The sequence below is a fragment of the Cryobacterium sp. TMB3-10 genome (assembly GCF_004402305.1).
Taxonomy (GTDB): domain Bacteria; phylum Actinomycetota; class Actinomycetes; order Actinomycetales; family Microbacteriaceae; genus Cryobacterium; species Cryobacterium zongtaii.
The window spans coordinates 1-55,455 of record NZ_SOGH01000032.1 but is presented as its reverse complement, the minus strand read 5'-3'; the positions used below and the strand labels follow the sequence as shown (position 1 = coordinate 55,455).

At 68.8% G+C, this 55,455-nt stretch carries 55 protein-coding genes, 3 tRNA genes and 1 rRNA gene (1 of these 59 only partly in view); 25 read left to right on the top strand and 34 right to left on the bottom strand.

The window, feature by feature from the left end; all coding sequences use genetic code 11:
• The 3 genes in view from E3T22_RS18125 to E3T22_RS18115 are tightly spaced (at most 16 nt apart) and all read left to right on the top strand, a layout consistent with a single transcriptional unit that may run on beyond the window.
• Window positions 1–318: the final stretch of an ABC transporter ATP-binding protein gene (locus E3T22_RS18125; protein WP_134481277.1), read on the top strand. 390 nt of this gene lie to the left of the window's left edge; 318 of the gene's 708 nt are visible here — the last part of the coding sequence; its start codon lies off the left edge, out of view; its stop codon occupies window positions 316–318.
• Window positions 315–1,118, top strand: coding sequence for a hypothetical protein (locus E3T22_RS18120; RefSeq protein ID WP_134481276.1), 804 nt, complete (start codon window positions 315–317; stop codon window positions 1,116–1,118). The genes E3T22_RS18125 and E3T22_RS18120 overlap by 4 nt, the downstream gene beginning before the upstream one ends.
• 16 nt (window positions 1,119–1,134) lie before the next feature.
• The gene (locus tag E3T22_RS18115) at window positions 1,135–1,869 is read left to right on the top strand and encodes an ABC transporter permease (RefSeq protein WP_166789330.1); all 735 of its coding nucleotides are present in this window, start codon (window positions 1,135–1,137) and stop codon (window positions 1,867–1,869) included.
• Between the two features lie 11 nt (window positions 1,870–1,880).
• On the opposite strand, the gene E3T22_RS18110 is transcribed toward E3T22_RS18115, so the two are convergent.
• Window positions 1,881–2,822: a diacylglycerol kinase family protein gene (locus E3T22_RS18110; protein ID WP_134481274.1), complete on the bottom strand. Its 942-nt coding sequence runs from the start codon at window positions 2,820–2,822 to the stop codon at window positions 1,881–1,883.
• 129 nt (window positions 2,823–2,951) lie between these two features.
• Here E3T22_RS18110 and E3T22_RS18105 point away from each other — a divergent pair, with 129 nt between their 5' ends.
• From E3T22_RS18105 to E3T22_RS18095, 3 genes are all read left to right on the top strand, one after another.
• Window positions 2,952–3,398, top strand: coding sequence for a MarR family winged helix-turn-helix transcriptional regulator (locus E3T22_RS18105; RefSeq protein ID WP_134481273.1), 447 nt, complete (start codon window positions 2,952–2,954; stop codon window positions 3,396–3,398).
• Between the two features lie 245 nt (window positions 3,399–3,643).
• A complete protein-coding gene (locus tag E3T22_RS18100; protein ID WP_088454930.1) occupies window positions 3,644–3,829 on the top strand; it encodes a DUF1918 domain-containing protein in 186 nt (61 codons plus the stop codon).
• Between the two features lie 93 nt (window positions 3,830–3,922).
• The gene (locus E3T22_RS18095) at window positions 3,923–4,543 is read left to right on the top strand and encodes an NUDIX hydrolase (RefSeq protein WP_241983730.1); all 621 of its coding nucleotides are present in this window, start codon (window positions 3,923–3,925) and stop codon (window positions 4,541–4,543) included.
• A gap of 17 nt (window positions 4,544–4,560) precedes the next feature.
• Here E3T22_RS18095 and glsA read toward each other — a convergent pair whose 3' ends face one another.
• From glsA to E3T22_RS18070, 5 genes are all read right to left on the bottom strand, one after another.
• Entirely contained in the window at window positions 4,561–5,487 is a 927-nt protein-coding gene (gene glsA / locus E3T22_RS18090) for a glutaminase A (protein ID WP_088454929.1), read from the bottom strand.
• A 65-nt stretch (window positions 5,488–5,552) separates the two neighbouring features.
• Window positions 5,553–5,625: transfer RNA gene (locus E3T22_RS18085), tRNA-Arg, on the bottom strand.
• 52 nt (window positions 5,626–5,677) lie between these two features.
• Window positions 5,678–6,085: an MmcQ/YjbR family DNA-binding protein gene (locus E3T22_RS18080; RefSeq protein WP_134481272.1), complete on the bottom strand. Its 408-nt coding sequence runs from the start codon at window positions 6,083–6,085 to the stop codon at window positions 5,678–5,680.
• A 2-nt stretch (window positions 6,086–6,087) separates the two neighbouring features.
• The gene (locus E3T22_RS18075; RefSeq protein WP_240632332.1) at window positions 6,088–7,473 is read right to left on the bottom strand and encodes an MFS transporter; all 1,386 of its coding nucleotides are present in this window, start codon (window positions 7,471–7,473) and stop codon (window positions 6,088–6,090) included.
• Between the two features lie 4 nt (window positions 7,474–7,477).
• Window positions 7,478–8,065: a nucleoside deaminase gene (locus E3T22_RS18070; RefSeq protein WP_088454926.1), complete on the bottom strand. Its 588-nt coding sequence runs from the start codon at window positions 8,063–8,065 to the stop codon at window positions 7,478–7,480.
• 234 nt (window positions 8,066–8,299) lie between these two features.
• Between E3T22_RS18070 and E3T22_RS18065 the strand changes: the two genes are divergently transcribed.
• Genes E3T22_RS18065 through E3T22_RS18055 form a run of 3 tightly spaced genes read left to right on the top strand, consistent with a single transcriptional unit; the run spans window position 8,300 to window position 11,907 of the window.
• Window positions 8,300–9,499: an MFS transporter gene (locus tag E3T22_RS18065; RefSeq protein WP_134481271.1), complete on the top strand. Its 1,200-nt coding sequence runs from the start codon at window positions 8,300–8,302 to the stop codon at window positions 9,497–9,499.
• A gap of 32 nt (window positions 9,500–9,531) precedes the next feature.
• Complete coding sequence (locus tag E3T22_RS18060) at window positions 9,532–10,260, top strand: flavodoxin family protein (RefSeq protein ID WP_088454924.1); 729 nt, start codon at window positions 9,532–9,534, stop codon at window positions 10,258–10,260.
• 57 nt (window positions 10,261–10,317) lie between these two features.
• Window positions 10,318–11,907: a carboxylesterase/lipase family protein gene (locus E3T22_RS18055; RefSeq protein ID WP_134481270.1), complete on the top strand. Its 1,590-nt coding sequence runs from the start codon at window positions 10,318–10,320 to the stop codon at window positions 11,905–11,907.
• 20 nt (window positions 11,908–11,927) lie between these two features.
• On the opposite strand, the gene E3T22_RS18050 is transcribed toward E3T22_RS18055, so the two are convergent.
• Entirely contained in the window at window positions 11,928–12,266 is a 339-nt protein-coding gene (locus E3T22_RS18050; RefSeq protein WP_241983731.1) for a helix-turn-helix domain-containing protein, read from the bottom strand.
• Window positions 12,267–12,482: 216 nt separating this feature from the next.
• On the opposite strand from E3T22_RS18050, the gene E3T22_RS18045 reads away from it, so the two are divergent.
• The 3 genes from E3T22_RS18045 (at window position 12,483) to E3T22_RS18035 (ending at window position 15,811) form a co-directional block, all read left to right on the top strand.
• Window positions 12,483–13,337 carry an SDR family oxidoreductase gene (locus tag E3T22_RS18045; RefSeq protein WP_103478751.1) on the top strand — a complete coding sequence of 285 codons (855 nt, stop codon included), beginning with the start codon at window positions 12,483–12,485 and terminating at the stop codon, window positions 13,335–13,337.
• A gap of 122 nt (window positions 13,338–13,459) precedes the next feature.
• Complete coding sequence (locus E3T22_RS18040) at window positions 13,460–13,957, top strand: FBP domain-containing protein (RefSeq protein ID WP_088454920.1); 498 nt, start codon at window positions 13,460–13,462, stop codon at window positions 13,955–13,957.
• 87 nt (window positions 13,958–14,044) lie between these two features.
• The gene (locus E3T22_RS18035) at window positions 14,045–15,811 is read left to right on the top strand and encodes a bifunctional diguanylate cyclase/phosphodiesterase (RefSeq protein WP_088454919.1); all 1,767 of its coding nucleotides are present in this window, start codon (window positions 14,045–14,047) and stop codon (window positions 15,809–15,811) included.
• On the opposite strand, the gene E3T22_RS18030 is transcribed toward E3T22_RS18035, so the two are convergent.
• On the bottom strand, window positions 15,798–16,319 hold the full coding sequence (locus E3T22_RS18030) for a metallophosphoesterase family protein (RefSeq protein ID WP_088454918.1): 522 nt from the start codon (window positions 16,317–16,319) through the stop codon (window positions 15,798–15,800). The genes E3T22_RS18035 and E3T22_RS18030 overlap by 14 nt on opposite strands.
• Window positions 16,320–16,372: 53 nt before the next feature.
• On the opposite strand from E3T22_RS18030, the gene E3T22_RS18025 reads away from it, so the two are divergent.
• Window positions 16,373–17,362 (top strand): DUF389 domain-containing protein, encoded by a 990-nt coding sequence (locus E3T22_RS18025; protein WP_134481268.1) that lies wholly within the window; start codon window positions 16,373–16,375, stop codon window positions 17,360–17,362.
• A 53-nt stretch (window positions 17,363–17,415) separates the two neighbouring features.
• Here E3T22_RS18025 and E3T22_RS18020 read toward each other — a convergent pair.
• From E3T22_RS18020 to serS, 5 genes are all read right to left on the bottom strand, one after another.
• Window positions 17,416–17,506 (bottom strand) — tRNA-Ser (locus E3T22_RS18020).
• 92 nt (window positions 17,507–17,598) lie between these two features.
• The gene (locus E3T22_RS18015; RefSeq protein ID WP_241980016.1) at window positions 17,599–18,876 is read right to left on the bottom strand and encodes an LCP family protein; all 1,278 of its coding nucleotides are present in this window, start codon (window positions 18,874–18,876) and stop codon (window positions 17,599–17,601) included.
• A gap of 42 nt (window positions 18,877–18,918) precedes the next feature.
• Window positions 18,919–19,003 (bottom strand) — tRNA-Ser (locus E3T22_RS18010).
• A 152-nt stretch (window positions 19,004–19,155) separates the two neighbouring features.
• Window positions 19,156–19,968, bottom strand: coding sequence for an HAD family hydrolase (locus E3T22_RS18005; RefSeq protein ID WP_134408220.1), 813 nt, complete (start codon window positions 19,966–19,968; stop codon window positions 19,156–19,158).
• Window positions 19,965–21,230, bottom strand: a complete 1,266-nt coding sequence (gene serS / locus E3T22_RS18000) for a serine--tRNA ligase (RefSeq protein ID WP_088454914.1) — start codon at window positions 21,228–21,230, stop codon at window positions 19,965–19,967. The genes E3T22_RS18005 and serS overlap by 4 nt, the downstream gene beginning before the upstream one ends.
• A 49-nt stretch (window positions 21,231–21,279) precedes the next feature.
• On the opposite strand from serS, the gene E3T22_RS17995 reads away from it, so the two are divergent.
• Window positions 21,280–22,323, top strand: a complete 1,044-nt coding sequence (locus E3T22_RS17995) for a diacylglycerol kinase family protein (protein ID WP_174776284.1) — start codon at window positions 21,280–21,282, stop codon at window positions 22,321–22,323.
• A 4-nt stretch (window positions 22,324–22,327) separates the two neighbouring features.
• Here E3T22_RS17995 and E3T22_RS17990 read toward each other — a convergent pair whose 3' ends face one another.
• The gene (locus E3T22_RS17990; protein ID WP_134481267.1) at window positions 22,328–22,864 is read right to left on the bottom strand and encodes a hypothetical protein; all 537 of its coding nucleotides are present in this window, start codon (window positions 22,862–22,864) and stop codon (window positions 22,328–22,330) included.
• Complete coding sequence (pheA, locus tag E3T22_RS17985; RefSeq protein ID WP_088454912.1) at window positions 22,861–23,805, bottom strand: prephenate dehydratase; 945 nt, start codon at window positions 23,803–23,805, stop codon at window positions 22,861–22,863. Before pheA ends, E3T22_RS17990 begins: the two co-directional genes overlap by 4 nt.
• A 36-nt stretch (window positions 23,806–23,841) precedes the next feature.
• Here pheA and pgm point away from each other — a divergent pair, with 36 nt between their 5' ends.
• A complete protein-coding gene (pgm, locus tag E3T22_RS17980) occupies window positions 23,842–25,458 on the top strand; it encodes a phosphoglucomutase (alpha-D-glucose-1,6-bisphosphate-dependent) (protein WP_088454911.1) in 1,617 nt (538 codons plus the stop codon).
• A gap of 15 nt (window positions 25,459–25,473) precedes the next feature.
• Here the strand turns inward: pgm and E3T22_RS19175 are convergent, their stop codons facing one another.
• Both E3T22_RS19175 and E3T22_RS17970 read right to left on the bottom strand, forming a co-directional pair.
• Entirely contained in the window at window positions 25,474–25,944 is a 471-nt protein-coding gene (locus E3T22_RS19175) for an amidase domain-containing protein (protein WP_166789329.1), read from the bottom strand.
• A 435-nt stretch (window positions 25,945–26,379) separates the two neighbouring features.
• Complete coding sequence (locus tag E3T22_RS17970; RefSeq protein WP_241983729.1) at window positions 26,380–27,237, bottom strand: D-alanyl-D-alanine carboxypeptidase family protein; 858 nt, start codon at window positions 27,235–27,237, stop codon at window positions 26,380–26,382.
• A 93-nt stretch (window positions 27,238–27,330) separates the two neighbouring features.
• Between E3T22_RS17970 and E3T22_RS17965 the strand changes: the two genes are divergently transcribed.
• Window positions 27,331–28,026, top strand: a complete 696-nt coding sequence (locus E3T22_RS17965) for an NAD(P)H-binding protein (protein ID WP_088454908.1) — start codon at window positions 27,331–27,333, stop codon at window positions 28,024–28,026.
• A gap of 57 nt (window positions 28,027–28,083) precedes the next feature.
• On the opposite strand, the gene E3T22_RS17960 is transcribed toward E3T22_RS17965, so the two are convergent.
• From E3T22_RS17960 to E3T22_RS17950, 3 genes are all read right to left on the bottom strand, one after another.
• On the bottom strand, window positions 28,084–28,995 hold the full coding sequence (locus tag E3T22_RS17960; RefSeq protein WP_088454907.1) for a carbohydrate ABC transporter permease: 912 nt from the start codon (window positions 28,993–28,995) through the stop codon (window positions 28,084–28,086).
• Window positions 28,992–30,044 carry a carbohydrate ABC transporter permease gene (locus tag E3T22_RS17955; RefSeq protein ID WP_103430255.1) on the bottom strand — a complete coding sequence of 351 codons (1,053 nt, stop codon included), beginning with the start codon at window positions 30,042–30,044 and terminating at the stop codon, window positions 28,992–28,994. The genes E3T22_RS17960 and E3T22_RS17955 overlap by 4 nt, the downstream gene beginning before the upstream one ends.
• Window positions 30,045–30,125: 81 nt before the next feature.
• Window positions 30,126–31,454 (bottom strand): ABC transporter substrate-binding protein, encoded by a 1,329-nt coding sequence (locus E3T22_RS17950; RefSeq protein ID WP_088454906.1) that lies wholly within the window; start codon window positions 31,452–31,454, stop codon window positions 30,126–30,128.
• Window positions 31,455–31,715: 261 nt separating this feature from the next.
• Between E3T22_RS17950 and E3T22_RS17945 the strand changes: the two genes are divergently transcribed.
• Window positions 31,716–32,744, top strand: coding sequence for a LacI family DNA-binding transcriptional regulator (locus E3T22_RS17945; protein ID WP_134481264.1), 1,029 nt, complete (start codon window positions 31,716–31,718; stop codon window positions 32,742–32,744).
• A gap of 18 nt (window positions 32,745–32,762) precedes the next feature.
• Here the strand turns inward: E3T22_RS17945 and E3T22_RS17940 are convergent, their stop codons facing one another.
• A complete protein-coding gene (locus tag E3T22_RS17940; protein WP_088454904.1) occupies window positions 32,763–33,689 on the bottom strand; it encodes an LLM class F420-dependent oxidoreductase in 927 nt (308 codons plus the stop codon).
• Window positions 33,686–34,591 (bottom strand): site-specific DNA-methyltransferase, encoded by a 906-nt coding sequence (locus tag E3T22_RS17935; RefSeq protein WP_103478745.1) that lies wholly within the window; start codon window positions 34,589–34,591, stop codon window positions 33,686–33,688. Before E3T22_RS17935 ends, E3T22_RS17940 begins: the two co-directional genes overlap by 4 nt.
• A gap of 34 nt (window positions 34,592–34,625) precedes the next feature.
• On the opposite strand from E3T22_RS17935, the gene E3T22_RS17930 reads away from it, so the two are divergent.
• On the top strand, window positions 34,626–34,946 hold the full coding sequence (locus E3T22_RS17930) for a GNAT family N-acetyltransferase (RefSeq protein ID WP_241983728.1): 321 nt from the start codon (window positions 34,626–34,628) through the stop codon (window positions 34,944–34,946).
• Window positions 34,947–34,988: 42 nt separating this feature from the next.
• On the opposite strand, the gene E3T22_RS17925 is transcribed toward E3T22_RS17930, so the two are convergent.
• Window positions 34,989–36,038: a biotin/lipoate A/B protein ligase family protein gene (locus tag E3T22_RS17925; RefSeq protein ID WP_088454901.1), complete on the bottom strand. Its 1,050-nt coding sequence runs from the start codon at window positions 36,036–36,038 to the stop codon at window positions 34,989–34,991.
• Window positions 36,039–36,047: 9 nt separating this feature from the next.
• Window positions 36,048–36,977, bottom strand: a complete 930-nt coding sequence (locus E3T22_RS17920; RefSeq protein WP_134481263.1) for an alpha/beta fold hydrolase — start codon at window positions 36,975–36,977, stop codon at window positions 36,048–36,050.
• A gap of 173 nt (window positions 36,978–37,150) precedes the next feature.
• Between E3T22_RS17920 and E3T22_RS17915 the strand changes: the two genes are divergently transcribed.
• The 4 genes from E3T22_RS17915 (at window position 37,151) to E3T22_RS17900 (ending at window position 39,970) form a co-directional block, all read left to right on the top strand.
• Entirely contained in the window at window positions 37,151–37,678 is a 528-nt protein-coding gene (locus tag E3T22_RS17915) for a MarR family winged helix-turn-helix transcriptional regulator (RefSeq protein WP_134481262.1), read from the top strand.
• Window positions 37,675–39,066, top strand: coding sequence for an MFS transporter (locus tag E3T22_RS17910; protein WP_165787867.1), 1,392 nt, complete (start codon window positions 37,675–37,677; stop codon window positions 39,064–39,066). Before E3T22_RS17915 ends, E3T22_RS17910 begins: the two co-directional genes overlap by 4 nt.
• Before the next feature lie 64 nt (window positions 39,067–39,130).
• Entirely contained in the window at window positions 39,131–39,526 is a 396-nt protein-coding gene (locus E3T22_RS17905; RefSeq protein WP_241983727.1) for a DUF3592 domain-containing protein, read from the top strand.
• Window positions 39,527–39,604: 78 nt separating this feature from the next.
• Complete coding sequence (locus E3T22_RS17900) at window positions 39,605–39,970, top strand: LysR family transcriptional regulator (protein WP_088454897.1); 366 nt, start codon at window positions 39,605–39,607, stop codon at window positions 39,968–39,970.
• 50 nt (window positions 39,971–40,020) lie between these two features.
• Here E3T22_RS17900 and rocD read toward each other — a convergent pair whose 3' ends face one another.
• A complete protein-coding gene (rocD, locus tag E3T22_RS17895; RefSeq protein WP_165787866.1) occupies window positions 40,021–41,286 on the bottom strand; it encodes an ornithine--oxo-acid transaminase in 1,266 nt (421 codons plus the stop codon).
• Window positions 41,283–42,074 carry a dimethylargininase gene (ddaH, locus tag E3T22_RS17890; protein ID WP_088457798.1) on the bottom strand — a complete coding sequence of 264 codons (792 nt, stop codon included), beginning with the start codon at window positions 42,072–42,074 and terminating at the stop codon, window positions 41,283–41,285. The genes rocD and ddaH overlap by 4 nt, the downstream gene beginning before the upstream one ends.
• Before the next feature lie 307 nt (window positions 42,075–42,381).
• Here ddaH and E3T22_RS17885 point away from each other — a divergent pair, with 307 nt between their 5' ends.
• The 3 genes from E3T22_RS17885 to E3T22_RS17875 all read left to right on the top strand — a co-directional run bounded on the left by E3T22_RS17885 (window position 42,382) and on the right by E3T22_RS17875 (window position 44,217).
• On the top strand, window positions 42,382–42,819 hold the full coding sequence (locus E3T22_RS17885) for an Lrp/AsnC family transcriptional regulator (RefSeq protein ID WP_088454895.1): 438 nt from the start codon (window positions 42,382–42,384) through the stop codon (window positions 42,817–42,819).
• A gap of 70 nt (window positions 42,820–42,889) precedes the next feature.
• Window positions 42,890–43,858, top strand: a complete 969-nt coding sequence (locus tag E3T22_RS17880) for a hypothetical protein (RefSeq protein ID WP_134481261.1) — start codon at window positions 42,890–42,892, stop codon at window positions 43,856–43,858.
• A complete protein-coding gene (locus tag E3T22_RS17875) occupies window positions 43,855–44,217 on the top strand; it encodes a GntR family transcriptional regulator (RefSeq protein ID WP_088454893.1) in 363 nt (120 codons plus the stop codon). The genes E3T22_RS17880 and E3T22_RS17875 overlap by 4 nt, the downstream gene beginning before the upstream one ends.
• Before the next feature lie 40 nt (window positions 44,218–44,257).
• Here E3T22_RS17875 and E3T22_RS17870 read toward each other — a convergent pair whose 3' ends face one another.
• The 8 genes from E3T22_RS17870 to rrf all read right to left on the bottom strand — a co-directional run.
• Window positions 44,258–44,698 (bottom strand): YdeI/OmpD-associated family protein, encoded by a 441-nt coding sequence (locus tag E3T22_RS17870; protein ID WP_088454892.1) that lies wholly within the window; start codon window positions 44,696–44,698, stop codon window positions 44,258–44,260.
• Between the two features lie 336 nt (window positions 44,699–45,034).
• On the bottom strand, window positions 45,035–46,006 hold the full coding sequence (locus E3T22_RS17865; RefSeq protein WP_134481260.1) for an NAD(P)-dependent oxidoreductase: 972 nt from the start codon (window positions 46,004–46,006) through the stop codon (window positions 45,035–45,037).
• A complete protein-coding gene (locus E3T22_RS17860; protein WP_134481283.1) occupies window positions 46,003–48,708 on the bottom strand; it encodes an alpha/beta fold hydrolase in 2,706 nt (901 codons plus the stop codon). The genes E3T22_RS17865 and E3T22_RS17860 overlap by 4 nt, the downstream gene beginning before the upstream one ends.
• Complete coding sequence (locus E3T22_RS17855; RefSeq protein ID WP_088454890.1) at window positions 48,705–49,706, bottom strand: 3-oxoacyl-ACP synthase III; 1,002 nt, start codon at window positions 49,704–49,706, stop codon at window positions 48,705–48,707. The genes E3T22_RS17860 and E3T22_RS17855 overlap by 4 nt, the downstream gene beginning before the upstream one ends.
• A gap of 219 nt (window positions 49,707–49,925) precedes the next feature.
• Window positions 49,926–50,552, bottom strand: a complete 627-nt coding sequence (locus E3T22_RS17850) for a hypothetical protein (protein WP_134481259.1) — start codon at window positions 50,550–50,552, stop codon at window positions 49,926–49,928.
• Window positions 50,553–50,588: 36 nt separating this feature from the next.
• On the bottom strand, window positions 50,589–54,215 hold the full coding sequence (locus tag E3T22_RS17845) for a bifunctional proline dehydrogenase/L-glutamate gamma-semialdehyde dehydrogenase (RefSeq protein ID WP_088454888.1): 3,627 nt from the start codon (window positions 54,213–54,215) through the stop codon (window positions 50,589–50,591).
• Window positions 54,212–55,231 carry an adenosine deaminase gene (locus tag E3T22_RS17840; protein WP_134481258.1) on the bottom strand — a complete coding sequence of 340 codons (1,020 nt, stop codon included), beginning with the start codon at window positions 55,229–55,231 and terminating at the stop codon, window positions 54,212–54,214. Before E3T22_RS17840 ends, E3T22_RS17845 begins: the two co-directional genes overlap by 4 nt.
• A 149-nt stretch (window positions 55,232–55,380) precedes the next feature.
• Window positions 55,381–55,455: ribosomal RNA gene (gene rrf, locus E3T22_RS17835) — 5S ribosomal RNA — on the bottom strand; the annotation flags it as partial.

Below are 55,455 nucleotides of genomic sequence, written 5' to 3'. Positions count from 1 at the left end.
GGAATGGGGCAGCGGCTGGGGATCGCGTCTGCGCTCCTCGGATCACCGGCGACCCTGGTGCTCGACGAGCCCACGAACGGCCTCGACCCCGACGGGCTGCGTTGGCTGCGGTCATTCCTGAGAGGCCAGGCCAACGCCGGGCACACGGTTCTGGTGTCCAGCCACCTCATCACGGAGATGGCCGATCTCGCGGACGACGTGGTGGTCATCAACGACGGGAGCATCGTTGCAACCGGGAGTGTCGCCGCCGTGCGCGGTAGCCGGCCCTCTCTGGAACACGCGTTCTTCGCCTTGACCGACCCCGGTCTCCTCCCGTGAACGGCCTTCTCCTGGGGGCGTCCGGGAACCGGGTCGGGGCCGAGGTGGTCAAATTCACCACAACCACGGCACTGTGGATGCTGCCCGTGCTGACCATCGCCCTCACCGGTTCGTTGACCTACCTCGCGGGCCGCTCGGAGGTGGCGGCAACCGGGGGCGACCTGGCCGGGGCAACCTCGGCGACCAACCCGCAGCTGTACTCCGCTCAGCCGCTGCCCGTGGAGTATCAGGGGTTCGACATGATGAACATCGGGCTCATCCTGATGATCGCGCTCGGCGCACTGTATGCCGGCAGCGAGTACCGTACCGGGCTGCTCCGCAGCTCCCTCATCGCTGACCCGCACCGGCTCCGACTCTTCGCCACCCGGACTGCGGTTCTCGCTCTCGTGGTCGCGGTGACCGCCAGCGCGGCGATGGGTGGCGGCACCGTGCTCCGGCACCTCGCGCTCGGCGACCAGGGCCTGGACCCGCTGGCCTTTCCGCCGCTCGTGTGGCGAAACATCGCCGGCGTCGCACTGACCTGGACGGCACTCGCCCTGCTGGCGTTCGCGATCGGCGTGCTGGCCCGCAGCGCGATCCTGCCGCTGGTCGTCATCGTGCCGCTGTCGGTAGGCCTGGGCGACTTTCTCACCACCCTGTGGGCACCCGCACGATTCGTCCCGCCGGCCGCCGGCGCCAGCCTGTACACGCCGGCGGACGGCACCCACCTTGGCGCAGCGGCCGGCGCGATCGTGCTGGTCGGGTGGGTTGTCGCTAGCCTCACACTGGCCGGGATCGTGTTCCGGCGCCGTGATGCGTAGCCGGGGCGGAGCGCTCATGTATCGAGCGATCGCCGCGGAGCTGGCGAAGATCCGCACGCTCCCCGCCGCCCTGGTGACGATCAGCGCCGCCCTCGTGCTGCCGCCGGCGCTGTCTTTCGCGATGGGGCTGAATGTCGCCGCCTCCCGTTCACCGGCCGCGACCGGCGACGACACGGGCGGGTTCGAGGTCGCCGGCTTCGGCCAACCGCTCGTGATCCTGCTCGCTGCACTCATCGTCGGCTGCGAGTACCAGAACGGTCTGCTTCGCAGTTCCCAGCTGGCCGTCCCGAACCGGCTGCGGCTCCTGGGCGCGAAGGCGATCGTCGTCGCCGCCCTCGCCTTCCTGCTGGCGGTCGTCGCCGTCGGGTTGGGCGTCGCCGTGCGTCAGGTATCGACCGGGGGAGCGGGCATCGCCGAGCTGGAGCTCACCCCGGCGATGACGCTGAACCTGCTCATGGTCGGCCTGAACTGGACCTGCATCAGCCTCATCTCGGCCGCGCTTACGGTTCTCGCCAGGTCCATCCTGCTTCCGGTGATCGTCCTAATCCCCCTGGTCCTGGGGCTCGGGGTGGCGCTGGTCGGTCTGCTCCCCTGGCTGAAGTTCGCCCCCGACCTCGCGGGGCTGCAACTCATCTCGCGGTACCCGGGCATGGGGCTGCTTGAGCCACTCCCCGGCGGTGTCGTCATGGTCGCCTGGGTCGTCCTGCTCCTGGCTCCCGCGTTCGTGCTCTTCGGTCGTCGGGATGCCTGATCCGGAGCCGCTCAGCGCCGGCCGAGCCTGGCGGGAACGGGCAGCCGCACGACCAGGGCGCCAGGATCAACACTGAACCGACCGGCACGGGTCTCGCCGACGGGGTCACCGTCGATCTCGGCGAGCACCGGGCGGTCGAGCTGAAACCCGAAGTCGCGACCCGACCATTGGCGCAGCGATGCGGCCCCGTTGCGGATCCGCGCGGCGACCTCGACCGCCACGCCCAGCCAACCGGCAACGACGTTGGGCCGCAGCACCACCAGGTCCAGTCGTTCATCGTCAACCTTCGCGCCGGTGGCGAGTTCGATATTGGCCACCACCGAGCTGCAGTTGCAGGCCAACACCATGAGGCACTCGTGGCTCGTATGCTCCTCACCGTCGACAGACAGGGTCACCCCGAATCCCTCGCGGAACATCGTCGCTCCACCGGCGACGACATAGGCGCCCCAGCCCACCTTCTTCTTGAGGCCATCATCGGTCTGCGCCATAATGTCGGCGTCCAGGCCGACTCCGCCCATGACGACGAACACCCGTTCTTCGCCATCGTCGAAGGTAGCCAGTCCCACGTCGATGGCGTGGTTCTGCCCCAGGAACGCGATCTCCAGGGCGTCGTCGAGAGAATCGACCGGGATGCCCAGGTTGCGGGCGAGCAGGTTTCCCGTGCCGCTGGGGAGCAGACCGCACGGCACCGAGGTGCCGCGCAACACGCCCGCTGCCGCCCGCACCGTGCCGTCGCCGCCCATGACGCAGACGAGGTCCGGGGCAAGCGCCAGTGCCGACCGGGCCGCGGCGACGCCCGAATCATCCCTGTTCGTCTCGAACCACAGGGGGTCATCCCAGCCGAGGCGGCTCGCGGCGGCGCCAACCCGAGCCTTCGTTTCCTCAAGATCCGGGAACTTGCCCGGATTGATGACGACGGCGACGGACGGGGTTCGACTTCGCGAGGCATCCATACGCGCACTATAGAACGGTCCGGCCGCACGGGCGGCAATGCGCGATCGACCGGGCTAGGCTGCCGGGGACGCCGCGCCGATCCCATATTGTTGAACACGGGATGCCCGGGGGCACGGTGAGGAGGCAACATGGTCGATCGTGCAATAGCCGTCGGCGCGTGGGAGTCGCTGTTTCGCGCCCAGGTCGCCATCATGCGCAGCCTGGCCGAGGACTTCCCGTCCCGCGAGATCTCCTTCAACGAGTACGACGTGATGTTCAATCTGTCCCGCCAGCCCGAACGCAGCATCCGGTTGCGGGAGTTGAACAAGCATGTGTTGCTCACCCAGCCCAGCGTGAGCCGGCTGGTGGACCGCCTGGCGTCCAGGGGCTACGTGCTCAAGCACGCCGACCCCGACGACGGTCGCGGCGCCATCGTGCAGCTGACGGATGCCGGCTTCGCGCTCTTTCGGCGGGTGGCGCTGGACCACATGGGCTCGATCAGCAGGCGGGTGGGCGACAGCCTGAGCGACGATGAACTCCTGCAGCTCACCGCCCTGTGCGACCGGCTACGGCTGGGACCGGACCAGCCGGTCTGAGCCGCCGCGGGTGGCGGCGAGGTAAGGGCCCTACCCCTCACCTCGCCGTGGCACTCCCTTGCAGGACTGCCATCTCGGCCAGACGACCCGAACGCTGCCTGACTGAGAATCCGGGTGGCGCGTTGGACAAAACTAAGGTTAGCTCAGTTTTGTGCCCGCTGCGGCGCTGCGGGAATCTCGCCGAGCGCCACCGCCCCTGTGCAGGCGGAGGCCGCGAGCGTAATCTGCCCGACAGGAGGTGCGTTATGCGCGCAGCAGAGAACGACCGGATCATCATCCGCGGCAAAACCGATTCAACGCCTGACCGGCACGGCACCATTCGCGAGGTCCGCGGCCCCGAGGGCGAGCCGCCCTACCTGGTCTCCTTCGACGACGGTCACGAGACCCTGGTCTTCCCCGGCACCGACTTCGTGGTCGAGCACGCCCGCTGACCGGCGTAACCGTTGCCGCAGCGGATAACTGCGCCCGGCGTACCGGGCGCAGTTGTCCGCACGGGCACCAGTTGCCGGCGGCTACCCTCAGGTATGCCCGATCCCGACCTCCGCTCCCCCGCCACCGATCCGGCCGGCGGACCCGTCGCCGCGCGCGCTGACGATCTGATCGACCGGCTCCGGGCCTGGATGCCGCTCGCACCCGGGCAGGCCGTGCTGCGGGACGAGTACCTCGGGTTCGTCCTCGGCTCGCCCAAGGCGGCGCTGGAACGCCACGGCGGCCCCGAACACGTCACCGGGAGCTGCTTCGTCTTCACCCCCGACCTGGCGCAGGTGCTGCTGTGCTTTCACAAGAAGGGCCGGTTCTGGGTGCAATTGGGCGGTCACGTCGAGGCGGCCGACGGCTCCGTTGTCGACACCGCCCTCAGGGAAGCCCGCGAGGAATGCGGAATCGACGACCTCGATCCGGTCGGCGGCGGCATCCTGGATCTGGACCGGCACAACCTGGGTGACGGCTTCAGCTGCCGTACGCACTGGGACGTGGGCTTTGCGGCGATCGCCAGACCGGAGGCCGCCCCGGTGGCGAGCGATGAAAGCGACGATGTCGCGTGGTGGCCGGTGGATGCGCTGCCGCAGAACGTTCCCCCGCAGTTCGCGCTCCGCCTGGCCGGTGTGCTCGCCGAGCTCGGCAACCAGGAGCGGGCGACGCACTAAGCCCCGACCGGGGGCGGTCAGCCGAAGGCGTGGAGGCCGAGGTCGACGCTGAGCCGATCGCTCACGAGACGCCCGCGCACACTGGTGCCCTGCGCGTCCAGCGGCGGGCTGACCACGGCGGCGCCGAGCCGGCCGGGTGCTGCCAGCACGATGGCGCCGGAGACGCTCGACTTCGCCGGAATCCCGACGCTCTGCATCCACCGGCCCGACCCGTCGTAGACCCCGCAGGTGGCCATCACCGACACGACGTCGCGGGCGATCCCGGCCGGCACCACCCGCTCCCCGGTAACGGGGTTCACGCCCCGGCAGGCCAAGGTCGCGCCCATCACCGCGAGGGCCCGGGCGTCGACGAGCACGGCGCAGGCCCTGGCGTACACTTCCACGGCGTCGTCGGCGCTGACCCGCAGGGTGCCCTCCGACCGCATCAGGTGCGCCAGAGCGTGGTTGCGGTCGCCGAGTAGGTGTTCGGTGCGGGCGATGCCCTCGTCCACCTCGAGCGGGCGCCCGGCGAAAGCCGACAGGCCCCGCAGGATGCGGTCGTTCCGGGCGGCGACGTCGTCACCGTCGACGAGGGCGGCGGTGAGCAGTGCTCCGGCGTTGACCATGGGATTCGGTGGGCGGCCGGTGCCGCTTTCGAGCTTGATGGCGTCGAAGGCCTCACCGGTCGGTTCGATGCCGATGCGATCAAACGCTTCGCCGTGGGTGTCCAGCAGGGCCAGGGCGAAGAGGAAGGGCTTCACGGCCGACTGCACACTGAAGAGCACGTCGGCCTGTGCACTGCTCCGCACGGTGCCGTCCGGCAGCACGAGCGCGATTCCGCACAACCCCGGGTCGGCGTCGGCCAACTGAGGGATGCTGTCATCGACCGCTCCCCCGGCTTCGGAGACCACCCGGTCACGGAGCGAATCGAGGTCGTATGTGCGAGGGTCCGAGGAGCGGCTCATCAACCCATCCTGTCACGGCCGGAAACGACGAAAGCGGCCCACCGAAGTGAACCGCTTTCAATCTGTGCGCCCGAAGGGATTCGAACCCCCAACCTTCTGATCCGTAGTCAGATGCTCTATCCGTTGAGCTACGGGCGCAGTGATGAACTCGGGACCGAAACCCTCGAAGACAACTTAGAAACTATAACAGTTATTTTGAGCCCTCTGGTGCGCCTGGGGCCCTCCAGCGGTCCAATTGCGCCAGTTGGCGCTTCAGGGCGACCTGTCGATACGAGGTCTCCACCAGTTCCGCCAACTCCACCCAGTCGGTCCGGGGTGAATCGAAGTCGATGGCGAGCCAGCCGGCCGGGCCGAAATAGGGCGGGATGAAGAAGCGCGCATCCTGCACGAGGGCCCGCCGCTCCTCGGGGTCGGGCTTGAAGACCATGCTGTGCGGCCGGTCCATGCTCGCACCGACGGTGACGAAGATCTTCTTGCCGGCACGGAAGGTGGGCCGCCCCCAGGCGAGCACCTCGACGGCCTCGGGGAAGGCCAGGCACAGGGCGCGCAGGCGCTCCAACGCGGCATCCGGTTCGCCGAAGAGCAGCGGATGCTCCATGACTACCCGGGCTCCCCGACAGCCGCGACCGGCGCATCCGTTGTGGGCACGGCCGTGCGGATACCCAGCCAGGAAACGATGCCGCCCGCGAACATCAACGCGGCCACCAGCATCATCGCGCGCTGGAAGCCGGCGACATCCAGCGCAGACCCGACGATGGTGCCGGTCAGGGCGATCGCGACGAGGCCGGCGACGCGGGCCACGGCGTTGTTGATCGCCGAACCGATGCCCGCCTGGCCGGAGTGGATGGAGCCGAGCACGGCCGAGGTGAGCGGCGCCACCGTGATCGCCAGGCCGAGTCCCACCAGCACAATTCCCGGCAGCACCTGCAGGGCGAAGTTGACCGGCGGTACCGCCGTGGTCACCAGCAGGAAGCCGGCACCGGCCACGAACGGGCCGATCGTCATGAACAGCCGCGGCCCGTGTTTACCGGCCAAGGTGCCGAAGAGGGTGGCGAAGAGCAGCATCATCACGGTGGCCGGGATGCCGGCGAGCCCCGCGAGGGTGGCGGAGAAACCGCCGACCTCCTGGAGGTAGAGGGCGAAGAGGAAGAAGCCCAGGTTGAGCGCGGCGTAGATCCCGACGGTGGCGATGTTGCCCACGGCGAAGTTGCGCACCCTGAAGAGGCCCAGCGGCATCATCGGCTGCGGGGCCCGCGCCTCCCACCAGAGGAAGGCTGCGAACGCGATCAGGCCGATGGCCATCGGGAGGTAGACGACGGGGCTGCCCCAGCCGAACCGGCCCTTTTCGATCAGGGCGAAGACCGGCCCGCCCAGCCCCACCACGGCCAGGCAGGCGCCGAGCACGTCGACGCGGGCGCCTACGGCAGGCCGGGTCGGTTCCTGAACGCGGCGTAGCAGGAACATCGTGACGGCGATCGGAATGACGTTGATGAAGAAGACCAGCCGCCAACTCACCGCATCCACCAGGATGCCGCCGAGCAACGGGCCGGCGATGCCGGCGACCCCGGTCCAGCCGGTCCAGGCGCCGATGGCCTTGCCCTGCGCGACACCGCGGAAGGTGGAGGTGATCAGGGCCAGCGAACTGGGAACCAGCAGCGCCGCCGCCACCCCCTGAAGCAGTCGGGCGATGACGAGGAGGACTCCGGTGGGCGCCAATCCGCAGGCCAGGGAGGTGATCCCGAACCAGATCAGGCCCGCGCGCAGCACCCGCACCCGGCCGAAGGTATCGGAGAGCGACCCGGCCACCAGGATCAGCGCGCCCAGGCTGAGCAGGTAACCGTCGACCACCCACTGCTGCAGCGGCAGGCCGCCGCCGAGTTCCCTGGAGATGGCCGGCAGAGCGACGTTGATGATCGAGCCGTCCAGGAACGCCACGAATGACGACAGGATGGCCACAATCAGAATGCGCCGTTGGCTGGAGGTCACCCGATCAGTCAACACCACCGCGCGCGTTGTACACCAGCACATCCGCCGCGCCGTACTCCCGGAACACCCGTAGCGCCTCGTCGCGGCCGATGTCCTGCACCACGGTGATGCCACGGGCCTCGAATTGCTCCGCCCAGTCCTCACGCATCGGGCCCTCATCGAAGCCGGTCAGAGTTTCCAGCTCGGCGCCGGAGCCGGCCACGACCAGTCGGCGCACCCCCGACCACATCGTTGCGCCGTAACACATCACGCAGGGGCGCCAGTTGACCACGAGTTCCAGGGGACGGGCCGGATCGGCGCCAAGGTCCCAAGAGCCTGTCGCACGTTGCGCCAGCCCGAGGGCCATAACCTCGGCATGAGCTCCGGCCACGCCGGTGGACAGCACCACGTTCACCCCGACCGACACGAGCTCGCCCGTACCGGCATCGACGACGATGGCGGCAAACGGTCCGCCGTTGCCCTCCCGGTAGTTCCGTGCGGCGAGCGAATTCACCAGGGCCATCCGCTCGTCCAGGGTCGGCAGCGTCTGCGGGAGTCCGGGCATGAGCTCGGTCAACCATGACGGCAGTGCCAGGGTGAATGTGGTTTCCATAGGGACCTTCCGTCAGAGGCGCCGCACCGCGCGAAGCCGAGACCCCACAGCGTACGAGGCGGATGTTTCCGGCAGGTTATGCCGCCGAGCCCCGCTCTCGGCGTTGTTTCCACCGACATCTCCACTGCAACCGCCGAACACGGCTGCACCCTGATAACCTCCGGGCACCGCCCTGTGCACCGATGCGCCATTGTCCTCGTGCGGCCCGACCACCGACGATCTGGAGCCGACCGCATGAGCGCACCGACCACCATCCGCCCCGTGGTCGGCATCCGTCGTTCCCGGGTGGCGGTGAGCGCCAGCTACGCCGCGCAGGGCTTCGGCTACGCGGTGGTCGTCACCTCGCTGCCCAACCTGAAGACCCGGTACGGCATCGACGACACCGTGGTGTCGCTCATCGTTCTGCTGGTCTGCCTCACAGCGGCCGGCGGTTCGCTGCTGGCCGATCGACTCGCGGTGCGCTGGGGCAGCAGGGTGGCCCTGGTGGTGGGACTGCTCCTCGAGGCCGTGGCCCTGCCGCTGATCGCCTCCCCGGTGGGGCTGCCCGCGTTTATCGCCGCGTTCGCGATCTACGGCGCGGGCCTGGGCATCGTCGATGCCGCCGGCGCCATGCAGGGCGTGCTGGTGCAGCAGCGCATCGGCGTCTCCGTGATGGCCGGATTCTTCGCCTGGTACACCGGCGCCGCCATCGCCGGCGCCCTGCTGATGTCGGCCGTTGCCGGCACCGCGGCCAACGCCGGCATCGCCCTGGTTGCGGGCGCCGTCGTCGCCCTCGCCGTCGCCGTCGTGGGTCTGCGCGGCTTCGACCCGCGGCGTACCAAGCTTCCACCGGCCCCGAATGCGGCCCCGCACGGCAAGCTGCCTCGCCGCGGCATCGTGTTGTTCGGCACCGTGGTGCTGGCCGCCTTCGTGGTGGACTCCGCCGTGAGCACTTGGAGCACGGTGTACCTGCACGATGTGCTTCTCACCGGCGCCGCGATCGCTCCGCTCGGCTACGCCGCCTACCAGGCCGCCATCCTGGTCACCCGCATCGGCGCCGACGTGCTGGTGCGCCGGTTCGGCCGGGTCGTGTTGGCCGCCTGCACCACGGTGCTGGCGATCCTCGGCTGCCTGGTCGTGGCGACGGTGCCCGTCACCTGGGCCGCCGTGGCCGGCTTCGCCCTGGCCGGTTTCGGGGTCGGTGCCCTGGTGCCGCTGGCATTCAGCGCGGCGGGCGAGCTGCACGAGGCCCGCAGCGACGAGGTGATCGCCAGGGTCAACCTGTTCAACTACGCCGGGGCGGTGCTCGGCGCCGTGCTGGTGGGTCTCCTCTCCGACTCCACCGGGCTCGCCCAGGCGTTCCTGCTGCCGATGGCGCTGCTCATCCCGGTGCTGTTCCTGGCCCGGCGGTTCGCGCCGCGCCCGGCCCGCACTTCCGCGCAGAGACCGGGCTAGACGATGCGCGGGCCAGGTGCTTGACTGCCCCCATGGTGCACACGCTCAGAAACACGCAGGCCTCGTTCGAATATCAGGGCCTGCGCGCCCTGTTCATCAACTGCACCCTCAAGCGCAGCCCGGAGATCAGCAACACCCAGGGCATCATTTCCCTCAGCGCACACCTCATGCGCGAGCAGGGTGTGCACGTCGAGGTCATCCGCGCCATCGATCACGACATCGCCACCGGCGTCTACCCCGACATGACCGAGCACGGCTGGGCGACGGATGCCTGGCCGGCCCTGTTCGACAAGGTCGCGGCCGCCGACATCCTCGTGCTCGGCGGGCCCATCTGGCTCGGCGACAACAGCTCGGTCACCAAACGGGTCATCGAACGGCTTTACGCGATGTCGTCCGAGTACAACGACAAGGGCCAGTACATCTACTACGGCAAGGTGGGTGGCGCCATCATCACCGGCAACGAGGACGGCGTGAAGCACTGCTCGTCCAACATCCTGTACAGCCTGCAGCACATCGGCTACACGATCCCGCCCGCAGCGGATGCCGGCTGGATCGGCGAGATCGGTCCAGGGCCGAGCTACCTGGATGCGGGCTCCGGCGGCCCTGACAACGAGTTCACCAACCGCAACACCACGTTCATGACCTGGAACCTGATGCACCTGGCCGCGATTCTCAAGGCCAACCGCGGCATCCCCGCTTACGGCAACCTGCGACAGGAGTGGGACGCCGGCGAACGCTTCGGGTTCGAACCGAATTCGTAAGTACCGCTAGGGCACGACAGGCCCCGAGCACGCGAACCGGGGCAGGAGGGACACACGATGCTCCGCCCTCTGCCGGACAACGCCCCGGCGCACCAGTCACCGTCCGCATTCCGGCCCTGGCCCCTGGAGGTTCTCGTCGCCGGCGGCCTGGTTCGGGGCAGCCTCCCCGTCGCGGGGGTGCAGACCTGGCGCGGAATCCCCTACGCGGCCCCGCCGGTCGGGCCGCTGCGGTTCCGCGCACCCCAGCGGGTGATCCCGTGGGCGGGCGTCCGCGACGCCGGCAGCTACGGCCCCGTCGCCCCGCAAGACCGGGGCACCCAGTTCAAGGGCGTCAGCCGCCACACCCGCATGGGCGAGGACTGTCTCAGCCTGAACGTGCAGCGGCCCGCCGACCGGCCGGACGAGGCCGATCTGCCGGTGATGGTCTTCATCCACGGCGGCGGCTACGCCTCCGGTTCCTCACAAGACTTCACGGAACGCAGCCAGACCATCGTGCGGAGCGGCCGCACCGTCTACGTCGCCCTCAACTACCGGCTGGGCGCCCTCGGCTACCTCGACTTCAGTCGGTTCAGCACCCCCAACCGTCCCTTTGAGAGCAATCTCGGGCTGCGGGACCAGGTGGCCGCCCTGGAATGGGTGCGGGACAACATCCGGTCGTTCGGCGGCGACCCGCACAACGTCACCGTGATCGGCGAGTCTGCCGGCGGCAATGCCGTGGTGACGCTGCTCGCGACGCCCGCAGCCCGTGGACTGTTCGCCAGGGCGATCGCCCAGAGCCCGCCGTCGAACGCGGCGTACTCCCCCGCGTTGGCCGGCCGCTGGGCCTCCGAGTTCATCGAGGTGCTGCGGCAGGGCCGCGCGCCGGAGCTGGCCGGCGGCCGGCGGCCCGCCGCCGAATTGCTGGACACCGCCACGTGGCCCGCCCTGGTCCGTGCCGCCCTCGTGCTGCAACGACGCACCCCGGATGTCGACCCGGGCACCTTCTGCATGGCCCCCGTCGTCGACGGGAGCTTTTTGCCCGAACGCCCCCTCGACGCTTTCCGCCAGGGGCACGCTCATCCGGTGCCGCTGATCATCGGCACCAACGACAGGGAGGGCTCGATGTTCCGCGGCCGGATCGACATCTTGCCGCGGTCGATCCAGCGCATCCAGTCGCTCTTCGACGAGGCCCCGCCCGGCTCCCATCAGGACATGCGGGCGGTGTATTCCGCCCTGCCTGCCCTGCGCGCCGAAGTGGACTTCAGCGGCGACTATGCGTTCTGGTTTCCCAGCGTGCAGGTTGCCGAGCTGCACTCCCGGTCGGCACCGGTTTACCTCTACCGCTTCGACCTGGCTCCCCGGCTGTTACGCCTCCTCGGCTTCGACGCCACGCACGGACTCGAACTGCTCGCCCTCTCCACGTCGGCCACCGACAGTCAGCTGCGCAAACTCACGGCCCTGGGCGGCCGGGCGAGTTTTCTGCGCACCGGCGACCGGATGCGCGAGCACTGGCTGCATTTTGCGGCCACCGGCCTCACCGGGCCGGGCTGGCCGGTCTACACCGAGGGCGATCGCCTGACCCTCATTTTCGACGAGGAGGACCGGGTGGAATCCGACCCCCGCGGCGAGCGCCGGATGGCCTGGCTGCAGTTCCTGCCCAACCTGTAGCCGCCGCCGACCCCGCCGGCTCAGCGACCGCCCACGATGTCGCCGGCGTTCACGCCCACCCAGCGCACCAGCGGCAGGAGATGAGCGGCGAGCTCGTGGCCACGGTCGGTGAGGCTGTAGTCCACCCGGGGCGGGATGGTGGGCTGCGCGTCGCGGTGCACGAGACCGTCGGCCTCGAGGGTGCGCAGGGTCTGCGCGAGCATCTTCTCGCTGATGCCCTCGATACCGCGGCGCAGTTCGCCCCAGCGCAGGCTGGTCTCGGTGAGCGCCACGATCACAAGCACGCCCCACTTGCTGGCGACGTGGTCCAGCACCACCCGGCTGGCGCAGCCGGCCGCGAAAACGTTCGCCGCCGGCATCCCGGCCCCGGCCGGTGCCGGATCGCCGACCAGCTGGGCAAGGCGCTCCCGCACGACTGCGTCGGCGGTGGACGGGGCGGCCGGGGTGGACAGTGCAGCGGTCATAGAAACCAGCTTACCTAAAGGTGGGTACCTGCGGTTGGGAAGTATTGGGCGGGCCGGCGGGTTGCACCGACCAGAAGGCACGCATCTTGCGGGTCGCGAAGGGAACATCCAATGTCTATCGTCGTCACCGGAGCCACCGGCCAGCTCGGGCACCTCATCGTCGAGCACCTCATCAACCGCGGCGTCACCCCGGCCGAGATCACCGCCGTCGGCCGGAACACAGCGCGTCTGGCCGACCTGGCCGGGATGGGCGTGGCCACGGCGGTCATCGACTACGCCGAGCCGGCCAGCCTGGCCGCCGCGTTCACCGGCGCCGACGTGTTGATGCTCGTCTCCGGCAGCGAGGTGGGGCAGCGTGTCGCGCAGCACAGCAACGCCATCACCGCCGCGGTCGCCGCCGGAGTGGGCCGCATCGTGTACACGAGCGCCCCGAAGGCCGACACCTCGGCCCTGATCCTCGCCCCCGAGCACAAGGCCACCGAGGAGGCCCTGCTGGCATCCGGCGTTCCGTTCACGATCCTCCGCAACGGTTGGTACACCGAGAACTACGCGGCCGCCGTGCAGCAGGCCCGGGAGACGGGCGTCTACCTCACCAGCACCGGTGCGGGCCGGGTGGCCAGCGCCTCGCGCAGCGACTACGCCGAAGCCGCAGCCGTGGTGCTCACCACCCCCGGCCACGAGAACGCCGTCTATGAGCTCGCCGGAGACATCGCCTGGACCGGCACCGACATGGCTGCCGCCCTCACCGAGGTCGTCGGCCGCCCTGTCGTCTTCACCCCGGTCTCCCCAGAGGAGCACACGGCCATCCTCACCGGCGCCGGCCTGGACGGCGGCACCGTCGGCTTTGTGGTGGCCCTGGACGGCAACACCCGCGACGGCCTGCTGGCCGGCGGGTCGAGCGACCTGGCCACCCTGATCGGCCACCCCACCACTCCGTTGCTGGACGGTCTGCGCGCGGTCGCGTAACCCCCTGCGGCGGTGTTGCCGCCGCTCTGAGCCTCCGTCCCCGGCGCACCCTGCGCCGGGGGCGGAACCATTGAGCCCGCCGGAGGCCTCGACTACGCTGTACGGATTATCGGAGGGAGATCATGAAACCGCTTTCTGCTACCGAGATCCGGGATTCCATCGTGAACGCCACCACCGACGAGATCGCCCGGATGCCGCTCCCCGGGCTGCACGAAACCATCTGGGACGAACGTGAGTACCTGGGTTGGCGTGACCCGCAGGCCGCACACCGCGGCTACATTGTGTTCTGGCGGGGCGATGCTCCATTGGGCATGATGCTGCGGGCCGCGGCGCGGGGGCCCGGTCGGTCGATGTCTGCGTTCTGTTCGCTGTGCCGCACGCAGCAGCCGGCGCACCAGGTGAGCCTGTTCAGCGTGCCCAAGGCCGGCCAGGCCGGTCGGGACGGCAACACCGTCGGAACCTACATCTGCTCCGACCTGGCCTGCTCCACGCTCATCCGCATCCTGCCGCCACCGTCGCAAATGCAACCCAACCCCGCCGAGATGATCACCTCCAGGGGTGCCGGGTTGCTGGCCCGTCTCGAGGGGTTCACGAACGAGGTCCTCAAACCGGCGGAGTAGTCGCGTGTCACGTCTTCGGGGGGCGGCGGGGTAGATTGTACACAACCCGGCGATGACGCCGACAACTGTGGGGCAGGGGGTGGGTGAATGGCGCGCTCTGCGCAACGTCTGGCCGCGGGCTACCGCCCCGGGCTCTTCAACGCCAACGAGTCGGCGGGCCTCCTGCTCGGCGTGGCTCAGGCCGGCTTCGGCCTGCCCCTGCTCCTGTACGCCTGGTACAAGTGGGTGCAGAACGATGAACCGATGCTCGTGCTCCTGTGCGTCGGAGCAGTCCTCATCGTCACGGGAGCGCTCTCCGCCGGGTTCCGCACCAGGATGCGGGTGCCGCTGCGCCATCTCGCCTTGTGCTGGATAGGCGTCATGGACCTGCTCTGCCAGGCGGCCACCGGCGCCGAGCCGGTCACCCTCACCTTCGCCTGGACCCCCAGCATGCTGGCGTTGGTCGCATTCGCGGTGCTCCCCGCCGCGCAATCCCTGATTTATCCGGCGGTCTTCATCCCCCTGTCGCTCATCGTGCTTGCGGTGCAACCTGGCGCCGACCCGGCGGATGTCGCCATGTCGTCGCTCCTCATGCTGGCGACCGGCCTGGGGCTCACCTGGTTCGCCCGCAGCGCCCTCCTCGCGGAGACAGATGAGCTCACCGGCATCCACAATTTCGCCGGATTCGAACAGGTGCTCAGCGCCGCCATGCGGGACGCCGCTCCCACCGAGCCGCTCTCCCTGGTGCGACTGGATATCAACGAATTCGCCCTGGTGAACAGGCGACGTGGCCGGGAGGGCGGCGACCTGGCCATCATGAAGTTCGTCGCCGATGTGGTCAAGGCTCTCCCGAGTGCGGCGACCATGGGCCGCGTGGAGGGCGATGCGTTTGCGATCCTGCTGCCCGGGTTCACCGCCGGCGACGCCTGCGACCTGATGGTGCGGGTGCAAGTCCAGGTGGCCAAGTTCTCAGCCGGCATCTCAGCCAGGGAGGGCAGCGAGTCCGAGAGCGAGCTCTTCGGCCGGGCCGGCAAGGCGCTCTTCGAGGCCCAGCGCGTGGGAGGCCACGGCAAGATGATCATCCACGGCGGCTACTACGCCTCCCCGGCAGCCGTGCTGGACGGCCTGCGGAACGGCGAGTTCTTTCTGCGCTTCCAGGCCGTGGTCGACCTGGCCACCGGCGCCGCAATCGGCGCAGAGGCCCTGGTGCGTTGGCAACACCCCACCAGGGGGCTGGTGCCCCCCGCCGAGTTCATCCCGCTCTGCGAGGCGAGCGGGTCCATCGTGGTCCTCGGGGAGTGGGTCGTCCGCGAGTCGGTCGCGGAGGCAGCACGCTGGCGCCGGCTGCGTGGGGAGGACGACCCGGTGAGCGTGGCGATCAACGCCTCGGCGCGCGAACTGACCTCGGCCGGCTACGGAGAGTTTGTTCTCACCGAGTGCGCCAATGTGGGTCTGCCGGCCGCCCTGGTGCACATCGAGGTGACCGAGACCCACTTCGGCAGCGATGCCGCGGCCGTTCGCGACAACATCCGGGTGCTGCGCGGCGCCGGAGTGATCATTTCGATGGACGATTTCGGCACCGGCCACTCCAGCCTGTCCAGGCTCACCGAGATCGAACTCGACGTGATCAAGATCGACCAGTCCTTCGTGGCCGTGATCGAGACCGAACGGGAATCCCCCGTCGCGGAACTGACGATAAAACTGGCGGCGACCCTCGGACTGCAGGTGATCGCCGAGGGTGTCGAAACCGAGACGCAAGCTGAGTGGCTGCGGGAGCGCGGTTGCCTGCTCGCGCAGGGCTACCTGTATTCGCGGCCCGTGGCCGCCGACGAGTTCGTGGCCAGGTTCCTCGTCCAGCCCGTTACCCGCGCCTGACCTCGTCCGGCAGAACCGGCACGAGGGTGACGTCGGTGAGCTGCCCGTTGTCGGCAACAGCCGTCAGGTAGGTGTGTGCCGGTTGCCGCCGGCGGTCAGTCGGCGACCCCGGGTTCAGCAGCCGCAGACCCCGGGGCGACACGCTGTCCCAGGGGATGTGGCTGTGCCCGAAGACGAGCACATCGGTGTCCGGAAAGGCCTCGTCCATGCGCTTCTGGCGCCCTGTGGCGGCACCGGTTTCGTGGATCATCGCAAAGCGGACGCCCTCGATGGTGTCCCGGGCGATCTCCGGCAGCACACGGCGCAGGTCGGCGCCGTCGTTGTTGCCGAACACGCCCAACAGCGCCGGTGCCCGGCGGGTCAGCTCCTCGTACAGGCTGAGGTCGACCCAGTCCCCGGCGTGCAGCACGAGGTCGGCCTCGTCGACAGCCCGCCAGACCTGCTCGGGCAGCCGCCGGGCTCGCTGGGGAACGTGCGTATCGGAGATCAGCAGAAGTCTGGTGGCCATGCCCCATTCTGCCCCGCCTACCGTCGGGTTCGCACGAGGGCTAGGTTCGCAGCGTGGCCGACCGATTCAACACCACCGAGAGCATGCGCGACTCCGTCTTCTTCGACGGGCCGGCGTCCAGCGCGCGGTACTCCAGATTCTGGATGCTGCTAGTGCTCGCATCGATCATCGCCTCGGCGGGCATCGTGGGCGATTCCACCGCCACGGTGATCGGCGCGATGATCGTCGCTCCGCTGATGACGCCCATCCTCGGCACGATGCTCGCGACGGTGCTCGGCGACAGGACGAACCTCATCCGCTCCCTGGTGTTGGTGCTGGGCGGCGCCGCCGCCGCCGTGGTGATCGGCTTCGCGGTCGGCCTCCTCGTGCAGACCGACGTGCTCGCCAGCACGAATGCCCAGGTCTCGGCCAGGGTGAATCCCCGTCTGATCGATCTGCTGGCCGCCCTCGGCACCGGCGTCGTCGGCTCGGTGGCGCTGGTGCGCCGGGACATCTCCGATACGCTGCCCGGCGTCGCGATAGCCATTTCCCTGGTCCCGCCGCTGACCGTGGCCGGCCTGGTCCTCGAGTCGGGCTCCGTCCCCCAGCTCCTGGGGGCGCTGCTGCTCTTCGTCACCAACGTCGTCGCCATCCTCGGCACCGGCATCGTGGTGATGTCGGTCTACGGGGTGAGCCGGCTCACTCGCCGGAAAGCACCCGGCGACACCGGGGCGCCCGGCCTGCTGCGCCCGGTGGCCGTGCTCGCCGTGATGCTGCTGCTGATCGGCATCCCCCTCACTCTCACCAGCGTCGAGGTCACGGCCCGCAGCAACGTGGAGGGTACCGTGCAGACCGTGGGCGAGAAGTGGGCCGCAGGCGTCGGTTGGACGGTCACCGGCGTCTCCACCCGAGGCGCCGAGGTGACCCTGCGGGTGGTGGGCGCACCGCCGGTGCCCGACACCGCCGCGCTGCAGGCCGCCCTCGCGGCGGCGGGGATCCATCCCGAGAGGGTGACCGTCGATCTGACCCCGGCCACCATCGTGAAGCTCTCGACAGTTCCCTGAGCGGAACGCAGAAAAGCCCGCCTGACCGGGGGTCTGGCGGGCTTTTCAAAGAGCGGAGACGGAGGGATTTGAACCCTCGGTGCCCTGTGAAGGGCACTCCACCTTAGCAGGGTGGTGCACTAAGCCGGGCTATGCGACGTCTCCCGGATGCCTGCTTGCGCAAACACACATCCACCATACTAACCGCACCACGACGTCAGTTTGAACACCATCCCCACGGGCGGGTGCCGACGGTGCTACTGGTCGGCCAGAGTGCGCCCGGCCGAGCAGGTGTACTGGGACGCGTCCTGCCCGTAAACATTGCTCGGCAGCGCCTCTTCGGTGGTGGCCGGATCGGTCGCGGCGGGATCGGTCGGCGCGGGCACGGCAGGGTCAACCGGCTCAACGGGCGCTTCGGTCGCGGCGGCGGCAGGGTCTGCCACGGAGCGGAAGTCGGCTTCACCGGGTGCCAGGGTCGGCGAGGCGTCGGCGAGGATGGACGCCATCAGATCGTCGGCGGCGGACTCGTCGGGTTCGACGCCCCCGTCGACGTTGTAGACCGGGTACTGCACGAACACGACCTTCTCCAGCGGAATGTCCTTCAGCGCCATCGCGATGGAGACCATCGTGTCCATGCTCTGCAGCGAGGTCGACAGCTCCATATTGTCCACGGCGGCCTTGGCGATCGAGTACAGCTTGATCGGGTCGCTCAGCGTCTCGGCGCTCTTGAGGGTGCGCACGAGCGAGGACAGGAAAACCTGCTGGTTGCTGATACGACCGAGGTCGCTGCCGTCGCCGACGCCGTAACGGGTGCGCAGGAACTGCAGTGCCTCCAGGCCCTTGAGCTCGTGCTCGCCGGCCGCGAGGTCCAGGTCGGTGTGTTCGTCGACGATGGGCTCCGCGATACAGACGGGCACCCCGCCGACGGCCTCTGACATGGCCGCCACGCCGTTGAACTGCACGACGGCGGCGTACTGGATCGGCAGGCCGGTGAGTTCCTCGACCGTCGACACCGTGCAGTTGAGCCCGCCGTAGCTGAGGGTGCTATTGATCTTCTGGCTGCTCATGGCCGAGTAGGTTTCCCCGTCGGGGCCGGTGCACTCCGGGATGGGCACGTAGGTGTCCCTGGGGAAGCTGACCACGGTGGCACTGCTGTGGTCTTCGGCGATGTGCAGCAGCATGGTGACGTCGTTGAGGACCGCGGTCTCTTCTTCGGGATCGCCGTAGCCGCCGCCCTGGCCGACACGGCTGTCGCTGCCGACGAGGAGCAGGTTGGCCCCGCCGTCGATGGAGCTGATCTGCGGGATCGGACCCGCGGTCTCGCTGTCCAGGCGGATGGGTTCCTTGACGCTGGTGGCCACGTTGAGGGTGGCGAGGGCCGCGACCGAGACACCGCTGACCATGACCACGGCGAGGGCGGCGGCGAGCACCTTGGCGATGTTGGCGAATGCGTTGGACCGCTTGAGCCTGCCGTGCCGGGCGATCGGGCTGGTCTGCTTCGATCGTTTCGAGCGGGGGCGCAATTGGTCGCTCACGCAGATCCTTTCGTCGTTATGCAGGTGCAGCGCCTCGCGGCGCGGAGGGCGTGGGATTCGAACCCACGAGACATTTCTGCCCACCAGTTTTCAAGACTGGCTCCATCGGCCGCTCGGACAGCCCTCCCGATTCAACGCGGGACCGCCCCGTGACGGGCCGGATCCAACATCGAACTTCGCCCGATCTTAGCCGATCACGGAATAAGTAGCCTGACACGCGAAACTGGCAACGCCCTGCACGGCGGCCGACCCCCGCGAATTACCGTGTGTACTGGAGTGCTAGAGGCTGCTGAGGACCACGGCCAGGCCGTCGTCCTGCACGCTCACGGTGAGCTCGCTGGCGGCCTCGAGGACGTCGTCCGGGGACTGGCCCATGGCCACACCGCGGCCCTCCGCGCCGGCCCAGAGCAGCATGTCGATGTCGTTGCGCCCGTCGCCGACGGCCATCACCCGGCTGCGTGGGATGCCGCACTCGGCACGCACCCGCTCCATGGCGGTGGCCTTGTTCACACCGTCGGGGGCGATATCGAGCCAGGCGGTCCAGCCGATCGCGTAGCTCACCCGGTTCAGACCCATCTGCTCGACCACCGCGAGGAAGTCCTCCATGTCGTGGTCCGGCGAGACGACGACGACGCGGGTGGCGTCGTGGCGCAGCAGCTCGTCGAAGGCGACGTGCTCACTGTCGATGCCGATCGTGGCGTCGGGGAACACCTCCGTGTACCGGTAGAAGCCGTGCTCGTCCTCCACCGCGTACCGGGCATCCGTGAGGTGCGAGCGGATGGAGAGCAGCACGTCGCTGGGGTCAAAGGTTTCGACCCATTCGCGGCGGTACCCGGTCGGGGCATCCGCGTCTCGGTGCAGCGTGATGGCGCCGTTGGAGCAGACCACGAATTGCGGCGTGATCCCGAGACGCTCGAGCACCGGGAGGGTGGCGGCGGCGCTTCTGCCGGTTGCCAGCATGATCTCGTGGCCCGCCTGGTGCACCCGGCGCACCTGGCGGATCACGGCGTCGCTGATGGTGCCGTCCTCGTGCAGGGTGGTGCCGTCGATATCGAGGGCGACCAGCCAGGGCGCGTCGGTGGTGGGGCTCATCGGATGGGTGTGAGGACGTCGAGCCCGCCGAGGTAGGGGCGCAGTGCTTCCGGCACGAGAACCGAACCGTCGGCCTGCTGGTGCGTTTCCAGGATGGCGACGATCCACCGGGTCGTGGCGAGGGTGCCGTTGAGGGTGGCGACCGGGGCGGTCTTGCCCGACTCGGTGCGGTAACGGATGTCGAGGCGCCGGGCCTGGAAGGTCGTGCAGTTGCTGGTGCTGGTGAGCTCCCGGTAGGCACCCTGGGTGGGCACCCAGGCCTCGATGTCGTACTTACGGGCGGCGCTGGAACCCAGGTCGCCTGCTGCGACGTCGATCACCCGGTAGCTCAGGCCGAGGGCCTGCAGCATGCCCTCCTGCAGGGCGACGAGGCGGTTGTGCTCGGCCTCGGCATTTTCGGGCAGCACGTAGGTGAACATCTCGAGCTTGTTGAACTGGTGCACCCGGATGATGCCGCGGGTGTCCTTGCCGCCCGACCCGGCCTCGCGGCGGTAGCAGGTGGACCAGCCGGCGTAGCGCAGCGGACCGTCGGACAGGTCGAGGATCTCGTCGCTGTGGTAGCCCGCGAGGGCAACCTCGCTGGTGCCGGTGAGGTAGAGATCGTCGGCGGGCAGGTGGTAGATCTCGTCGGCGTGCTCGCCGAGGAACCCGGTGCCGTCCATGATCTCCGGGCGCACCAGGGTGGGCGTGATCATCGGGATGAAATCGGCCGCGAGAGCATGGTCCAACGCCATGTTCATCAACGCGATCTCGAGCCGGGCGCCGATGCCACGCAGGAAGTAGAACCGGGCACCGGAGACCTTGGCGCCGCGGGCCATGTCGATGGCGCCGAGCATCTCGCCCAGTTCGAGGTGGTCGCGGGCCTCGAAGTCGAAGGTGGGGATCTCGCCGTGGGTGCGCAGGGTGGCGAAGTTGTCTTCGCCGCCGGCGGGCACGCCGTCGATGATCGGGTTGGCGATGGTGCGCATCACGCTCGTGAAACGCGCCTCGGCCTCCGCGGCGGTCACTCCGGCCGCCTTGACCTCCGCGGCCAGGCTCTGCGCCTGGGCGACCAGGGCCTTCTTCTCGGCGGGCGGCGCCTGTGCCACGGTCTTGCCGAAGGCGTTCTGCGAGGCACGCAGCGCCTCGAAGGTGGTGATCGAGGATCGCCGGTCGGCGTCCGCGGCGAGCGCGGCGTCGACGGCCTCGACAGAGTCGCCCCGCGCCTCCTGCGATCGCTTGACGAGGTCGGGATTTTCGCGTAGCAGCACCGGATCAATCACTCGGTCAGTCTACAAGCGCCAGCCGTTGCCCCCTTGCTAGCCTGAGCGGGTGCCAGCCTCCAGTTCCGGACCCAGCGACATCCCCTCGAGTTTGCGCCGTGCCGCGGTGGTCTACAACCCCGTGAAGACGGATGTCGACAGGCTTCGCCTCGGCGTGAACACCGCGGCCGCCGCGGCGGGCTGGGCCGAACCGCTCTGGTTGGCGACCTCCGTGGCCGACCCCGGCCAGCGGGTCACCCGGCAGGCGCTGCGCCAGGGTGTGACCATGGTGCTCGCTGCGGGTGGCGACGGCACCGTGCGGGCGGTGGCCGAAGCGCTGCGTGGGTCGGAGGTGAGCCTGGGCATCCTGCCGGTGGGCACCGGCAACCTGCTGGCCCGCAATCTGCAGCTGCCCCTGAACAGCCTCGACGACGCCATCAGCATCGCCTTCGGCGGGGCCGACAAGGCCATCGACCTCGGCGTGGCCTCGGTCACCTACGCCGACAACAGCATCAACGACCACGTCTTCCTGGTGATGGCCGGGCTCGGCCTCGATGCCCAGATGATCGCCGAGACGCGCCCGGACCTGAAGAAGCAGGTGGGTTGGCTGGCCTATGTGGATGCGGGGATGCGCGCCATCCCCAAGGCCGAACCGTTCCGCATCCGCTACAGCCTGGGCACCCGCAGCGAGCACCAGGCGCTGGTGAGCACCATCCTGATCGCCAACTGCGGGGTGCTGCCCGGAAACATCCAGTTCCTGCCCGACGCCCTCCTCGACGACGGCGTCCTGGACATCGCCGTGTTGCAGCCCAAGGGTGTGCTCGGCTGGCTCATGATCTGGCGCCGGGTGACCTGGCAGAACGGGGTGCTGCGGCGCTCCGCCGTGGGCCGGCGGATCATCGAGCTCACCGATACCGACAGCGAACGTGCTATGACGACGCTGGTCGGCACCGACATCCGGATCGTGCCGGACCACCCGCAGCAATTCGAGCTGGACGGCGACGAATTTGGGCTGGTGACAAGCGTGTTCCTCCGGGCGGATGCCGGTGCCCTGCTGGTGCGGGTACCGGCCGGCTGGCCGATGCCGACGGACGGATCCGCGGGAGTCCGGTGAGCCGTCAGAGGCCCTGGGCGCTTCGGCGCCGGCGAGCCCGCCAGCCCCAGGCGTGCCAGAACAGCAGGCCACCGAGAATCACGATCCCGCTCGAGATCAGGGGTGGCGCGACCAGGTAGCTGAACTGTTGGAGGACGAACGCGACCGGCGGTTCCCCGTTTCCCGTATACGAATTGTTCCCGAACATTCCGCTCACGGCCTGCCACTGCAACACCATGCCACCCGCCGGAAGCGCGAGGGCCACCACCCAGAGCAGCGCGATGTACGGGTTCCACCTCGAGGGCTCCAGCTCGTCCTGGAAGGTGTCGCCGTCGAAGGCCAGGGCGTCGAGATCGTCGAATGCACCGTCGGTGCCGACGACGAGGTCCTCGAACGGCGCCGCGGCTCCGCCGGCCGCGGCGGCAGGTTTCGCCGGCGACGCGCCGATCAGCCCGGGGCGAGCGGCGGGCCGGGGTGGATCACCGGGCTGGTAGCCGCGTTGAAACCTGGCGTCGTGCCGCGGGTCGAACGCCGGCCGTTCGGGCCCCCCAGGCTCGGTCACGCTGTCGGCTCCCCCGAGACCAGACCGCGCAGCCAGTCCCTGGCTTCGATGAAAACACCGTCGTCGTACCGGTCGGTGAACACATTGGCCGCTTTGTCGGCTCGCGGATACGAACCGAGGAAGATCACCTTTGGGCTGAACCGGCGCAACCCCAGCAGGGCGTCCGCCACCCGTTCGTCGAGGATGTGCCCGTCGGCGTCAATGACGAACCGGTACCGGCCGAGGGAGTCACCGATCGGCCGGGACTGGATCAGGCTGAGGTTGACGCCGCGGGTGGCGAACTGCTCGAGCATCTCCAGCAGGGCGCCGGCCCGGTCCTCCGGGAGCTCCACGATCACGCTGGTCTTGTCGGCGCCGGTCGGCTCCGGGATCACGGTGGTGCGTCCGACGAGCACGAACCGGGTGACGGCGTTGGGGTTGTCACCGATGTTGCGGGCGAGCACCACCAGGTCATGGTGCTTCTCGATACCGGGCGGCGCGACGGCGGCATCCGCTGGTCCCGGCTCGAACAGGGCGGCGGCGGCGGAGACATTGCTCGACGAGGGGATGTGCCCGTGCCTGGGCAGTGTCGTTTCGAGCCAGCTGCGGCACTGCGCGTAGGCCACCGGATGCGCGTTGACGATCTTGACGTCCTCGAGGGCGGTTCCGGGCCTGGCGACGAGCACAAAGTTGACCGGTACCAGGTATTCGCCGATGATCCGCAGGTTCGGCACGCTGGCCAGGGCGTCCTGGGTGGCGCTCACCCCGCCGTCGACCGAATTCTCGATGGCGATCATGGCGGCGACGCTGCGCCCGCTCACGACGTCGGCGAAGGCCTCCCCCACGTTGTTGACCGCGCGCCACGGCAAGCCCCTGGCCTGGGGAACCTGGGCGAGGGCGGCCTCGGTGAAGGTTCCCGCCGGCCCCAGGAAGCTGTAGTGCACATCGGGAGTCTCTGGCATGGCTCACAGCCTAGTTGGAGTGCAAGACTGGGCACTATGAACGCACGCGCAGGCACCCCGGCCCAGAAATCCGATCTGATCGACGTTGAGGCCCTCATCAGGGCGTATTACGACCTCAAGCCGGATGTGTCGGTGCCCGCCCAGCGGGTTGTCTTCGGCACTTCCGGACACCGCGGCAGTTCGCTGAACACCGCGTTCAACGAGAACCACATCCTCGCCACAACGCAGGCGATCGTGGAGTACCGCGCCGCCCAGGGCATCACCGGCCCGCTGTTCATCGGCGCCGACACCCACGCCCTCAGCGCCCCGGCCACCACCACGGCCCTCGAGGTGCTGGTGGGCAACGGCGTGCGGGTGCTGGTCGACGAGTTCGACGACTTCGTGCCCACCCCGGCACTGTCGCACGCGATCCTCGCCTACAACCGGGCCGGACACGACGACCAGGCCGACGGCATCGTCGTCACCCCGAGCCACAACCCGCCCATGGACGGCGGCTTCAAGTACAACCCGCCGCACGGCGGACCGGCCGACAGCGACGCCACCTCCTGGATCGCCAATCGCGCCAACGAGATCATCGCCGACGAGATGCGCGCCGTGCTCATGGCCGAGCCCAGCGCCGTGGAGACCTACGACTTCCGCGGCCAGTACGTCGACGACCTCGAGAACATCATCGACATGGCGGCCATCAAGAAGAGCGGCATCCGTATCGGCGCCGACCCGCTGGGCGGCGCGAGCGTCGGCTACTGGGGCGCCATCCGCGACCGCTACGAGCTCAACCTCACCGTGGTCAACCCGCTGGTCGACCCGACCTGGGCGTTCATGACCCTGGACTGGGACGGCAAGATCCGGATGGACCCGTCCAGCCCCTCGGCGATGGCGTCGGTGCTGGCGCACAAGGACGACTTCGACATCCTCACCGGCAACGACGCCGACGCCGACCGGCACGGCATCGTCACGCCGGACGCCGGCCTGATGAACCCCAACCACTTCCTGGCCGTGGCCATCGAATACCTCTACAGCCACCGCGACGGCTGGCGGGCGGATGCCGCGATCGGCAAGACCCTGGTCTCCTCCACCATGATCGACCGCGTCGCCGGTTTCCTCGGCCGTGAGCTGTGGGAGGTCCCGGTGGGCTTCAAGTGGTTCGTGCCCGGCCTGATCGACGGCTCGGTCGCCTTCGGCGGCGAGGAGAGCGCCGGCGCGAGCTTCGTGCGCTTCGACGGCACGGTCTGGACCACCGACAAGGACGGCATCCTGCTGGCCCTGCTCGCTGCGGAGATCGTCGCCGTGACCGGCAAGTCGCCCAGCGTGCGGTACGCCGAACTGGCCGAGCACTTCGGCGCCCCGGCCTACGAGCGCATCGACGCCGTCGCGACGCCGGCGCAGAAGACCGCCCTCGGCAAGCTCGACGGCGCAGCAATCACCGCCACCGAGCTCGCCGGCGACAAGATCATCGGCGCGCTCAGCAACGCCCCGGGAAACGGCGCGGCCATCGGCGGAGTGAAGGTCTTCACCGAATACGCCTGGTTCGCCGCCCGCCCCAGCGGCACCGAAGACGTCTACAAGATCTACGCCGAGTCGTTCAAGGGCCCGGAGCACCTCAAGCTGGTGCAGATCGAGGCCAAGGCCATCGTCGACGCCGCGATCAGCTAGCCCGCGCTCGGTGGGCTACGGGATGCTCCAGTAGTACGCGGTTCCGCCCGGGTGCTTCTCGGTGATCGCGACGTCCACCGAGAGGTAGTCGGTGTCGTCGGTGTGCCCGGCGTAGTAGATCACGATGTCGTCGCCGGTGCCCTCGATGCGGGAGACGACGGCGGTGTGGTCACGGTCGCCCGTGTTGTCCCAGTCGAACTGGACGACATCACCGAGCTTCACCTGATCGCGCTGGTCGTCGGTCAGGGCGGTGGCGCGGCCGGAGTCCGCGAGGTAGTTCATGAACGCGGTCGAACTCACCCACGGTGAGGAGAAGTCGAAGTCGGAGCCGGTTCCGCTGGTCCACCAGGTCTCGTCCATGGCCCAGCCCCTGGCCACCAGGGACTGGCTGGTGAAGTTCACGCAGTCGTTTCCGGTGACCACACCGTACTGGTCGGTGTTGTAGTCCTTCCAGTGCGCGAGTGCGTAACTCAGCTGAGCCTGCACGGCGGGGTCAACGTCGACGGGCGCGGCCGTTATCGCCGGAGTCTCGCGCGGCGCGGTCTCGACCGTGGCAGCGGCGTCCGCCGCAGTGGAACCGCGCTGAGCCGAACCGGTTCGATCCGCGCCGNATCCGCGCCGGACGTCGCCAGGGCCACGGTTCCCACGACGAGTCCGCCGAGGATCAGGGCGATGACACCGATCCGTGCTGGTCGAGCTACAGCCACAACTACCTCCATTCGGGGGGGGGGATCTCAAGCCAACCACACTATTTGGTGAAGAGTCTGGGACCGGACCGGCCACCGATCTTCGGGCGGTGTTGTGAGCGTGCCAGGCATAGTAGACCTCATCGCGGGCAGGGTGTTCTCGACCCGCGTACCGTGAGCGTCGGGGCCCCCGAGGCTGTGAGGGTGGCGTGTGAGTGGAATTCAGCCGAGGGCTTTAGCCGTAGGACGGTGCGGCCGGTAGGCCGAAGAACTCCTCGAGCGTGGTGACGCCCTGGTCGTGCATTTCCGTGGCCAGGTCGATCCCGACGTACCGGAAGTGCCAGGGCTCGAACTCGTAGCCGGTCACCGGGGTCTTGTCGGCGGGGTAGCGCAGCAGGAAGCCGAATCGCCACGCGTTTGCGGCGAGCCACTGGCCGTGTGGGGTGTCGGCGAAGCACGCGTTGAGTGAACACTGCCCGGGTTGGGCGCTGATGTCGATCGTGAGACCGGTCTGGTGTTCACTCGTACCCGGCCGCGCGGTACTCAAGTCGGCACCGGCCTGACCGAGGTTCGCGAGATCGTTGTTGTAGACCCGCGTCTGCGCGTCGAAGCTGCGGTACGCGCTCTGCGATTGCAAGGCCAGGCCGGTTTCGGCCGTGAAGGCGGAGAACAGGGCCACGACGGCGTCGGAGGCCTCCTGCCGCAACTGCGGGTGGTTCGCGAACGGGATCGGCACATCGACGAGGTCGTCGGGAGCGTAGTCGGTGGGGTTGAGCGGGCGGAGCTTGTCAACGACCACCCAGATGCTGTTCGGGTCGTCGATCGACCGGGCAGCGCGGTCGAAGGTGGGCGCCGGAGCCGGGTCAGGCGAGGCCGACGGCGACGGGCGCGGTGGTTCGGTCGGCGTACTGGCCGACGGGCCGGGCGATGCGGATGTGGTCGGCGTGGTCTCGCTCGATGCGGCGCGGCCGGTGTGCTGGCCCAGGATGAGGGCTCCACCACCGGCGACCAGCAGCAGTGCGGCGGCGGCCGCGACGAGTGCGCGTCGACGGCGTACGCGCGGCGACGCCCCCCGGCGCGATTGAACTGACACGCTGCCGAGCATATCCTGCGCCGACGCCACTCCCCGGCATCGGCATCATCGCCGCCGGGGAATTCCAGCGCCCCGTAGTCTGTTTCACCCCGTATGCGAATTGTTATAGCAGGAGCACACGGAAAAATTGCACGGTCCCTCACCCGGGAGTTGACCCTCGACGGACACACTGTGATCGGGCTGATCAGGAACGCTGAGCAAAAGGAAGACCTCGTCCTCGATGGAGCCCAACCGGTTGTCCTCGATCTCGAGAACAGCTCGGTCGACGCCGTCGCCGAGGTCATGGCCGACGCCGACGCCGCGGTCTTCGCGGCCGGCGCGGGTGCGGGCAGCGGCGACGCACGTAAGAACTCGGTCGATCTGGGGGCTTCGGTGTTGTTGGCGGATGCCGCCGAATCCGCCGGGGTGCGCCGGTTCGTACAGATCTCCTCCACCGGAGCGGATCTGGTGCGTGACGGAGCCACCCCCGACAGCGTCCCCGCCGACTTCGTCGCCTACCTCCAGGCCAAGCTCGGCGCAGAGGAAGACCTCGCGGGCAGAGACCTCGACTGGACCATCGTGCGGCCGGGCACCCTGACCGATCACGACCCCATCGGCTCGGTTCGGCTTGAGCGCACGGGACCCGACGAGAGCGGAACCGTGCAGCCGGAGACCCAGGGCAGCGTGCCCCGGGCCGATGTGGCAGCGGTGCTGGCCGAGCTGCTCCGCACCGGAGCAGGCAGCCACACGGTGCTGCACCTCATTTCCGGCCCGACGCCGGTGGCGAAGGCCGTGGCCGTCTTCGCCTGAGACACCACTCACGTCGCTCCCCTGACCGATTCAGGGGAGCGACGTGAGGCGGCTGGATCAGCCCTTGACGGCACCCGCCATGATGCCGGAGATGAGCTGCTTGCCCGCAAGCACGAAGAGCACGAGCAGCGGCAGTGTTGCCAGCACGGCACCTGCGAGCACGACCGAGTAGTCGATGTATCGTGCGGACTGCAGCTGGCTGAGAGCCACCTGCAGGGTCGGGTTCTGCGGCGAAACGATCATCGGCCAGAGAAAGTCCGTCCACGCCATCATGAAGGTGAAGAGCGACAGGATCGCCATCGCCGGACGGGCGGCGGGAACCGCGACGTTCCAGAACGTGGTGATCATGTTCGCGCCGTCGACGCGGGCCGCCTCAATGAGCTCGTCCGGAATCACGTCGACGAGGTACTGGCGCATGAAGAACACGCCGAAGGCCGTCACCAGGGTCGGGACGATGATCGCGCCGATGGAGCCGGTCCAGCCGAACTCGCGCATCAGGATGAACAGCGGAATGATGCCCAGCTGGGTGGGGATCGCCATCGTCGCGACGACGAAAACCATCAGCCCGTTGCTGCCACGGAACTTGAGCTTGGCGAACGCGTACCCGGCGAGAGTCGAGAACGACACGACGGACACGGTGATGATCGTCGACACGATCACGCTGTTGAGCAGGGCCTGCCAAAACGGAATGGTGTCGAAGACTGCGGCGACGTTGGTCCAGAACTGCCCGCCAGGAAGAAGCGGCGGCCAATCCTGGGACAGCACAGACGACGGGCTCGCACCGACGACAACCGACCACCAGAGCGGGTAGGTTCCGCCGGCGAAGAGCGCGATCAGGATTCCGTAGGTAAGGAAGCCTGGACGACGGTCGATGCCGAGGCCTTTGTGCTTTGTCTTGCCCCGCTTGACGGTGACCGTCTGACCCGGTACCTCCGGGGTGGTTTCTGGGCGGGCGATGGTGTCGGTCATGCTCGGGGCTCCTTCGCGCCGTTTCGGAGCGTGCGGCGAACCGCGCGTTTGTTGTTCTTCGCGTCGGACCGGCTGTCTGCCGTGGCGATCCGTTGCGAGATCAGGTAATTGAGCACGCCGAACGCCACGATGATGACGAACAGGATCAGGGCGATCGCCGAGGCCTTGCCGAAGTTCTGGCGCTGGAAGGCCATCTCCCACAGGTAGAGCACCGTGGTCTGGAACTGTCGGTGCGCACCACCGGCCGTGGAGCTGGTCGCGTCGTACAGGCGCGGCTCGGTGAAGATCTGCAGCCCACCGATGGTCGCCGTGATGATGACGAAGATCATGGTGGGGCGGATGCTCGGCAGGGTGATGGAGAAGAAGCGGCGGACAAACCCGGCGCCGTCCAGGGCGGCGGACTCGTGGATGTCCCGCGGCACCGACTGCATGGCGGCGAGCAGGATCAGGGCGTTGTAGCCGGTCCAGCGCCAGTTCACCATGCCGGCGATGGCCAGGTGGCTGGGCAACACATCGGTTTTCCAAAGGATCGGGTCCACGCCGACGAAGCTGAGCAGGTGGTTCACCAGACCGCTCTGCTCGCTGAACATGCTGGAGAAGATGAGGGCGACCGCGACAGGGGTCACGACGTAGGGGATGAGGATGCTCATGCGCCAGAAGGTCTTGGCACGCAGGTTCTGGTCGAGGATCGCGGCGATGGCCGTGGCCACCACGAGCTGCGGAATGCTCGAGAGCAGGAAGATACTCATGGTGTTGAACAGTGAATTCCAGAACAAGGGGTCACTGAGCTCTGCGGCGTAGTTGTCGAAGCCGACCCACTCCCCCGGCCCGCTCAGCAGATTCCAGTTGTTCAGGGACACCACAAAGGTGTAGACGAGAGGGAACAGGCCCACCAGGCCGAACAGCACGAAGAACGGTGCGACGTACAGGTAGGGCGAGACTTTCACATCCAGGCGGCTCAGCCGGTGCTTGTAGGTGAGGGCGCTCGCGCGGCCGGGACGCTTGAGAGGCGCGGGAGCGCTGGTCTCTGGTTCAAGTGTGCGTGTCATGGTGACTTTCTGCCTTCGAGCCGGGCTTCCGGTGCCGCGTCGCGGCGCCGGAAGCCCGGCAAGAGCGGATTGGTGCTGCTACTACTTGTTGACGATGAGCTGGTCGAACAGGGTCATGGCGTCGTCCCATGCCTTGTCGCCCGCGACACCCTGGTCGAGCGCGATCGCGGACGGGCCGAAGACCTGCTCCTGGATCGTGGAGTCATCCGGACCCTTGAACTGGGCCTTCACGCCGTCGGCACGCTTGGTGAGGATTTCAGCGATCGGCGCGTCGTTGAAGAACGCGGAGACTCCGGTTGCCTCAGACAGTGCGGGGTCCGTCTGTGCAGCGGTGACGCTGGGGAACGGGCCCTCGGCCTTGAACTCGGCGACCTGCTGGTCGGCCTCGGTCAACCAGGCAGCCAGGTCCGCGGCTTCCTGCGGGTGCTTGGACTGCGTCGGGACGGTCAGGAAGGTTCCGCCCCAGTTGGTCGCTCCGCCGGGGAACACGTCGGCGAAGTCCCAGCCGGCCGTCGCGCCGGTGGCGTCGCCGCCGGCGGTCTCGACCTGGCCCTGAACGACTCCGAGCATCCAGCCCGGGCACATGAAGGTCGCGAAGGTTCCGTCGGTGAACGACGAGCCCTTGTTCCAGTCCCACTGAGCCTGCTTGCCGGAAAGGCCGGCCGCGTTGGCGTCGGCCAGCTGCGTCCAGGCCGCCTTCAGCTCGGCGTTGTCAACAACGTTGAGCTCGCCGTCGGCGGTGTAGTAGCCCTCGTCCATCTGGTTCACCATGGAGTTCCAGATGAAGCCGGACTGGTCGAACCACGCCTTGCCGGTGGCCTCCTGGTACTTCTTGCCCAGGGCGAAGTAGCTTTCCCAGCTTGCGTCGTCGCCGCCGAGAAGCGTGGCTACTTCGGCACGGTCGGTGGGCAGCCCGGCGGCTTCGAAGGCTGCGCTGTTGTAGCAGAGTCCCTCCGGGCCGATGTCGGTGCCGTAACCGATGATGCGTCCTTCCGCGTCGGTGCCCTGTTCGAGCTTCCACGGAACCCAGCGGTCCTTGATGTCGTCGGCGCCGTATTCCGACAGGTCGACGAACTGGTCGGAGACGGCCATGATCGAACCCAGCCAGCCTTCCTCGACGGCGACAACGTCCGAGAGGCCGCTGCCGGCGGCAATTTTGGTGAAGGCATCCGTGCGAGCGTTGCCACCCGTGTCGATGTTGTTCGCCTTGATGGTGATGCCGGGGTTGGCTGCCTCATACTCGGCGTACAGGTCAGCCATACCCATGCTGCCGAACGTGGTGACGGTCAGCTCGATGTCACCGCCGGAGGCGCCGTCGGTGCCCGCCGACGAACAGCCTGTGGCGATGAGGGCGAAGGATGCGGCGCAGGCTACTGCGGCGCCAACCTTGGTGCGTTGTGAGAACTTCACTTTCACTCCTTTGTGTGCGTGTGCTTGTGCGATTGCAAGACATACGTGCGGGAATGAGAGCGCTCTCATTCAAACGTGAGAGCGCTCTCATCAATCACCGTCACCATAGAGCAGGAGAAGCAGGCTTGTCAATACGACCACGACGTACCGGTGATTTGACGGCGCGTCGTGACCTCGAACGGGGGCGCTGAAGGGCGGCCTGGGCACGGGCGCACCGGATTCACGCGGGACCAATGGCCCGAGCGCAAATAGACTGACCCCATGACAATGGGAATCCGGAGTGCGCGTCCGCCCCAGCCGACCCTCGAGATGGTCGCCGCGGCGGCCGGAGTCTCCAGAGCAACGGTCAGCCGGGTTGTCAACGGCTCCCCCAAGGTCAGGCAGGAGGTCGTCGATTCCGTCAACGCCGCGATCGAACAACTCAACTATGTACCCAACCGCGCCGCCAGGTCACTGGCCAGCCACCACACCCAGTCGGTCGCCCTGGTCGTGCCGGAAGACATGACCAAGTTCTTCGGCGACCCGTACTTCGCCGCCGTCGTGCAGGGCATCACTCAGCGCCTGGACGAGAGTGACTACACGCTCAACCTCCTCGTCGCGTCGAGCGACCCCCGGCACAAGACCATGCGCTACCTGCGCTCGGGTAACGTCGATGGAGCCATCGTCATCTCGCACCACACCGGCGATGATTTCGTGGCGAACCTGGAGACCACCATGCCCGTGGTCTTCGGTGGCCGACCCACGAACCACTCCGGCCCGGATAATTACTTCGTGGACGTCGACAACGTGGCCGGCGCCATCAGCGGCGTGCAGCATCTCATCAACCTCGGCCGGCACCGCATTGGCACCATCACCGGACCGGTCGACATGCCCGCCGGCATCGACCGACTCAATGGCTTCCGGCACGCACTCGCGGCCGCCGGGCTCGAGTCAGATGCCGTGGAGCACGCCGACTTCACGGCCGCGGGCGCCGCCGCGGCAACTCGCCGTCTGCTTGAACACAGCCCGCACGTGAATGCCTTGTTCGTCGCGAGCGACCTCATGGCCGTGGGCACGATGGGGGTCTTGGCCGAACAGGGCCGCTCGGTGCCCGGCGATATCGCGGTGGTCTCGTTCGACGACAGCCCGGCCGCCACCTCCGGTCCGATCTCGCTGACCACGGTGAGCCAGCCATCGAAGGAGATGGGCTTCGCGATGGCGGACCTGCTCTTGCGCCTGCTCGCCGGCGACGAGACCGTGCCGCACCATAACTTCATGCCGACGCGCTTGGTGCTTCGCGACTCGGCCTGAGCCGCCCAGGTCATCCGTTCAGTCGAGCTGCGGCATAACCTCTCTGGCCAGAAAATCAAGGTGCTCGAGGTCGGCCAGGTCCATGATCTGCAGGTAGACGCACTCCACGCCGTCGGCGGCGAGGGCTCCCAGCCTGTCGACGACCTCACCGGTGGTCCCGGCGATCCCGTGCTCGCGGAGTTCGGCGGGCTCCCGGCCCACGGCGGCAGCGCGTCGGGCGAACTCGGCCTCGTCGGCGCCGGCCACCGCGATCAGCGCAGTCGAGTAGACCAGTTCCTGCGGGTTGCGGCCGATGGCCTCGCAGGCTGCGCGCACCCCGGCGAACTTGGCGGGGATGTCGGCGAAGTCGGGGAAGGGCAGGTTGAATTCGGTGGCGAACCGCGCGGCCATCGCCGGGGTGCGCTTGGCTCCGCCACCGCCCACGATCACCGGCACGCGGGACTGCGTGGGCTTGGGCAGGGCGGGAGAGTCGACGAGGGTGTAGTGCTCGCCGGCGAAACTGTAGGTCTCACCGACGGGCGTTCCCCACAGGCCGGTGATCACTTCGAGCTGCTCCTCGAGCATGCCGAACCGCTTGGCCGGGAAGGGGATGCCGTAGGCCAGGTGTTCCTGTTCGAACCAGCCGGTGCCCAGGCCCAGTTCCACGCGGCCGCCCGACATCTGGTCGACCTGGGCGACCTGGATCGCCAGGACCCCCGGCGGACGGTAGGTGACCGAGGACACCAGGGTGCCGAGGCGGATGCGCTGCGTCTCGCGCGCCAGTCCGGCCAGGGTGGTCCAGGCATCCGTCGGCCCGGGCAGCCCGGAGACGTGATCGCCCATGGCGAGGTAATGGTCTGAGCGGAAGAAGGCGTCGAAGCCGAGAGTCTCGGTGGCCTGCGCGACCGCGAGGAGGTCGTCGTAGCTGGCGCCCTGCTGGGGCTCGGTGAAAATGCGGAGTCTCATGCTCCCAGTCTTGTCTCCAGCTCGGCGTCGACGAAATCCACACCGGGCAGGGCGCCGAGCCTCTCGTGCATCACCGCGAGCGACTCCGGGTTCTGGTCGATGAGAAGGAACTTGCGCCCCAGGGCAGCCGCGACGGCACCCGTCGTGCCGCTGCCGGCGAAGAAGTCCAGCACCCAGTCGCCCTCCCGGCTGGAGGCTTGGATCATGCGCCGCAGGATGCCGACCGGCTTCTGGGTGGGGTAGCCGGTTTTCTCCTTGCCCGTGGGCGAGACGATGGTGTGCCACCAGACATCCGTGGGCAGTTTGCCCTTGGCCACCTTCTCGGGGGTGACCAGGCCCGGCGCCATGTAGGGCTCTCGGTCCACGGTGCTGGAGTCGAAGTAGTAATCCTTGGGGTTCTTCACGTAGACCAGGATCGTGTCGTGCTTGGTGGGCCAGCGGTTCTTCGATTTGGCGCCGTAGTCGTAGGCCCAGATCAGCTCGTTGAGGAAGCAGTCCCGGCCGAAGAGAGCGTCGAGGAGCACCTTGGCGTAGTGCGCCTCACGGTAGTCCAAGTGCAGGTAGAGGGTGCCGTCATCGGCCAGCAGGCGCCAGGCCTCGATCAAACGGGGCTCCAAGAACGCCCAGTAGTCCTCGAACTGGTCGTCGTAGCCGAGCAGATCGCCCTTGATGCGCTCGTAGCGCTGGCCCTTGAACCCGGTGATGGTTCCGGTGGCGTGGGCGCCGCTGGCCAGGGTGCTCCGCACCGAGGTGGTCGACTGCCGCTTCTGGCTGCGGCCGGTGTTGAACGGCGGGTCGAGGTAGATGAGGGTGAACGCGCCGTCGGGCAGCGTCGGCAGCACAACCAGGTTGTCCGCCTCGATGACCCTGCTGGGAGAGGACTGAGTCCACGCGTTTGGCATTCCCTCATTCTGTCAGTCGGCTTACGCTGTTCCGATGACAAGTGAAGAGATGACCCGTGCCGACAGCACCGCGCACATCAGGCACGAACCGGACCTCTCGCGCTACACGCTGTGGCAGGACGGCGAGCCGGTGGGCCTGGCCGACTACACGCTGGCGGGCCAGTCAGTGACCTTCACCCACACCGAGGTCGACCCGGCCAAGCGCGCACACGGGCTCGCGGGCTTCCTCATCGAGCAGGCGCTCGACGACGTGCGCACGCGCACCGACCTCACCGTGGTGGCGGCCTGCCCGTTCGTCGCGGACTGGATCGACCAGCACGCCGAATACCAGGACCTGCTCATCCGCGGCACCTGATCCTGTGCTCGCCAGGCGCTGTGCTGGCCAGGGCCGTCCTGGTTAGGGCACGCGGCCGATCCAGGCGTCGGTGCTGAACTTGCTCTCCACCAAGTCGGCGGCCTTGGCGTATTCCTCATCGGTGATGTCGCCGGGTTTCGCCCCGTACAGGCTCGTGAAAGTCTGCTTCATGCGGTCGATGATCTCGGCGCGGCTGAGCCCGGTCTGGCTGCGGAGCGGATCCACCCGCTTGGCGGCGCTGGTGATGCCCTTGTCGCTGAGCTTCTCCCGGCCGATGCGCAGCACCTGCACCATCTTCTCGCCGTCCATGTCGTAGCTCATGGTGACGTGGTGCAGCACGGCGCCGCTGCCGAGGCGCTTCTGGGCCGCCCCGCCGATCTTTCCGGTGGGGCTCGTGATGTCGTTGAGCGGCTGGTAGTGCGCGTCGATGCCCAGTGACTTGAGCGCCGTGATGACCCACTCGTCGAGGAAGGCGTAGGAGTCGGCGAAGCTCATACCGTGCACCAGCTCGGTGGGAGCGTAGATCGAATACGTGATCACCGAACCGGCCTCCATGAACATGGCGCCGCCGCCGGAGACCCGGCGCACCACCGTGAAGCCGTGCTTTTCGGCGTTGACGGGGTCGACCTCGTTCTTCAGCGACTGGAAGCTGCCGATCACGACGGCCGGTTCATTCCACTCCCAGATGCGCAGGGTGGGGCTGCGGCGGCCCTCGCCGACCTCGACGGCGAGCACCTCGTCGAGAGCCATCTGCATGACCGGGGGCACGGCCTTGGTGTGGATGATCTGCCACTCATAGTCCCGCCAGCCGCTGGCGTGGGCGAGCGAACGACGGATGGCGACGGCGACCGACTCCGGAGAGAACCCGAGCAGGGTGGCCTGGGGCGGCAACGCGGCCCGCACCGCGGCCGCGATGGTGGCCGCGTCGCTGTCGGCGGCGAGGCCGTTCACCGCTGCGTTGATGTCCTCGAGGGCGTCGTCCGGCTCGAGAAAGAAATCACCGGCCAGGCGAAAATCGGTGATGAGATTGTCGACGACATTCAGATCGACCACAACGAGTTTGCCGCCTGGAACCTTGTATTCACCATGCATGTGATCAGCCTAATCGTCGGCAGCGGACTCGGAGACGGCGGCCGGGAGATGCGCGTCGAGCCAGGCGACCAGGTCGGCCAGCACCTCGTCGCGGTTGATCTCGTTGAGGACCTCGTGCCGGGCGCCGGGGTACACGATCAGGCGCACATCCCGCAGGCCGGACCGGCGCCGGAAGGCGTCCACAAGCTTGCGGGCGCTGCGTTCCCCGCCCACGGGGTCGTCGCCGCCGACCTGGATGAGCACGGGCAGGTCCGCGGGGAGCCGCCGGGCGGGGCGACCGAGGATGCGGGCGGCGTCGCGCAGGCCGAACAGCTTGGCGAGCGGCACGCTCGTGGTGAGCGGGTCGGCCACAAAAGCCGCCGCGACCGCCGGGTCCCGGCTGAGCCACTCGGCACCGGTCGAGCCGAGGTGCTTGTGCCTGGCGTTGAGATCCCCGCTGTTGAGGTAGCCGGGCCAGCGGTAGGCCGTGCCGGTGAGCACGACCGCCTGGTAGTCCTGGGGATACCGGTTGAGGATCATCTGCGCCATGAAGGATCCCCAACTGTGCCCGAGCAGCACCAGCGGCACCGGCTGTGCCTGCGGTTGCCCGGTCTGCGCAGCCGGTCCCTCGCCCCGCGCAACGGTCTGGTGGCGGGTGGCCTGCCGGATCACGCCGGTGAAGGCGTGCACGGCGGCGACGGCCGCGCGCAGACCGCCGACGCCGAGCCGACCGAGCTGGCCGACGTCGCCACCGTGCTGCAGCATCCCGGTCTGGCCGTGCCCGCGGTGGTCGTCGGCGTAGACGGAGTAGCCGGCCGCGTTGAGCGCGCGGGCCACCTCCCGGTAGCGCAGGGCGTGTTCGCCGACCCCGTGCACGAGCTGCACGATCGCGCGCGGGTTGTCGACCGGCCAGGCGTAGTAGACGATCGGGACGCCGTGTTCATCGATGAAGGTGGGCACGGGCTTATTCTGCCGTACCTGTTGCCCGTGCGGACATTTGCGCCCGGCGTACCGGGCGCAATTGTCCGCTTCGGGAACAGTCGCGGCGATTCAGTGGCGATTCGGCGGCGATTCGGCGGCGATTCGGCGAGCTGGGAATCATTAGCATAGCTAATTTGTTAGGCTAAGTAATCATGTCAGAGAGCCCCATTGCGCCCAGTCCCCCCGCACCCGCACCCGCACCCGCACCCGCACCCGCACCCGCGCCAGCGCCGGCCCCCGCGGCGGCGCACACCAAGCGCCGCTCCGTCGCCGAGTTGAGCCACGACTTCAGGCTCGCCAACGGCCGACTGGCCCGCCGGGTGCGCCAGGAGCAGGCCGACAACGAACTCACCAGCGGCCAGTTCTCGGCCCTCGGCGCTGTGTTCAGACTCGGCCCGATGACCCTGAGCGCGCTCAGCGAAGAGGAACGGGTCACCCCGCCCTCGATGAACCGCACCGTGAACGCCCTCGTCGAGGCCGGCCTGGTCAACCGCGCCGGCTCCGCCGAGGACGGCCGCAAGGTGGTGCTCACCGTCACCGACACCGGGATGACCCTGGTGCGCGAGACCCGCCGCCGCCGAGACGACTGGATAGCCACGCGCATCCTGCGGCTCACCCCCGAACAACGCCAGATCCTGGCGTCCGCCACCGAAATCATGAAGGAGCTCGCCAACAGTTGAGTGCAATGTTCCGCTCCCTGAGCGTGGTCAATTACCGGATCTGGTTCGCCGGCGCCCTGGTGTCCAATGTGGGCACCTGGATGCAGCGCACGGCCCAGGACTGGATCGTGCTGACCCAGCTCACCGACTACAACGCCACCGCAGTGGGCATCGTGATGGCCCTGCAATTCGGGCCGCAGCTGGTGCTGATGCCGTGGTCGGGCCTCATCGCCGACAGGTTCGACCGCCGCAAGCTGCTGATGCTCACCCAGGCTCTGATGGGCGCACTCGCCCTGGGCCTCGGCCTGATCACCATCACCGGCGTCGTCGAGCTCTGGCACGTCTACCTCTTCGCCCTCGGCCTGGGCATCGTTGCCGCCATCGACGCGCCCGCCCGGCAGACCTTCGTCTCCGAGCTGGTGCCGGACGACAACCTCTCGAACGCCGTGGCGCTGAACTCGGCCTCGTTCAACGGCGCCCGGCTGATCGGCCCCGCCGCGGCCGGCCTCCTCACCGTCGCCGTCGGCGCCGGCTGGGTATTCATGATCAACGCCGTCACCTTCGCCTTCACCGTCGCCGCCATGACGCTGCTGCGCACCAAGCAACTCCGCAAGCAGCCCCGCGCACCGCGGGAACGGGGCCAACTCATGGCCGGCTTCCGCTATGTCTGGCATCGGCCCGACATCGTCGCGGTGCTGATCACGGTGTTCCTGGTGGGCACATTCGGCTTCAACTTCGCCATCTTCACCTCCACCATGGCCACCGTGGAGTTCGGCATGGGCGCCAGCGAGTTCGGCATGCTCAGCTCGATCATGGCGGTGGGCAGCGTGGTCGGCGCCCTGCTCTCGGCCCGGCGCAGCCGACCCCGGATGCGCCTGGTGGTGGGCGGCGCGTTCTTCTTCGGCCTCACCTGCGCCATCGCCGCCGTGATGCCCAGCTACATCACCTTCGCGATTTCGCTCGCCTTCGTGGGCCTCACCTCGCTGACCCTGATGACCACCGCGAACGCCTACGTGCAGACCACCACCGAGCCGGCCATGCGCGGCCGGGTGATGGCGCTGTACATGGCCATCTTCGCCGGCGGCACCCCGCTCGGCGCTCCACTGGTCGGCTGGGTCGCCGACCAGTACGGCCCGCGCTGGGCCATCGGCGTCGCCGCGGTCTCCGGCCTCCTCGCGGCGGCGGCGGTGCTGTTCTGGATGATCAGGTACCAGCGCCTGCGGGTCCGCATCCGCCCCCGCACCTCACCGCGCACCGCGCGGCTGCACGTGCGGCACCGCGGCGACGGCCATCCGCTCACCTCGGCCATCCGCATCGTCACGGCGAAGGCCGATGCGGCACGGCAGGACCGCGACCGGGAGACGGCCACCCGCGAGATCGCGGTCGTCGAGGCGACTGCTCCACGCTGACCCAGGGGGGTGCCGCGCGCGCTAACATTTCACCCTAGGCAGACGACGGGAAACGGCGGCACGGGTGGACCTTCACGACATCGTCTCGATGCTCAGCGAGATCTTCACCATCGTCGGGCTCCTGGTGGGCGTTCCGCTCTACATCATCGGCCTATCGGTGCGCGGCTTCGGCGGCCGGTGGGTCGAGGCGGATGGCGTCGTCGCGGCCACCACGTCCGGCCCGGTGATCCGCTGGTTCGACACCACCGGCGAGGTGCACGAGGCCCGGGCAGACAGCCACGAGACCGTGCACCTGGAGCCCGGCGACGACGTGACCCTGTGGTTCAACGCCAGGGCCCCTGAACGATGCCGCACCCATTCGCCGGACCACGACGGCAAGGCCTGGCGGCTGACCGGCTTGATCCTGACCAGCCTCGGCCTCGGCTCGGCGGTTCTGGGGATCGTGCTGCTCTTCGTGTGACCCGAAGAGTGAAGGCCGTCACGACCGCGTAGCCTGTACTGAGGCACGCGACCCGCGCGTGCGGCAGAGAGGATGCCCGTGGACACCACACTGCTCCGGCGTTTTGTCGCCGTCGCCGAGGAACTGGACATCGCGCGCGCCGCCAAGAACCTCAACGTGTCGCGCACGACGCTGATGAAATCGGTCGCCGCCCTGGAAGCCGAGCTCGGCGTTCCCCTCTTCGAGCCCGCCGCCGACAACCCGTATCTCACCGAGGCCGGCATCGCCCTGCTCGCCGAAGCGAAGGGGCTGATCGCTCACATGCCGCCGGCCGGCGGCCCGTCCCAGGGATCGGGCAACAGCAGCGGATCCGGCGGCGGCAAGGCCAAGGCGTCCAAGGGCCGCGGTCGCGCGCCCGCCGTCAAGGGCCAGGCCGCGCCCGGCAAGCGCCGCCAATCCCGCTGAGCTGACCCGGCGTCGACCGGGCCAGCCGGATTCTCTCCGAGCTAGGTGGCCTAACGAACGGAGGCGCCGAACTCCTCGAGCACCGCGGTGAGCTGGTCCACCGCCCAGTCCAGGTCTTCGGCCGACACCACCAGGGGTGGGGCGAGCCGGATGGTGGAGCCGTGGGTGTCCTTCGCCAGCACACCGCGCTCCATCAGGGCCTCGCAGACCGCGCGCCCTGAGGCCAGCGCCGGGTCGATGTCGATACCTGCCCAAAGACCCGCACCGCGCACCTCGAGCACACCGTGGCCGACCAGGCCGAGCAGCCTCTCGTGCAGGTGGGCGCCGAGGTCCCTGGCTCGCTGCTGATACTCGCCGGTGGCGAGCATGTTCACCACCGCCAGCCCCACGGCGGCGGCCAGCGGGTTGCCCCCGAAGGTGGACCCGTGCTCACCCGGGCGCAGCACGCCCAGGATGTCGGTGTTGCCGACGACCGCGGAGACGGGCACGATGCCGCCGCCGAGGGCCTTGCCGAGCAGGTACAGGTCGGGCACCACACCGGCCTGCTCCACCGCGAAGGTGGCGCCGGTGCGGCCGAGGCCGGACTGGATCTCATCGGCGATGAAGAGCACGTTGTGCCGGGAGGTGATCTCCCGCACGGCGGGCAGGTACTCCGCCGGCGGTACCACGATGCCGGCCTCACCCTGGATGGGTTCCAGCAGCACCGCCACGGTGTTCTCGTCGATGGCCGCCTCCAGCGCCGCGGCATCCCCGTAGGGCACCGTGCGGAAGCCCGGCGTGAACGGGCCGAAGTCGGCGCGCGCCGATTCGTCGTCGGAAAAGCTGATGATGGTCGTGGTGCGGCCGTGGAAGTTGCCGCCGGCGACGATGATGTTCGCCATCCCCGCCGCGACGCCCTTGACCCGGTAGCCCCAGGCGCGGGCTACCTTGACACCGGATTCCACGGCCTCCGCGCCGGTGTTCATCGGCAGCACCATGTCCTTGCCGGCCAGCTTGGCCAGGGCGGTCACAAATGGGCCGAGCTGGTCGTTGTGGAAGGCGCGGCTGGTGAGGGTGATCCGGCCCAGCTGCGCGCGCGCGGCATCCAGGAGCACCGGGTTGGAGTGACCGAAGTTGACGGCGGAGTATGCGGCGAGGCAGTCGAGGTACCGCTTGCCGTTGATGTCGGTGACCCAGGCGCCGTCGCCGGACGCGACCACGACGGCCAGCGGGTGGTAGTTGTGCGCGGCGTGCTGGTTCTCAAGTGCGATCGCCGCGCTCTGGTCGGTCAGGCCGACCTGAGCGGTGAGGCCGGTCGCATCGGTCAGGGCGCTCATCGGCGCAGCTCCAGAGTGCAGCATTTGACTCCTCCTCCGCCGAGCAAGAGCTCGGACAGGTCCACGCCGATCGGGTTGAAGCCGCGTGCACGCAATTGGCGTTCGAAGTCCTTCGCCTTGGCGGCGATCACGACGTTGTAACCGTCGGAGTAGGAGTTGAGGCCGAGGATCGCGGCGTCTTCCTCGGTGACGAGGATGGCATCCGGGAAGCGTTCGCGCAGGATGGCCAGGCTGGGTTCGTCGAACGCGCTGGGCAAGTAAGCGATCTCGCCGTTCCCCGATGTCGGGGAGGCGTCAAGCACGGCGATGGCGGTGTCGAGGTGATAAAAGCTGGGGTTCACCAGGGTGAGGGTTATCACCGGGCGATCGTAGATGGCCGAGACCTCTTCGTGGCTGTTCGACGCGCTGCGGAAGCCGGTGCCGGCCAGGATCACGTCGCCGACGAGCAGGAAGTCGCCCTCGCCCTCATTGATCTCGACGGGCTCGCGCACGTCGAAGTCGTTGGCGCCGAACCAGTCCATGTAGGCGGGGCCCTCGGGCTGGCGCTGCGGGTAGGTGAATTTGGCGCCGTAGGCGATGCCGTCGATGACAAAACCGCCGTTGGCGGCGTAGACCATGTCGGGCAGACCGTCGATGGGGTCGATCAGGTGGACATCGAAGCCGAGGCCGATGTAGGTGTCGTACAGCGTCTGCCACTGGGCGACGGCCAGGCTCGTGTCGGTCGGCAGGGCCGGGTCCATCCAGGGGTTGATCCGGTAGACCACGGTGAAAAACTCCGGTTTGCACATCAGGATTGTGCGTTTCACCGGCGTACGAGTCACCGCGGCTGGCGCGACCGACTCGTTCGGGGTAGCGGATGCGACATCTATTGACACTGGAGCTCCTCTGTTGGCGGTCCGCCGGCCAAGGCGTTGGCGGAACGCGGGTGGGTGGCGGACCAGGTCGCTCTCGTGAGCCCTGTACAACGGTGAGGCCGATCACACAGGGACGCCGGTTCTAGTCTCACACAGCATGAATCAACGTTTCGTGCGAATCGGCGCATGTAATGCGCGTTGTAAGCGGCGCGCACGCAACTTCGGCGCGTACACTGGTCGAATGGACAACCTCGATCGCGGCATCCTCGACCTTCTCCGCCAGAACGCCCGGGCGGGCTACGGAGACATCGGTTCTATCGTGGGCCTCTCTGCCTCCGCGGTGAAACGCCGCGTGGACCGGCTGGTCGCCGACAAGGTCATCCGCGGCTTCACCATCCAGGTCGACCCGTCGATCGACGGCATGAGCACCGAGGCCTACGTCGAGCTGTTCTGCCGGGGCACCGTCGCGCCCGACGAGTTATTGCGCATCCTCTCCGGCGTGCCGGAGGTCGTGGATGCCGGCACCGTGACCGGCAGCGCCGACGCGATCGTGCACATCCGGGCCCGCGACATCCCCGGCCTCGAGGCGGCGCTGGAGAAGGTGCGGCTGGCCCCGAACGTCGACCACACCCGGAGTGCCATCGTGCTCACCAGGCTGATCCACCGCAGCGCGGAGTAGCCGCACGGCCCTTGACGGGCGCACCCCGGCTTGTTAGCTTGGTACAAATACCAAACAAACGAGGATGCCCGTGGACGCGTACGAGATCACCCTGCTGGTCGTGGCCGGACTGCTGACGGTCGTCTTCGCGTGGCAGCTTCGGCCAGGTGCCGTCATTCGCCCGGATGCGCTGCGAGATACCGCCCGACGCGCCGGCCTGGCCATCACACCGGAGGTCGAGCCTGTCCTGATCGCGCGCATCCGTTCGCGGACCCGCGGCGTGTTGGTCGGCACCCTGATCGCTCTGCTCGTTTCGATAGCTTCTCTTATCGCGCTACCGGAATCACCGGACGGCGGCATATGGTCCGGGCTGATGCTCATCGTTCTGACCGGCCTGGGTGGCGCCGTCGGACTGTGCGTTGCGGAGTTCAGGTCGGCGTTCGTCTCGCTCGGCGATCGTCCTCGCGTGGCGCGGGCGCCCACGCCGCGCCGTGCGGACTATCTCTCCACCGTCGACCTCTGGTGCGGTCCCGTTGCCATGGGTGTCAGCGGAGTGGCACTGGCCGCCGTGGCCGCGCTGATCCTGGTCGGTCCCGACGACGCGCTCAGTGACGCGAGCATCCCTTCTCTGTGGTGGCCCGGCTTTGTGCTGTGGATCATCTCGCTCGCATCGGCCGGAGTCGGCCGCATCCTGTCGACTCGCTTGGTGGGGCGGGGCCAGCCCGCCGGCAACGACATGGAGTTGGCGTGGTCCGACGCTCTCCGCAGTTGGACGCTGCGTGCACTGGTGCAGACTCCCGCGCTGGGGGCGCTCTGCAGTGTGGTCGTGGTGCTGACCTCCGTCAGCTCGGCGGTGACACCCTCGTCGGGAACCGGAACCGCCATGTCTGTGGCCTTTTCCATCGTGCCACTGGTCATGGGCTCGGTGGGTGTGGCTCTGCTCTCGATGGGGTCACGCCGTCCGCCGCACTACCTCACCCGGCTCTGGCCGGACGTGGCCGCGGAGCTGCGCCGCGGCACACACGGAGTAGCCGCTCCGGTCGAGAGCGGCCGCCCGTGAGACTCGTCGTCGACCCACGCTCAACCACGCCCCCATTCGAGCAGATCCGCATCCAGGTGATCGAGGCCGTGCGCACCGGCACCCTGACGCCCGGCGACAAGCTGCCCACGGTGCGCCGTCTGGCCGAAGACCTGGGCCTCGCCCCCAACACCGTGGCGCGCAGCTACCGTGCGCTGGAGCAGGACGAGGTGATCGAGACGCGCGGGCGGCTGGGTTCCTTCGTGGCTGCCACCGGGGATGCGACGCAGCGGCAGATGCAGCTCGCCGCGGTGGCCTACGCCGACCGGGCGAAATCGCTCGGGGTCGACCCCGGTGAGGCACTGACCATCGTGCGCGGGGCGTTGGGGCTGCCGGGCTGAGCCGACCGGGCGGGCGTGGTCCGGCACCGTGTAGCTGAGGTCAGGCACCGCGCAGCTCAGCGAGAACCGCGTCGAGACGGCGCTGACGGGTGGCGTCGGTCTTGGCGCTTTCGAGCGCGAGCACGTGCTTGCGCTGGTTGCTGTAGGAGAGGGCGTCGAAGGCGGTGCGTGCTGCCGTGTCCGCGGCGAGCGCGGCCCGCAGCACGTCGGGCTCATCGACGGTGCGCGGTTGATCGTCGAGTTCGATGGTCACGTCCACCTCATCGCCGCCCGCCACCCCGGCCTTGATGCGGTTCTCGGCGCTGAGGGCGATCATGTAGGCGCCCCGGTACGGTGCCACCGAGCTGCGGTAGCTGTGCCCGTTGAGGGTGACGGTGATGGCGTGCCGCTTGCCGGGGCCGAGCGCCGCGACCACCTCCTCTGGCACGGGGATGCCCGTGGCGGTGGCACCGGATTGCTCGATGACGGTGCGGAAGTCCATGGTGCGAGTATGCCGCCGTCGGTCGGATGTCGACAAGCACGCGGCGCGCATCGCCTGCGAATTGCGGCGTTGCGCCCCTTCAGCACGCCCGAAGGGGCACCTTGGCGCGACTCACGGCCTCCCCGCTCGCGCGCGCTGTGCGGGTCAGGCGCCGCTGTGCAGGTGTAGCGCCAGGGGCATCCGGGGCTTTGAGAGCGATATGCGGGTCAAGCGCCGGTAGGCGGGTGGCGTGCCACCCGCGCAGCGGCGCCTACCCCGCCCGCCGAGCTATGCGGGCCACGCGCCGCTTTGCGGGGCACGCGCCGCAGTGCGGGTCAGGCGCCGTTAGTCGAGGGCTCAGGCGGTGCGGTAGGACTCGGCGAGGCGGGCCAGGCCCTCGTCGAGGGAGACCGCCGGGGTCCAGTGCAGGTCGGCGCGGGTGCGGCGCTGATCGAACCAGTGCGCGGTGGAGAGCTGCTCGGCGAGGAACCGGGTCATCGGCGGTTCATCCTCGCCCGGGAACACCCGCCAGGCCGTCTCGATGACGGAGCCGGCCGCACGGGCGACACTCGCCGGCACGCGCCAGGCCGGTGCTGCAACGCCCGCCGCCGCGCAAATGCCGGCCAGCAGTTCGGCCACCGGCCGGGGCTCACCGTTGGTGATGACGTAGGCGTTGCCGTGTACGGCATCCACCCGCTCGAGCGCGGCCGCGATGGCGCCGGCGGCGTTGTCGATGTAGGTGCTGTCGATGAGAGCGGCGCCGTGCCCGAGCAGCGGCAGCCGGCCGGCCCTGGCGCGTTCCACGATCCGCGCGATCAGCTGGGTGTCGCCGGGGCCCCAGACCAGGTGCGGCCGCACGGCGACGACCCGCAGCTCGGCCGAGTCCGCGGCGAGCGCCAGCAGCTCGGCGGCGGCCTTGGTGCGGGCGTAGTCGCCTCGGGCGTGGTCGCGGTCGGCGGGTAGCGCATCACTGCCGGTGATGGATGCGCCGGAGTGGGCGACCGACGGCGACGACACGAAGACCAGGCGCTGCACGTCCGCCGTACGGGCGGCGGCGATCAGGGTGCGGGTGCCGCCCACGTTCACGGTCTCGAACTCGGCGGGCGGGCCGGCGAGGGAGACCTTGGCGGCCAGGTGCACGATGGCGTCGACCCCGGCGACGGCCGCGGCGACGTCGGCCGGCTCGGTGATCGAGCCCAGCGCGTCAGTGGCGCCGGCGACGCCGCTGGGCCGGCGCTGGAAGCAGCGCACCTCGTGGCCGGCGGCGACGATGGCGGCCGCGACAGCCCGGCCGAGAAAGCCGCTGGCACCGGTGACGAGCACCCTCATGGCTGGGTGAGCCTGGCGCCGGTGAGGATGCCGTGCGCCCAGCCGGCCAGGCGCGTGCGGTCGATCTTCGAGTTGTGGCGGATGTCGGTGGGCAGGTGCGGAACGACGAGCACGGCCGCGACCGGCTGGCCGGCGACGCCGCGCACCGCCGCGGCAAGCGCAGGCTCGGCCAGGCCGACCCGGGTGGCCGGCGGCACAGTCTCGACGACGACGACGATTTGCTGGCTGCCGGCCGGTCCGACGCCCACGGCGGCGGCGCGGTCGACGCCGGCCAGGGCCGAAACGGCTAACTCCGGTCCGACGGGGGTGACGACACCGTGCGGCGTGGTGATCACGTGTGGCAGGCGACCCTCAACCCAGAGCCGGCCGGAGGCGTCGAGGTGACCGACGTCGCCGGTGCGGTGCCAGCGCTCTCCGGGGGTGACCATGCGGGTGGCGGCCTGGTCGGTGAGCCAGAGCCTGTCGTAGTGGTCCTTCACGTGCGGAGCCGAGACCACGATCTCGCCGGTGACCTGCGGAGCTTCGGAGAGCTCTCCGACGGCGGTTCCCGTTTCGTCGAGGGCGCTGATGCGCACTCGGGTGGTCGCCGTGGGGCGGCCGACGCAGACGCCGCCGGGGCCGCGCGCCTCGTCGTCGATGGCGGCCTCGCGGATGCCGTCGAGGGTGATGTCGGTCATCAGCAGGCCCTCGGTCATGCCGTACGGCGTGTGGGCGCTGGCTCCGGGCATCAGGGCGGCGGCCGAGGCCAGCAGAGGTTCGGACACCGGGGCGCCCGCTGAGAGGAAGCTCGTCACCCGGGCCAGGGCGGCACGGTCGGCCGGGGTCAGTTCACCCTGGGTCGCCACGACGTTGGCCAGCGCGGCCGGGGACAGGAACACGACGGTGGCGTCGATCGCGGCCACGGCGGCGGCGACCGCGGTGGCGGTCAGCGTCTTCGGGGCGGTGACGTCCATGTCCGGGGTCACCGAGCGGGCACCCAGAGCCGGGCCGAGCAGAGCGAACGGTGCGAAGCCGGCTACCAGGCCGGTGCCGCGGCCGACGCCGTACTGGGCGTGCAGCGCACGGCTGACGGCCGACAGCTGGCCGTGGGTGTAGACGACGCCCTTGGCGGGTCCGGTGGAGCCGGAGGTGAACAGCACCGCGGCGACGTCGTCCGGCTGGGGCGGTTCGGGAAGCTCTTCGTCCCGGCCCAGCGAGATCAGATCGGCGAGGGCGTAGGAGACGCCGAGGGCGCGACGGCTGGCGGTGGGAAGCCGGTTGACGGAGATCCTCTGGCCGGGCCAGCCGAGGGCCCTGGCGGCCATCAGGCCGGGCAACGCACCGATGACGTGGTCGGGGCGGGCGCCGCGGACCGCGCGGGTGAGGCCGGTGAGTCCTAGACCGGCGTCGGCCACGACCACGATCGCGCCGAGGCGGATGCACGCGTAGAGCACCGCGGTGAGGTCGGCGCTGGGCGGCACGAGCAGGGAGACGCGGTCGCCGCGGCGCACGCCGATCTGGTGCAGACCGGCCGCGATCTCGCGGACCCGGCGGGAGAGCAGCCGCCAGCTGACCACGCGGGGGTCGGCGCCCTTGCCGGGAGCCATGTCGATGAGGGCGGTCTCGTCGCTGTCCCGCAGCTCGTCGAGGTAGTGCCAGAGGGGCTGGAGTACGTCGGCAGGCGCCGTCTGGGTCTCGACAAGCTCGACCACCGGGCTCAGCTCGACCAGGCTCTCGGCAAGCCAGCCGAGTGCGGCGCCGGCGTAGTCCACGTCTTCGGCGATGAGGTGTCCGGCACCCTCGAAGCGGTGCACGGCGGCGTGCGGCAGCCGGTCGCTGAGGTCGTCGAGGTACCTGTCGCTGAAGATCGGGTCCCGCGGGCCCCAGAGCAGCAGGGCGGGAACCGTGAGCGAGCGGAGCGACTCGGCGATGCGGTCGAGCTCCGCGTGGCTGTCGTGGCGGGCGTCCACCGGGATGTCGGCGACGAAGCCGCCGATGCCGCCGCGGCGGGCGGGGGTGCGGTACGGCGCCCGGTAGGCGTTCTTGACCGCGGCCGGCAGGGCCGGGTGCCCGAGCGCGAGGGTGGTGTCCAGGAACGCCGTGGTGGTCACGGTGCCGGCACCGAGCACACCGCGGGCGAGCGCGAGGCGCAGCGGGGCGGGGATGGGTTCGGTGTCGCTCTGATGGATGGCGGTGTTCAGCAGCATGACGCCGGCGAGGTGCTCGGGGTGGTCGACGGCCCAGCCCAGGGAGACCACGCCGCCCCAGTCATGGCCGAAGGTCACCACCGGACCGGTGAGGCCGAGGGCACGGGTCAGGTCGTCGAGGTCGCGCACTCGTCGGGCGAGCGGGCGGGCGACGCCGGTGCGCTCCGAGAAACCCATGTCGAGCTGGTCGACCGCGATGACGCGCCAGGCCGGCCGGCCGGTGGTCGCCGCCGCGGTGGCCTGGGCCACGAGGTCACGCCAAAGGTAGGACCAGGTGGGGTTGCCGTGCACGCACAGGATCGTGCCGACCGGCTCCGCCCCGAGCGCGGCCAGCTGTTCGCCGTTGTCGAGCAGATGCCAGGCGTGACTGGCACCTGGCGCCGTGCCGTCATCAGCCAGGCTGCTCTCGACGACATCGACGATCCGGGACCAGTCCGGGTCCAGGCCGGGCAGCCCGCTCGGCGGCACGCTCGCCGGAGCGAGGGCCGTCGCGGTTCGCGGCAGCCGGAAGCTCACCACTGAATCTCCATCATGGCCGTGTTGAGGCCGGAGCCGACGCCCATCAGCAGGACCCGGTTGCCGGGCTGGAGCCGAGCGGCCTCTTCGGAGAGCGTGATCGGGATGGAGGCGGGCCCCACATTGCCATAGCTGGGGTAGGTCAGCGGCACCCTGCTGCGGTCCAGGCCGGTTGCCTTCACAATGGCGTTGGTGTGCACATCAGACACCTGGTGCAGGATGTAGCGGTCCATGTTCGACCAGCTCCAATCCCGTTTGGCTTCGGTCCAGGCCGACACGACGAGTTCCATGCCGCCCTTGAGCAGGGCCTTGGCGTCGGTGAACATGCCGTCGACGCTGCCGACGCAGAGGTCGTTGAACTGGGTGGCCGCCCGGGTCACGCCGCCGAGGATGCGGTGTCCCTCCGGATGCGCGTCGGCCCGGCCGAGCACGGCCGCAGCGGCGCCGGAGCCCAGCGTGAGGCTGGCGAACTCGCTCATGAAGTCCTTGCGTCCGATGTCGGGCCGGCCGAGGCGCTCGATGGTGTTGGTCTGGATCTCGTCGGCATCCTCGCCGTCGATGATCACGGCGTACTTGATCTGGCCGGAGTCGATGAGCTGGGCGGCCAGGGTCATGCCGTTGACGAAGCCCAGGCAGGCGTTGGCTATATCGAAGTTCGTGGCCGACGACGGCAGACCGAGTCCGTGGTGGATGCGCACCGCGACAGAGGGTTCCAGGTGCTTACGGGTGACCGAGGTGTTGATCATCAACCCCACCTCGCTGGGATCGACACCGGCTTGAGCGAGGGCACGTTTGCCCGCGGAGACGGCGGCGTCGTCGAAGGCCTGCCCCACGTCCCAATTGCGTCGTTCGTGCACTCCGGCGACGCGCTGCAGCAGCCCCTTGGGCAGGCGCAGTCGCTTGAGCGCCGGCTGCAGGCGAGCATCGATCTCTTCGGAGGTGGTGATGCGCGGGGCGATGGTCGTGGCGACCGACAACAACGCGACATTGCGGTGCATCGTTGTTGCGTTTCCGTCCAACGGGGTCCCCTGTCGAGTTATGGGTGGCGACAAATCATGTCCTATCGATTTTCTCCCAGAAGTCTGGGTGTCAACCGTGCGTAAGCTGATGCCCACAGCGGCTCCGGATGTCGGTGGATGCGGCGACGCTTACCTTCCATTATCAGCCTTTCTGACGGTGGTGCCGTCACCGGGCCGCGCGCCCGGGTTCGGGGAGGGTCAGGAGAGGCGTGGCGTACCGGGTCTGGTGAGGGCGGCGGCCACCAGGAAGCAGGCACCACCCGTGATGGTGCCGACAGTAGCCCAGCTCGCCAGAAACTGTTGGCCGGACTCCGCTATCGGATACGCGCCGACCGCGGCGATGCCGAAGGCCACCGACCCCAGGAGGTTCAGCCAGGCACCCCGCCAGGTTCGGGCCTTCGGGTCCCACAGGGCATCTCGCCCGGTGGTCGCAACAACGGCGAGGAGACTGGAGAGCAGGAAGCAGACAGACCCGTAGGCATCCGGACGCCACCCGGTGCGCTCGGTGCCGCCGAGACTGGCCGCCAGAGCCGTCACGGTGCTCAGGTTGAAGAACAGGGTGCCGGCGAACAGGATGGCCGCGGCCCACCAGTCGAACCGGTCCGGCCGGTTGGTGGTGCTGCGCGGCGGCCGCCGACCGCTGAGATTGAGTTGGATGAACGCGGCGAGGGTGAAGAACAGTGAGCCGATGAAAAAGGTCAGGTTGTCGGCCACCGGGCCGACGGCTTCCAAAAAACCGGGAACGGCACCCACGATGAAAAGCACCGACCCGATGATGAATCCCCAGGCCTCACGGCGCAGCCGGAGGAACGTCGGTGCTGCCACTGGATCACCTCGCCTTCGACCGCAGCCATTATTGCGCTAGATGACCTCATCAGTGAGGGTGCTCGGGTTGCCGAACCTGTGCGCGGTGATCGAGATCGCCTGTTCCCGGAGGAACGGCAGCAGCTCGACCCGTCCGGACTGGGTGACCGGATGCGCGTAGACGGCGATGTCCGGGCTGCCGCCGAGGGCGTGGGCGAAAGCCGTGGCTGCAACAGCGGCTCCGGCCTGCGGGTCGCTGCCGATCAGCCGCACCCGGCTCGTGCTGATTCCGCCGGCGGCGGCCCTGGCCAGCCATTCCTCGTCGCTCTCGATGATCACGGGGATATCGCGGGGAGCGAGGACCGCTCGCACCCTCGGCGGCACCGGCACGGCGCTGGAGACGACGAACCTGGACTTGGACAGCAGGCCGGCCGCGATCACGCGCAACAGCAGGGCCAGGCTGCCGTCGTCGCCCAGCCGCACGGTGACCGGCAGCGGGCGGTACCGGAACAGGTTGCGCTCCAGCCCGAGCGCGGACACGTCCGCGACAACGTCGAACTCCTCACGCCAAGCGAGGGCGTCGCTGAGCGCCGAGCGGCGCAACACGTCGAACTCCTCGTAGGGCAGCGACGGCTGAGAAGCCTCGATGAGATCGGTGATGCGCTGTTCGAGGCCCCGCAGGTGCAGGGTGGAGCTGTTGACTCCCGGATCGGTGACCCAGCCGCCCAGACCGAAGAGGTAGTTGGGGCCGCCGGCCTTGGAGCCGGGTCCGACCGCCGAGCGCTTCCAGCCGCCGAACGGCTGTCGCCGCACGATCGCGCCGGTGATCCCGCGGTTCACGTAGAGGTTGCCGGCCTGAACCGTGTCGACCCACTGGGCGATCTCGTCGGCGTCGAGCGAGTGCAGCCCGGCCGTGAGCCCGTAGTCGACGGCGTTCTGGTAGCGGATGGCTTCCTCGAGATTCCGGGCGTGCATGACACCGAGCACCGGGCCGAAGAACTCGGTGAGGTGGAAGTACGAGCCGGGGGCGACGCCGCTGCGGATGCCGGGCGACCACAGCTGCCCGACCCCGGTCTCGAGGTCGTCATCGAGCAGCTGGGGCTTGACCAGCCAGCTTTCGCCGGCGCCGAGCTCGGTCAGCGCGTGTAACAGCTTGCCGTCGGCGGGCTCGATGATGGGGCCCATCTGGCTGTCCGGGTCGGCGGGGCGGCCCACCCGGAGCGATGTCGCGGCATCCACCAGCTGGCCCAGGAATCGGGTGGACCGCGCGACCGACCCGACCAGGATCACCAGGCTGGCGGCGGAGCACTTCTGGCCGGCATGGCCGAAGGCGCTCTTGATCACGTCGGCGGCGGCCAGGTCGAGGTCGGCGGACGGGGTGACGATGATGGCGTTCTTGCCGCTGGTCTCGGCCAGGAGCGGGAGGTCCTCTCGCAGGCCGCGGAACAGCGTGGCGGTCTCGTAGGCACCGGTGAGGATGACCCTGTCAACGTCGGGATGGGCCAACAGCCGGCTACCGAGAGCCCGGTCGGGCAGGTCGACGAGGGCGAGAAGCTCGCGCGGAACCCCGGCCTCCCAGAGCGCTTCGACCATCACGGCGCCGGTGCGCTGGGCGAGAGCCGCCGGCTTGATGATCACGCCGGAGCCCGCGGCAAGGGCGGCGAGCACGCCGCCGGCCGGGATGGCCACCGGGAAGTTCCACGGCGGCGTGATCACGGTGAGCCGTGAGGGTACGAAGATGGCGCCCTGCACCCTGTCGAGCTCGCGGGCTTGTGCTGCGTAGTAGTGCGCGAAGTCGATGGCTTCGCTGACCTCCGGGTCACCCTCGGCGATGGTCTTTCCGGTTTCGGAGGCCATCACCTCGATCAGGCGGTCGCGGTTGGCGGCCAGGGCCAGACCCGCGCGGTGCAACACCTGGGCGCGCTCGATGCCCGGCTTCTGCCCCCAGGCGGCTCCGGCCGCGGTGACGGTGGCGATGACCTCATCGAGCCTGTCGGCGTCATCGATGCGGGCCTGCTTGATGCTCTCCCTGCCCAGCATCGACGTCTCGACCCTGGCCAGGATGCTCCGGCCCCAGGCGCGGTTCGCCGGGAGGGACGGGTCGGTGTCGGGTTCGTTGTGGAAACCGCCCAGAACCGACCGGCTCGTGGAGACCGAACCCCGGGTCAGGCCGAGCACCATCGCGGTGAGGTTGGGGTCGTCGGCGTCGGCCGGCGGGGTCGTCAGCGGGGGCGAGTCGATGTCGGGCAGGGGCTCGAGAGGCACAACCACCGAGCGGTCCTGGTCCCGGTTCGCCGGCGGCACGAACACGGTGCCGCCCGGCGCGCCCGGGGCGGTCTCGAGGGCGGCCAGAGAGTCGAGGAAGCGCTGTTTCTCCCGCTCGAACAGGGCCGGGGTGTCGGCCAGTTCGAACACCGCCGACATGAAGTTCTCCTCGCTCGCGTTCTCCTCGAGGCGGCGGATGAGGTAGCTGATGGCCACATCGAACTCCGCGGGGTTCACCACCGGCGTGTAGAGCAGCAGCCGGCCGACGTCCTTCTTCACGGCCTCGGCCTGGCTCGTGGCCATGCCCAACAGCATTTCGAACTCGATGCGGTCGTCTACACCGCGCTGCTCGGCGAGCAAGTGCGCATAGGCCACGTCGAACAGGTTGTGCCCGGCCACCCCGATGCGCACGGCGTCGGTGTTCTGCGGGGTGAGCGCCCAGTTGAGCACACGCTTGTAGTTGGTATCGGTGTCCTGCTTGCTGACGTAGGTGGCAAGCGGCCAGTCGTGCACCGTCGCATCCACGTGCTCCATCGCAAGGTTGGCCCCCTTGACCAGGCGCACCTTGATGGGGGCGCCGCCGCCGGCTCGGCGGGCGTGCGCCCACTGGGTGAGGCCTTGCAGCGCGCCGAGCGCGTCGGGCAGGTAGGCCTGCAGCACGATTCCGGCCTCGAGGCCCTGCAGCCGCGGCTGGTCGAGGATGCGTTCGAAGACCGCGATGGTGAGGTCGAGGTCGCGGTATTCCTCCATGTCGAGGTTGATGAACTTGGGTGTCGGTGACGCCGCGGCGAGCTCGTACAGCGGGGTCAGGCGTTCGACGACCCTGTCGACGGCCTCGTCGAACGCCCACATCGACAGCTGGCTGGCGATCGAGGAGACCTTGATCGACACGTAGTCCACGTCGTCCCTGGCCAGGAGTTCGCGAGTGCCGGCGAGGCGACGCAGCGCCTCTTTCTCGCCCAGCACGGCTTCGCCGAGCAGATTGATGTTGAGCCGGTTGCCGGATTCCTTGAGTGCCTCGATGGAGGGGCCGAGCTTGTCTGCCGTCGCATCCACCACCAGGTGACCGACCATCTGGCGCAGCACCTTGCGGGCTGCCGGGATCACGACCCACGGCAGTACCGGGCCCATGACGCCGCCGACGCCGATGGCGCCTCGCAGAACCGGCGGCAGGAAGGCCGGCGCGAGCTTGGCCACCCGTTGCAGGTTGTAGCCGGCGACCATCACGTCCTCCGGTCGCATGACGCCGTCGACGAACCCCACGGTGAAGTCGAGCCCGTTGGGGTCCTTCAGTACGCCGGCGAGCCGCTCAGCGGAAACGTCTGCTGGGATCGTCGCACTGTCGGCCAGCCACTTGGTGACCAGGGCCACGACCTCCACACCGAGGTCCTGCTGCACGTTCGGGAGGCTATTGCTCATGCTCCCGAGGTTAGTCGCAGCAGCCCCTCAAGGTGCTCGTCCACGGCCGTGATGTGTCGGCGTTTCTCATCTTCGGGCAGGAACGAGGCCACGAACGAGTTGCGGGCCAGCGTCGCCATCTGGTGGTGATCCAGGCTGAACTCGCGCTGCAGGGCCGCCAGGTTGTCATCGACGTAGCCACCGAAGTAGGCGGGGTCGTCGCTGTTGACGGTCACCAGAAGGCCGACGGCGAGCATGGCGGGCAGCGGATGCAGGCCGAGCATCGGAATGGCCCGCAGGCACACATTCGAGAGCGGGCACACCGTGAGCGGGATCTGCCGCTTGCGGAGAATCTCGACGAGGTCGTGGTCTTCGATGGCGCGGATGCCGTGATCAATCCGCTCCACCCCCAACAGGTCGAGGGCTTCGCGCACGTAGTCCGGCCCGCCCTCCTCGCCCGCGTGCGCCACCCTGTGCAGCCCGAGGGCCGTGGCCTTGGCGAAGACCTCGGTGAACAGGGAGGGCGGGAAACCGACCTCGGCGGAGTCGAGTCCGACGCCGATGAACTGGTCGAGGTACGGGAGGGCCGCGTCCAAGGTCTCCATTGCGGCCCGACCGCCCAGATGACGGAGGAAGCAGAGGATGAGGTCGGCGGAGATGCCCAGCGTGGCTCGGGCGTCGCCGAGGGCGCGGGTGAGGCCGCCGAACACCACGTCGAGGGGGATGCCGTTGGCCAAGTGGGTCTGCGGGTCGAAGAAGATCTCGGCACGGCGCACTCCCGCGGCGGATGCGCGGGTGAGGTACGCCATTCCGAGATCGTAGAAGTCGGCCTCGGTGCGAAGCACCGCCAGGTTTTCGTAGTAGATGTCGAGGAACGACTGCAGATCGGTGAACCTGTACAGCTCTCGCAAGGCCGCGGGGTCGTAGCTGGGCAGTTCGACGTTGTTGCGTCGGGCCAGGGTCACGAGCAGCTCGGTCTCGAGGGTGCCCTCGATGTGCACGTGCAGTTCCGCGACGGGCCAGGTGGCGACGGTCATAGCTCTCTCCCCCGGATTAAGGTGAGTCCCCATCGTGCCATGTCCGCGAACTGTGAGTTGAGCACCGAAAACTCGCGGAACCGGGGGTGGGGGTTAAACGCAGAAAAGCCACCCCGGTGGGGTGGCTTTTCTGTGTGTTTCTAAGTTAAGTCCGGCGGTGTCCTACTCTCCCACAGGGTCCCCCCTGCAGTACCATCGGCGCAAAGAGTCTTAGCTTCCGGGTT

Excerpts from the sequence above, each read along its gene's own strand:
- E3T22_RS18115 (WP_166789330.1), top strand. The coding sequence starts at position 1,135 with ATGTATCGAGCGATCGCCGCGGAGCTGGCGAAGATCCGCACGCTCCCC.
- E3T22_RS18110 (WP_134481274.1), bottom strand. The coding sequence starts at position 2,822 with ATGGATGCCTCGCGAAGTCGAACCCCGTCCGTCGCCGTCGTCATCAAT.
- E3T22_RS18105 (WP_134481273.1), top strand. The coding sequence starts at position 2,952 with ATGGTCGATCGTGCAATAGCCGTCGGCGCGTGGGAGTCGCTGTTTCGC.
- E3T22_RS18100 (WP_088454930.1), top strand. The coding sequence starts at position 3,644 with ATGCGCGCAGCAGAGAACGACCGGATCATCATCCGCGGCAAAACCGAT.
- E3T22_RS18095 (WP_241983730.1), top strand. The coding sequence starts at position 3,923 with ATGCCCGATCCCGACCTCCGCTCCCCCGCCACCGATCCGGCCGGCGGA.
- glsA (WP_088454929.1), bottom strand. The coding sequence starts at position 5,487 with ATGAGCCGCTCCTCGGACCCTCGCACATACGACCTCGATTCGCTCCGT.
- E3T22_RS18080 (WP_134481272.1), bottom strand. The coding sequence starts at position 6,085 with ATGGAGCATCCGCTGCTCTTCGGCGAACCGGATGCCGCGTTGGAGCGC.
- E3T22_RS18070 (WP_088454926.1), bottom strand. The coding sequence starts at position 8,065 with ATGGAAACCACATTCACCCTGGCACTGCCGTCATGGTTGACCGAGCTC.
- E3T22_RS18065 (WP_134481271.1), top strand. The coding sequence starts at position 8,300 with ATGAGCGCACCGACCACCATCCGCCCCGTGGTCGGCATCCGTCGTTCC.
- E3T22_RS18060 (WP_088454924.1), top strand. The coding sequence starts at position 9,532 with ATGGTGCACACGCTCAGAAACACGCAGGCCTCGTTCGAATATCAGGGC.
- E3T22_RS18055 (WP_134481270.1), top strand. The coding sequence starts at position 10,318 with ATGCTCCGCCCTCTGCCGGACAACGCCCCGGCGCACCAGTCACCGTCC.
- E3T22_RS18050 (WP_241983731.1), bottom strand. The coding sequence starts at position 12,266 with ATGCCGGCGGCGAACGTTTTCGCGGCCGGCTGCGCCAGCCGGGTGGTG.
- E3T22_RS18045 (WP_103478751.1), top strand. The coding sequence starts at position 12,483 with ATGTCTATCGTCGTCACCGGAGCCACCGGCCAGCTCGGGCACCTCATC.
- E3T22_RS18040 (WP_088454920.1), top strand. The coding sequence starts at position 13,460 with ATGAAACCGCTTTCTGCTACCGAGATCCGGGATTCCATCGTGAACGCC.
- E3T22_RS18035 (WP_088454919.1), top strand. The coding sequence starts at position 14,045 with ATGGCGCGCTCTGCGCAACGTCTGGCCGCGGGCTACCGCCCCGGGCTC.
- E3T22_RS18030 (WP_088454918.1), bottom strand. The coding sequence starts at position 16,319 with ATGGCCACCAGACTTCTGCTGATCTCCGATACGCACGTTCCCCAGCGA.
- E3T22_RS18005 (WP_134408220.1), bottom strand. The coding sequence starts at position 19,968 with ATGAGCCCCACCACCGACGCGCCCTGGCTGGTCGCCCTCGATATCGAC.
- pheA (WP_088454912.1), bottom strand. The coding sequence starts at position 23,805 with ATGCCAGAGACTCCCGATGTGCACTACAGCTTCCTGGGGCCGGCGGGA.
- pgm (WP_088454911.1), top strand. The coding sequence starts at position 23,842 with ATGAACGCACGCGCAGGCACCCCGGCCCAGAAATCCGATCTGATCGAC.
- E3T22_RS17965 (WP_088454908.1), top strand. The coding sequence starts at position 27,331 with ATGCGAATTGTTATAGCAGGAGCACACGGAAAAATTGCACGGTCCCTC.
- E3T22_RS17960 (WP_088454907.1), bottom strand. The coding sequence starts at position 28,995 with ATGACCGACACCATCGCCCGCCCAGAAACCACCCCGGAGGTACCGGGT.
- E3T22_RS17955 (WP_103430255.1), bottom strand. The coding sequence starts at position 30,044 with ATGACACGCACACTTGAACCAGAGACCAGCGCTCCCGCGCCTCTCAAG.
- E3T22_RS17945 (WP_134481264.1), top strand. The coding sequence starts at position 31,716 with ATGACAATGGGAATCCGGAGTGCGCGTCCGCCCCAGCCGACCCTCGAG.
- E3T22_RS17940 (WP_088454904.1), bottom strand. The coding sequence starts at position 33,689 with ATGAGACTCCGCATTTTCACCGAGCCCCAGCAGGGCGCCAGCTACGAC.
- E3T22_RS17935 (WP_103478745.1), bottom strand. The coding sequence starts at position 34,591 with ATGCCAAACGCGTGGACTCAGTCCTCTCCCAGCAGGGTCATCGAGGCG.
- E3T22_RS17930 (WP_241983728.1), top strand. The coding sequence starts at position 34,626 with ATGACAAGTGAAGAGATGACCCGTGCCGACAGCACCGCGCACATCAGG.
- E3T22_RS17925 (WP_088454901.1), bottom strand. The coding sequence starts at position 36,038 with ATGCATGGTGAATACAAGGTTCCAGGCGGCAAACTCGTTGTGGTCGAT.
- E3T22_RS17915 (WP_134481262.1), top strand. The coding sequence starts at position 37,151 with ATGTCAGAGAGCCCCATTGCGCCCAGTCCCCCCGCACCCGCACCCGCA.
- rocD (WP_165787866.1), bottom strand. The coding sequence starts at position 41,286 with ATGAGCGCCCTGACCGATGCGACCGGCCTCACCGCTCAGGTCGGCCTG.
- ddaH (WP_088457798.1), bottom strand. The coding sequence starts at position 42,074 with ATGTGCAAACCGGAGTTTTTCACCGTGGTCTACCGGATCAACCCCTGG.
- E3T22_RS17885 (WP_088454895.1), top strand. The coding sequence starts at position 42,382 with ATGGACAACCTCGATCGCGGCATCCTCGACCTTCTCCGCCAGAACGCC.
- E3T22_RS17870 (WP_088454892.1), bottom strand. The coding sequence starts at position 44,698 with ATGGACTTCCGCACCGTCATCGAGCAATCCGGTGCCACCGCCACGGGC.
- E3T22_RS17865 (WP_134481260.1), bottom strand. The coding sequence starts at position 46,006 with ATGAGGGTGCTCGTCACCGGTGCCAGCGGCTTTCTCGGCCGGGCTGTC.
- E3T22_RS17855 (WP_088454890.1), bottom strand. The coding sequence starts at position 49,706 with ATGCACCGCAATGTCGCGTTGTTGTCGGTCGCCACGACCATCGCCCCG.
- E3T22_RS17845 (WP_088454888.1), bottom strand. The coding sequence starts at position 54,215 with ATGAGCAATAGCCTCCCGAACGTGCAGCAGGACCTCGGTGTGGAGGTC.
- E3T22_RS17840 (WP_134481258.1), bottom strand. The coding sequence starts at position 55,231 with ATGACCGTCGCCACCTGGCCCGTCGCGGAACTGCACGTGCACATCGAG.